We start from the raw sequence: 57,224 nt of genomic DNA, 5'->3' as shown, positions 1-57,224 counted from the left end.
GATTTAATAAAATTGAGACTTCTCTTACAATGTCTTCTACAAACATTGGATTCATATATGCTTTCTCAGTTATGTATTTTTCATCTGGACGTTTAAGTAAAGCATAAAGTGGTGCGCTTGCAGAATTTTCAACCATCTCGACAATTTCTTCAATCCATACAAGTTTATCCATTTTTGTTCTAACTTTTATATTTGCACGCTGATTGTGTGCTCCAAAATCCGCTATTTCCTTAGAACAAGGACACAAAAGATGAACTGGAACATTTACTTCGAGAATAAAATCGAATTTTTCGTCTTTAGAGGCTATAAATGCACATTCATAATCCATATAACTTTCTTCTTTAGTTATTGGCGCTTTTTTAAGAACGAAGTAAGGAAATTTTAAAATAATATGTGCAACTTTTGCTTTCAATTCTTGTTTAATATCATCAAGTATTCTTTCTAAATTTGAAAGCGACATATTGTTTCTATGGCGGTTAAGGACTTCTACAAATCGACTCATATGTGTACCTCTATACTCCGAAGGAAGATCTACGTAAATATCAATTAATGCAACTGTATTTTGGAAACCGTTTTGCTTATCCATAATACGTATTGGGTATCTTATTGAAGAAACACCTACTTTTTCAATAAATATATTTCTTTCATCTCTCTCGCTTTGCACATCTTTCATCTTACAACCACCCTGTTATTATCTCCTTCGTAAAGTATAATCTCAAATACAGAGCAACCGAATTCCCTAAAAGCATTATCTAAGGTATTAAAAATCCATTGTGCGACTAGCTCTGTTGTTGGATTTTCAAACATTTCGTTTAAGTATTTGTGATCAAGGATAGAAATAACCTTGTCTTGGACAATTTGTTTTAAAATAAAAAAGTCCAGAACCATCCCATCATCTTTAAGATCACCAGTGATAGTGACAACAAGGTGATAAGTGTGACCGTGCATATTTTCGCACTTACCATGATAATCAATAACTCTATGTGCTGCATCAAAAGAGAATTCCCTTGATAGAAGAAACATTTTACCTCCAAAATGGCGGAGAGGGTGGGATTTGAACCCACGGCAGGCTTTTGACCCGCACACGCTCTCCAGGCGTGCACCTTAAGCCACTCGGTCACCTCTCCAAATGCATATAAATGATATCAAATTTTGCTAAAAAAATCAAGGTTTAAATTTTAGGAATAACGCCCAAGAGAGCGTTATAGTGAGTAAAAATAGAAATGGTTTTAACATCAACCTATAAACTCTTTTAAATTCAGTTTTGAAATAATCGACACTAAGTGAAAGACAAAGATGCATTGGAGTAAATAATAGGGCAGTCCAGACACCAAAATATGCAATAAGTATGTTTGATGGAATAAGAGAATTACCAACCTTCAAAAGTGGCATAAGAAGCGGATATGCAATACCAATGGAAGCAGAAGAAATTCCCGCAAGAAAGCCGATTGAGAATGGAAGAATAAACAGAATCAAATATGTAGGAGTTTTAAGTGATTGAAGTTCAATAAATATACTTTGAGCAAAATTTGTTGATGTTACAATCTCTCTGAGAAAGAAAATCGCATATATAAGGAACGTGTACTCTAAAATTTTCTTATACTTGAAAGACAGCTTTAGTGTTTTGAATGGCACTTTTCTCAAAATTATTAGATATACTAAACCAAATAACATTGAAACAAAACTAGGATATTTTTTAAAAATCATGAGAAATGCAAAAATCAAAATAATGGGAGATAAATTTTTCAGAATGTCAAACGCAGTATATAAATCTGTCCGATTTTTTTGTTTTTTTCCATTTTTAATAAAAGGAACTATGAAGATAATTCCCGAAAAAAACATTCCTACGGAAATAGGCCACTGAATAGAAATAATTTTGAAAATTGTTGTTCCAAGAATAGAAACACCTAATAGAAACTCTGGATAAAGAGGTGAAATAGGTTCCCAAACATGTCTAAACCAAAAGTTTAATAATGCTTTCTCATCTGAATTAATTTCTACATCCATTGCCCCTTCATCAACCATTGGAGCAGAAACGAGTGCACCTCCTGGCATTGGTAGCAACCCAACCACAAGAGAAAAGATAGGAAGGAAGGCTTTAGGTGAAAGTATTTTTTTGAAGTCTTCTGTGATATCTGAAAGAAGTCCTGAAGTTTTCAAAAGCTCACCAAGATAAGTCACTATAATTATTACAAGTATCATATTGATAGTATCTAAGTGAGATAATGTTTGTAGCATCAACTGAAAGATTCTAATTATATTCAAATCTTTGAAAAAAGATGTTATGATTGCAATAAGAAAAATTGAAACAGCAATACTGAATCTCAATTGAACAAAAATTCCTACCAAGGCTAGGGCAATTATAAGAAAAAGCAAATCTTTCATACTTAACGATTATATCAATTTTTGACTCTTTTTGAAATAAATGTATAATTTATTTATGAATTTTGATAAAAACTTTTTTGAACAGATTAAAAAAATCGAAGACTATTTCGTCAAAAAAGATATTGAAAAAAGCCAAATAATGAATACCTTATGTAAAGAAGTATTTAATATTGACCCTTCTTTTTTCGATACAATTTCGTCTCCTCCCGAACATAATTACGCAAAATTTGAAGAAAAATTTTCAGTAAGTAACTTTGTCGAGAACTTTGTTAAGGATTATTCAATACTTGCTTCCGATGGATCAAGAATTACAATAGAAGAAAGACTGCCCTTTCCGTTTTATGTAATAAACGTTGCTTCAGTTTTTGAAAAAATTGGCAAATCTCCAGTGCATGAAGTAAAAAATAAAGCAGAAATTTTTTTCAATGAAAATGATATATACGATCTAAATGGTGAATTATTGTCGGAACAAGATATAAATCTTAAAATGCTTTTGAAAGAAGCTGAATTTCTCTCTGAAAACATAAGCAAATATAATCCTGACATTACTCTTTTTGATGGCTCACTAATTCTCTGGGGATTAAAAAGAACTCAAAAAATCAATGCACAAACTGCAATAAAAATTTTTGAAAGCCCAATTACTACCTCAGTCAACCTAAAAAAGCCAATAGCAGGCTATATAAGTGGAACAAGGTCCAAAGAAGTTATTAAGTCATTAATACTATATCTTAAAGGAAAGGGTATAAGTCTTGACTATCGATTGTTACTAAATTTGAATGATTCTGATCTAATTAACTATATCTTGAAAAAAAACCAAAGAACATCTGTGTTTTCATCAACAGAAAAACTACTCTCTTATTACATGAATAAAATCTATTTTTACTTCATAAAAACTGAGTACGAAGTAATAAGAGTTGAAATTCCGGACTTTGTTTATGAGAATAAAAATCTTTTTGATAAACTAAATAAGATTCTTTTTACTGAAATTAATAGAGGAAAAGGTTATCCTCTTATTCTTAAACTAGCGCACTTTGAGGCAGTTATAGGTGACCAAGAAAAGCAATTTATTGAAAATTCAATAAGATCAAAACTTGGAGAATTTACAAATTATTCAGAGAAATTTTTTTCAAAGATTTCAAGAAAGATTTAGTTATTATTTATAACTGATTCAATCTCTTTTTTAAGCACATCATATATTTCATTTCCATCTAATATCCTAACTATTTTTCCTTTTTTAAATAAAACACCCGAATTTTTTCCGCAGGCAACTCCAACATCTGCATCTTTTGCCTCCCCGGGTCCATTAACAACGCACCCCATAACTGCAACTTTAATACTTTTATTAACTTTTGCAAAATCAACATTTAATTTATTCACTATTTTTTCAATATCAACTTCGGCCCTGCCACATGTAGGACAAGAAATTATTTCAAGTCCATGTTTTCTTAGACCGAGAGCCTTCAAAATATTGTATCCTGCAATAACTTCTTCAACAGGATCGCCAGTAATTGAAACTCTTAAAGTATCTCCGATACCCTCATTTAAGAGTATTCCTAGCCCTATACCACTTTTTATAAGCGAATCTCTTAAAGGTCCCGCTTCTGTTATTCCTATATGAATCGGATACTCAAAGATTTCACTTAGCATTTTGTTTACTTTAATAGTAAGAAGTACATCTGAGGTCTTTGCAGAAATAACTATATTTTCAAAACCTACCGAATTGAGTATTTGTACTTCTTTTTTTACGCTTTCAACCAAAGCTTCTTCTAAATTTTTTGGTTTTTCTTTAAAAGAGCCGAGATTAGCTCCTACTCTTATTGGAATTCCTCTTTCTTTGCAGAGTAATGCTATTTTTTTGATCCATTCTTTATCGTTAATGTTTGAAGGGTTCAATCTTATTTTATCTGCACCATTCAATATTGCTTCGATTGCAATTCGGGGATCAAAATGTACATCAGCGACAAGAGGGATATGAATTGACTTTTTTATATCTTTAATTTTAGAGGCTGCCTCAAGATCTCTAACAGCAACACGTATAATTTCGCAGCCATAATCCTCAAGCATTAGAATTTGATTAACAGTCGACTCAACATCTCTTGTGTCAGTTTTTGTCATTGACTGAACACGTATTGGATTATTGCCTCCAATTACAAAATCGCCAATGCGAATTTCTTTTTTTATCTTTCTCATTTGCCAATTAACTTCATTATATCATTTATACTTACAATAAACATCAAAAACAGCATGAATATCAGTGCAATACTTTGTATCTTTGCTGTAAGTTCTTTTGAAACTTTTCTACGAGTAATGCCTTCAACTAGGATTATTACAAGCCAACTTCCATCAAGTGGAGGTATTGGTAGCAAATTGGTGAATGCAAGAGCAATACTTATATAGGCAACAAAGAAAAGAAGATTTAAAAACCCAGCGCTTGCCGCTTCTCCTGTCATTGCAATAATTCCGATAGGTCCAGTTACAGATGAAACACCTACTCTTGTAAAGAGTTCCGGAAGAAAAGTAAACATTTGAAATAGGGTTGAAAAAGTCAATTTTACACCCTCAATGAATGATTGACCTAACGGATATATTTCCCACTTGGGAGAAATTCCTATCATCCATTTACCACGTACAGAATCATACTGTGGCACTACTTTAACATGAACTATTTCGGTTCCTCTTTCAACTTCAATCATAGCTGGATTTCCTTTATTGCTTTGTATAGCACTAACTAATTCATTCCATGTTTTTATGTCTATATTATTTACTCTAAGTATAGTATCGCCACTTTTCAACCCTGCAATTTCGGCAGGACTACCAGTAACTACTGTTGAAATTGTAGTAGTCGGTAAACCAAACACACTAATTACAATACCAAAAATAAGAATTGCGACAACTAAATTCATAAGAGGTCCAGCAAGAATTGTAAAGAACTTTGCAATGAATCCCTTATTATAAAAGCCTTCAGGGTCATCATAATTATCTTCCATCCCTTTTATTTTTACATAACCTAAAATAGGAAAAAGACCAATTTTAAAATTCATGCCATTTGGGCCTTTAGACTTTCGCTCATAAATTGAAGGACCAAAACCTATTGCAAATTCTTCCACAGGAATTTTTGAAATTCTCGCCACTATAAAATGCCCAAATTCATGTGCAAGCGCAAGAAAACTTATTACTAAAACTCCATAGATTGCATAGATAATTCCGCTCATATTTTTCTCCTCACAAATTCAATTACTTTGTTTTTTATCTCATTATAAACAAACTTGGCTTCCTCCAATGAGCCAATCTTTTGGTATTCAACTTTGCTAAGAAATTCTATAAACAGTCTCTCAATATCAAGGAATTTAATTTCGCCATTTATGAATTTCTCAACCAAAACTTCGTCAATTGCAACAATAGAAGGTAAATATGTTCCTCCAAGCATTGCATAGTTTAATATCACGTCAAAAAGTGGAAAAGTTTCTCTATCGATTTCATAGAATGTAAGTTTTCCCAATGATGCTAAATCAAGCCTTTGCAAGTTAAATTCCACTCTTTGAGGATATGTTAATGCATACTGAATAGGCAATAACATATCTGGCTTACTTAAAAGCCCTTTAATTTCACCATCAACAAATTCTACCATTGCGTGGATCACGCTTTCTCGCTGGACTAGGGCCTCGATTATTGAATACGGAACATTAAATAAAAAATGAGTCTCAATTATTTCAAACGCTTTATTTACAAGGTTTGCTGAATCTACTGTAATTTTTTTTCCCATTTGCCAATTTGGATGCTTAAGAACATCATCCAAATTAACTCTTTGAAGAGTTTCTCTTTTATAGCCAAAAAAAGGACCTCCTGATGCAGTAATAATAATTTTTTCTATTGATTCCTTCTCTTCACCTTTTAGAATTTGGAAAACTGCTGAAGCTTCTGAGTCAATCGGAATTACATTGTCACCATATTCTCTGTTCTCAAAAAGTATTTCACCAAATGAAATTATACTCTCTTTATTTGCTATCCCTATTCTGATTCCATTATCAATGCAAACCTTAATAGACTGTGCAGAAGAAATGCCAGAGGCAAGAAAAAGCACAAGATCAGGTTTTACTTCTAGTAGACATTCATGAACATTCTCAAGAGCGCAAACTTTAGTATTAGCGGATTCAAAATTATGGATGAACTGTCCATCTAATGCGATGAAGGATGGCTTTGCAATTTCTACTTGCTTATTTATTCCCTCCAAATTCTTAAAAGCAGTAAGACCGACAATTTTAAATCCAAGTTTTAAAGCTAAATCAAAAGACTTTCTACCTAAGGTACCAGTAGAACCGAATATAACAATTCTTTTAGACACCACCAAACCTTCTCTCTCTTTTACTAAAGTCTTCAAGTATTTTAAAAAATTCTTCTTTTGTAAAATCAGGCCAAAGTGTTTTTGTGAAGTATAGTTCAGTATATGCTATTTGGAAAAGAAGAAAATTACTTATTCTCATTTCACCACTCGTTCTTATTAATAAATCAGGATCAGGTAGATTAAAAGTGTAAAGGTATTTCAAAAAATTTGTCTCATTAATATCTTCTCCACTTTTACAAATTTTCTTACATGCTTCAACTATCTCATGTCTTCCGCCGTAGTTAATTGCTATTGTCAAGACCAATTTCGAACCTGATTCAGTTTCTTTAATTGCATATTCCATTGTTTTCCTTAATGGCATAGGAAGTGGAGAAAAATCGCCAATGAAATTTAGTTTTATAGAGTTTTCTTTTAATTCAGGTATATAGTTCTGAATTGCATCAACAAATAGATTAAGCAAAAAAGAAACCTCTTCAGTACTCCTTTTCCAATTTTCGGTAGAAAAAGCATATAAAGTTAAATACTTAACACCTACTTCTACTGATGCCTCAACTATTTCTTTTACTACCTTTACGCCTGCTCTGTGTCCTTCTATTCTTTTTAAACCTTTTTCAACAGCCCACCTTCCGTTCCCATCCATGATTATTGCAACATGTTTGGGAACGGAAGAGATTTTATCCATTAAACCTCCAATATTTCTTTTTCTTTCTTTTCGAGTCTTTCATCAATTATATCAATATATTTTTCGGTAAGTTGTTGTACCTTTTCTTGGAGTCTAAATTTATCATCCTCTGAAATTTCTTTATTCTTTTCCATAGTTTTTACTTTTTCAATTTCATCACGTCTAATTGCTCTTATTTCCTCACGAAATTCTTCTGCAAGTTTTTTGACTTGCACTACAAATTTCTGCCTTTCTTCTTCTGTAAGCTTAGGAAAAGGAAGGGTAATTGTTGTCCCGTCACTCTGAGGAGTTACTCCCAAATTTGCCTTAAGTATAGCTCGTTCAATTTCCTTTAAAAGTGATTTATCCCATGGTTCAATAACCAAGAGTCTTGGTTTAGGTGCAACAACTGTTGCAACCTGTTTTAACGGCATCAAAGTCCCATAAGCCTCAACTTTTACAGGATCAAGAATTTCTGGAGTAACACGTGTTGCCATAATTTTTGCAAACTCGCGTTCCATTACTTCTATTGCCTTTTTCATTTTTTCTTCTGCTTCGCTCAAGATTTTCTTCTCTAATTCTGCATTCATTCTCTATCCCTCCTTTATTACAGTTCCTACTTTTCCTTCAATTACCGCTTTTACCAGTGTATCTTTACCTTTTATACTAAAAATAACTATCGGCAGTTTAAAATCCCTGCACAGAGATACAGCAGTTGCGTCCATTACTTTTAGATTCTTTAAAAGAAATTCGGTGTAAGTTATTGTTTCGTATTTTACAGCGTTCATATTTTTTATTGGATCATCTGAGTAAACCGCATCTACTTTAGTTGCTTTGAAAATTGCATCTGCTTTTAATTCAAGAGCTCGAAGTGCTGCAGTGGTATCCGTGCTAAAAAAGGGGAGTCCTGTACCTCCCCCAAAAATAATTACTCTTCTTTTGGAAAAGTGAGAAAGCGCTTTTGCAAGAATATAAGGTTCTGCAACTTCTGGTATAGTAAAGCTCGACATCACCCTTGCATCAAGTTCTCTTTGCAATAATGCATTTTGAAGAGCAAGTGCATTAATAATTGTTGCAAGCATTCCCATATAATCGCCAGTTGCTCGATCTATTCCTAATTTTTCAGCCTCAGCACCCCTTAGAATATTTCCGCCACCAATTACAATACCTATTTCTATTCCTTGATTATGTAAGTACGCAACTTGTTCGGCAAGTTCTTCCAATGTGTTTTTACTAATACCTACGCCATCTACATCTGCCAAAGCCTCGCCACTCAATTTTAGAATAATTCTTCTATACTGTGGCAAATTTATTCACCTACCTTGAAACGAGCAAACCTTCTTACAGTTATATTTTCACCAAACTTTGAAATATGTTCTTTAATTAATTGTTCAATTGTTAGATTTTCGTCTCTTAGATATGGCTGCTCAAGCAGGCAACGTTCCTTATAAAAAGTCTCAATTTTTCCCTCTATGATTCTTTCTATAACATTTGCAGGTTTTCCTTCTTCCTCTAGCTGCTTTCTATAAATTTCCTTTTCCTTTTCAATTACTTCGGCAGGTACGTCTTCACGAGAAATATAATCAGGTGAAGAGGCTGCAATTTGAAGAGCTATTTCATCTGCTAATTTTTTAAATTCGTCAGTTCTTGCAACAAAGTCCGTTTCACAATTTACTTCAACTAATACTCCAAGCTGACTTCCAGGGTGTATATATGCAGCAACGACGCCTTCGTTTGTTACACGGCCGGCTTTCTTAACTGCTTTTGCAATTCCCTTTTCTCTTAAAATATCTATTGCCTTCTCAATATCGCCATTTGCTTCTTCTAAAGCTTTTTTACAGTCTGAAATACCTGCGCCTGTTCTTGCACGTAATTCTTTAATTAAATCTAAACCCATATAAAATCACCTCTTTTCTATTATTTTTTGTAATCTTCATATTCTTCAAAATCAAACTCCTTAGTAAGGAGTTCTTCTTCAGTAACTTCCTCTTGTGTTTCTTCTCTTTCAATTTTTCCTTCTCTTCCCTCAATAACTGCATTTGCAATTATCGAAGTGATAAGCCTAAGAGAGCGAATAGCATCGTCATTTCCAGGAATAGGATAATCTATTTCCTCAGGATTGGAGTTTGTATCACATATACCGATAATTGGAATTTTGATTTTTCTTGCTTCTAATATTGCACTTCTCTCTTTATGAGTATCGGTTACAAAAATAGCCCATGGCAATGTAACCATGTCCTTTAAACCGGCGTAAAGCTTTCTCAGTTTCGCTAGCTCTCTTTCAAGTTTTACTCTTTCCTTCACAGAAATGGTGTCAAAATAGCCCTCTGTCTCGAGTTTTTCAAGTTCTTTTAATCTATTAATACTTTTTCTTACAGTTTGAAAATTGGTTAAAAGTCCTCCTACCCAACGTTCATTGACATAAGGCATTCCACACCTTTCTGCTTCTTCTTTAACAATGTCCTGAGCGGCCTTTTTTGTTCCAACAAAAATGATTTTTCCACCCTGTCTTGTAATGTCTACTACAAATTTATAGGCTTCTTCGATTTTTTTTACGGTAAGCCTAAGGTCAAAAATATGGATCCCATTTCTTTCTGTAAAAATATATTCTTTCATTCTGGGATCCCATCTCTTAGTTTGATGTCCAAAATGGACACCTGCTTCCAGTAGTTCCTTCATTGATACTACACTCATAATTTAACCTCCTAATATAGTTTTTCCTCCCATCCTTCATCTTCTCGGAGGCAGAAGAATTGCTGCACTTTCCGAAAATCCGGATGGTGTGTAATTGTATCATTATATTTTAAGGATTTAATGAAAAAAATCAAGTTTTATTTAAGCTGAAATCATTATAATCAGTTATATTTACTATAGTAAATCGACTTATAATCCCAAAATAAAATCATAAAATTGCTACAAACGAATAAATAACCTTCATTAAATGAGAATTGAATGATGTTTTTTATATTTAAGCAATATTGCACTATTGCTTAAATATAAAAAATGCAAAAAACATATTTTAAAAATGTATTATTATTATAAACAAATATTCTTTGCTAAAATTGTGTTTCTTTTTTGTCCATATATACCCAATCATTATATAATAGGATAAGCGCAATACCCTCCTAAAATCATTAGCAAAATCAAATATATTTCGAATTACAAAGTTTCCTTTTTTATCAGCATAGCCATGTTTTCCATTAAGCAAAACAGCTGTAATATCTTCGCTGAATAATTTGTAGTGTCATAGTGTGGAGAAATTTCTATATTACCGTTTGCATTAATATAACTCCAATTTCCGTTAACAATAACTGCAGCAAGCCCACTACTAATTTTGTTCTCTGAATTAAATACTCTTCCAAATTATTTTTCGCATTTAGTCTTTATAAACGTCCAACTGTTTTCTGTTTGAACATTGGCAATTCCGTCAAAAAATGGGTTTGCCCCACTTAAAGTTAGTAGGAATTAATAAGTTTCCAGTTTTATTTATAAATCCATATCAAGTATCTGGGTATTTGCCGAATTCCACAACAGCATAACCATCTTTAAAAGGTTGAGCATCGTCAAAAATTTTATCAAAAGCATTTCTTTCCGCGCTTTTCAATGAAAACCCAACTTTCACTCCAACTAACCAGAGCTAAACCTTGTTAATGAATAAACGAATTAAATTGCATAGGGATAATCAAGTTTCCCACTTTATCAAAAATCTCCATTATAGATCTTATCAACTGCTGCAAGTCCTTCTGAAAAAGGTAAGACATTGTCGTAAGATGCTTGTAGTACTACGTTCTTATTTTTGTTACAAAGCCCCAAAGTTCATTTTTTCAAATTGGAATGATTTTTGCTGTAATCGTTGATTGTTCCTTTTGCTCATTTGCACTTTGCCCCAATTCTCTTCCCCTTATTATTAGTTTTTGTTTCCTTATTTGCACTTGAGAAAGAATTGTAATCAACAAAAACAAAAACTAAAATAATAGTTAATGTTCTTAGTAACGCAGAAAAAGTGTAATTACTCTTAGATTTTTTTGAAAACAGAAGAATGAAATAATTTTCAGAAAACTCCAATAAAAAAATTTAAAATCTCACAAATCATCTCACAACTCCTCAATAAAATTATAAACTGGTTGTAAATTTGTCAAGTACTATTTTATAAAATGTTGAAATGTCGAAAGAAAAATACTAAAAATATAATAAGATGAAATTCCTCAAAGTATTTTTTAAATCGATCGGTTTTTATTTATAAAGCTTTCCCAAGTTTAGAACTGTTGCAACATGCATTTTTACACCTGTGGGAAGAATGTCCTCGTCAATATCAAATTTTGGAGAATGATTTGGAAAAATTATTCCCTTCTCTTCATTCAATGCACCAAGCCAGTAAAAAGCACCCGATCTCTCTCTTAGAAAATAAGCCATATCTTCGCCACCCATAGATACTGGAGCCTCAAAAATTTTATCATAGCCTACAACTTCTCTTGCAATATCTCTAATAAAATCCACTGCAATTTTATGGTTAATCAATGGAGGATATCCAAAATTGTATTCTAAGGTTGCATTTCCTCTGAATGCTTGAGCTATTTGAGACGAGTTTTGTTCTATTCTATCTTTGATAAATTTAGATACTTCATCTTTTAAAGTTCTGACAGTTCCTTCAAGTTCTGCTGTTTCTGGAATAACGTTAAAAACGTCACCAGAAGAAATTTTCCCAAAAGACAATACTGCAGGCTCAAGAGGATCAATTTCCCTCGAAATGATAGCTTGGAGAGCAATTACAATATGAGAAGCAATTAGGATTGGATCAACTGCTTTATGAGGGTATGCTCCATGTCCACCTGATCCCTTTATTTTGATTTTGAAACTATCAGCCTCAGCCATCATTACGCCCTCTCTAATATGTATTGTGTTTGCTTTATAGAAACCTGCAACATGCAATCCAAAAACAAAATCTACATGAGGATTTTCAAGTATTCCTTCTTCAATCATTCCAATTGCTCCACCAGGATCTCTTTCTTCAGATGGTTGAAAAACAAATTTCACGTTAAAATTCACATCTTCTTTCATTTGAGTTAAAACCTTAGATGCTACAAGAAGCATTGCAGTATGCGCATCATGTCCACATGCATGCATTTTTCCATCTTTTCTTGATTTATATGGCACTTCATTTTCTTCTTGAATTGGCAATGCATCCATATCAGCTCTCAAAAGAACTGTTCCCTTTGCATTGTTAACTTTTAACTCAGCGACAACTCCTGTCTTATTTATACCTTTTTTGACTTCAAGTCCGAGTTTAGAAAGGTAATTGTAAACAAGATCAGAAGTTCTATATTCTTCAAATGCCGTTTCAGGATACATATGGATTTCTCTTCTTAAAGATATTACTTCCTCCTTGAATTCATCAATTATCTTCAAATTTTCCATTTTCTTCTCCTTCCTGCATTAAATTGTAGTATCGCAGTTTATTAAATAAAGACTTTCGTGAAATACCCAAAATTTGCGCTGCCTTTGTCTTATTGCCTTGAGCTTTTTCAAGAGCCTTAATAATAGCCTCTTTTTCAATCTTTTCTATCAGTTTTGGTAAGTTTAAGTTTTCTTCTTCAACTTCTGTTTTGTTGTATTCTTCACTCTTTATTTTATTTTGCAATGTCTGAGGTAAATCTTCTAATAAAATTAAAGGGGCAGAAGTTACTATAACTCCCCTTGCAATTGCGTTTTCTAGCTCTCTTACATTACCTGGCCAATTGTAATCCATGAAAAGTTCAAGGACTTCTTTTGAAACTCCTCTAACATTTTTCTTATATTTTTCAGAATACTTACTAACAAAATAATTAACAAGTAATGGAATATCTTCTTTTCTTTCTCTAAGAGGAGGAAGCCAAATTGTGACAACATTCAATCTATAAAATAAATCTTCTCTAAATTCTCCAGATTCAACTAATTTCTCAAGATTCCTGTTTGTTGCAGCAAGAACTCTTGCAGTAGTTATAATCGTCTCATTACCACCGACACGGTTGAAAGTCTTTTCTTGGAGAACCCGAAGAAGCTTTGCTTGGAGATTCAAACTCATGTCTCCTATTTCATCCAAGAAAATTGTACCTTCGTTAGCTTGCTCAAATTTACCGATTCTTTTTGTATATGCATCTGTGAAAGCACCTTTTTCATGACCGAATAATTCTGATTCAAGGAGACTTTCAGGAATCGCTGCGCAATTAACTACGACAAACGGCTTGTTCTTCCTTGTGCTGTGATGGTGAATTGCTTTTGCCACAAGTTCTTTTCCGGTACCACTCTCACCTCTTATTAAGACGGTTGCATCAGATTCCGCTACCTTTCCTATTTCTTTAAAAACTTCCTGCATTTTAGGTGAGTTTCCAATAATTTCATCTGCTTCATATCGATTTTCTCCTTTTTCAAAACTTGGAGCATTTTCTGTGAGCTCTTTAAGTTCAATTGCTTTTTTAACTTTTATTTTTAATTCTTCAATATCGAAAGGTTTTGTAAGATAGTCGTATGCTCCTTTTTTCATTGCTTTAATGGCAAGATCAGAGCTTCCATAAGCAGTCAAAAAAATAACCGGCAGGTTATTCCTAATTTCTCTTATCTTGAGAAAGGCTTCCATCCCATCCAAAATTGGCATACGAACATCTAATAAGACGCAATCAAAATCATTCTTTTTAACTTGTTCAATAGCATCCTTCCCGTTATTAACTTCGACAACCTCATAACTTTCATCCTTTAAGGTCTCACTTAAAAGCATTCTTATATTTTCTTCGTCATCAGCGACAAGAATTTTGTATTTTTTGATCTTCACTTTAGATCCCTCTTTGGCAATATGATTGTAAATTTTGTTCCTAAACCTACTTTACTTTCTACAAGAATCTTCCCGTTATGCTCTTCAACAATTCGATGAACTATTGCAAGACCTAAACCTGTACCATGTTCTTTAGTTGTATAGAACGGAACAAAAATATTTTTAATGGTATCTTCGTCCATTCCTGAACCATTATCTTGAACAGTTATTCTTATGCTTCTTCCTTCATCAATACACTCTATTTCAATCAAACCATCTTCTTTGTCAATCGCTTGAACTGCATTAATAACGAGGTTTAGGAAAAGTTCTTCAAGTTTTCTTTCGTCCGCAACTATTGTTAGATCTTGGCATTTTAACTCAAATTTAATTTTCTTTTTAGAATCGTATTGTTTTGCAAGCTCTAAAATATGGTTGAAGAAAGGCTTTAAATTGAATTTTACAAGTGATAATGGAGAGGGTCTTCCATATTTTAAAAGATCATCAACGATTCGTCCAAGTCTTTCAGTCTCAGTGAGAATTGGACGAACAAATCTTTCTTCGTCTTTGCCCTGAAGTTTTTGTGAAAGAATTGTTGCAAAGCCTTTTATAGAAGTTAATGGATTCCTTACTTCATGTACAATACCAGCTGTAAACAAACCAAGTGATTTTAATGCCTCTGCTTTTTGCATTTCTTCAAGATTTCTCTTAAGATTTTCAGCCATACTGTTTATTGAAGCTGCAATATCGCCAATTTCTCCCCCATAATTAGGAAATCTAAAATCAAGGTTTCTTTCGAGATTTTTAAGGCCTTTACGAATTTGAAGTATGCGAAGACTAAAGAAAGAGGTAATAATAAGAACAATTATCATTGTAATTAGAGCAAGGTAGAATATTATACGATTAATTGAATAAATAATATTTCTTATGTTATCCTTTACATTAGATTGAGGAACTGCAGAAAAAATATACCCACCACCATATTTCTCTGGTATTGCAACCATTACAACGACCTTTTTAATTAGATTTCCTTTTGATGAATGAACACTTATTGGATTATTGAAAATGGGAATATAATAACCTACTTCGACATCAGAATACGCTGATGATATCATTGAAAAATAATTCTCAAAAGCTGGCTTCAAGAAAACATTAATATATAAGTTGCGTTCTTTTGCGGTAATATTATCGTATCCTCTTAGAAGTGATTCTGCAGTATACATCTTTTCGAAGCGTTCCTCAATCTGCCTACTTATAATAGTGAGTCTCTTGGTCTCGCTTTCAATTTCATTTTGCTCAAGATACTGCGAAATACTCGAAGAAATCGTAAAAAAGGTAAATATTATAAAGACAACAAGAACAAAGATTAACTGAAATCGGATAGATGTAAATATCCTTTTCATTACACAGACACTTCCTCAATAATGTCGTATAACTTATAGTTGATCTCTTTAAATTTTTTTACTGCATCTTCAATGGGAATATGTACGATATGGTTATCTTTTATCCCAACTACAAACCCAGGAGTTCCTTTTATTAGCAATTCAACGGCCTCTGCGCCGAACATCGTTGCTATTATTCTATCAAACCTTGTTGGTGCACCTCCTCTTTGAATATAACCAAGAACAGAATACTTCACATCAAGATCAGGAAGTCTTCCCTTTATTTCAGATTGGAGATCCTGCGCATGGATTGCACCTTCAGCAGTTATTATCATATGATGTTTCTTCTTCTTTTTAAGGCCAGCTTTTATATTCTCAATAATTTTATCAATATCAAATTTTCTTTCAGGAATAAGGACAATATCTGCACCACTTGCAAGACCTGCTTCAAGCGCAATAAAACCTCTATCCCTACCCATTACTTCTACAATAAAAGTTCTTGAATGGGATGTAGCAGTATCCCTAATTTTGTCGATTGCTTCAATTGCGGTATTTACGGCAGTATCAAAACCAATGGTATAATCTGTTCCCCATAGATCGTTATCGATTGTTGATGCAACTCCAACTACGGGAAAACCTTTTTTAAAGAGAGCAAGACTTCCCGACTGTGAACCATTACCACCAATTACGATAAGACCTTCAATTCCTTCCTCCTTCATATTCTTGATCGCAAGCTCCTGAATTTTATCTTCCTTAAATTCTTCTGTTCTTGAAGATAAAAGAAAAGTTCCTCCCTCTTCAAGGAGTCCACTCACATCGCGAGGAAGGAGATTCTTAAAACTTTTTTGGGTTAAACCTCTGTATCCTTCAAATACACCAATTACTTCAATCTTCCTTGAAAAACCAACTCGAACAACACTTCTTATTGCTGCATTCATACCGGGGGCATCGCCCCCGGAGGTAAGAACGGCTATTCTTTTCATTTTTCAAAGACTTTCATAAAATTAAGCCATTCTTCGTCTACAAGTTTTGGCTTGCCAGCTGCATCTTCAAGCGGAACAGATATCACTTTATTACCAGAAACTGCGGCCATCTTTCCGAAATCACCCTCATGTACCATCTCAACTGCTTTTACTCCAACTCTTGTTGCAAGAATACGGTCAAAGACTGTTGGAGGACCACCTCTTTGTATATGTCCGATAATTGCGCTGCGAGTAGAAATACCGAGTTTCTTGGATATTAAATCAGCAACATATTCATGAACGCCCCTCTTCTGAAGTAATTCATGACCAAATTCATCAACTTCGGTTATAGTTTCGGTAGGAACTTCAATTCCTTCAGACACAACTACAAGCGCATATCCCTTTTCTTCATACTTCTTCTTAAGATGCTCACACATCTTATCGTAGTCAGGTTTCTCTTCAGGGATTAAGATCCAGTCTGCTGCACCAGCAATACCTGTGTAAAGTGCAACCCAACCTGCTTCTCTTCCCATCACTTCAAGAACTATAATACGCTTATGGGATTTGGCAGTATCTCTCAGCCTATTAAGAGCATCCACTGCAACTTCTACCGAGGTGAAAAATCCAAAAGTATAGTCAGTTTGTGACAAATCATTATCCATTGTTTTCGGGACACCAACTACCTTTACACCAAGTTTATGGAGTTTAAGCGCAACTGATAATGTATCGTCTCCTCCAATTGCTATGAGTGCATCTATATTATTTTTCTGTAATGTTTCAATAACCTTTTCGGGCCCTTTTTCTTCCTTAAAAGGATTTGTCCTCGAAGTAAAAAGAATTGTGCCCCCATAATTTATGATTTCTTCAACATCTTTGATGGATAAAGGTCTTTTTTTGTCCTCAATAAGCCCTTTCCAGCCTTCTTCGAATCCAATAACTTCATCGCCAAAGTCAGCGGCTCTATAAACTACACCTCTTATTGCTGGGTTCAATCCAGGACAATCACCACCACCAGTCAAAACTCCAATTCTCATAGCTATCAACCTCCTTCTAAAATTTCTAGTAATTTTTTAAGCAAAAACTCTGCTACATTCTCCCTTATTATAATACGATCACCTTGAAATTTGTTTTCAAAGACAAAGTTTTTGTTGTTTACTGAAATTCCCACATAAGAAAGTCCAACAGGTTTTCCTTCAATAGGATCTGGTCCAGCAATACCTGTTGTTGAAAGCCCAATATCTGCTTTAAATAGATTTCTAACATTTGTAGACATAAGTTCAGCAACTAAAGGATCAACTGTTCCTAACATTTCCACTATTTCTCTATCAATTTTTAAAATTTCAATCTTTGCTTTAGGAGAGTAAGCAACAATACCACCTAAGTAAACTTTGGAGCTCCCTGGGATATCGGTAATTAATTTAGCTACAAGACCGCCCGTTATGGATTCGGCAGTTGAAAGAGTTAAGTTTCTTTCTTTAAGAGCGTTTACTAATTTCTGTGATATTTCTATCATACTGTGTAAATTTTACACTATTTTAAAGAATATGCAAGATCCATATAATATGATATGTAAATTAGAGAAAGGAGTTAATTTATGAAGATAAAAGACTTTTTTCTTCCAACTTTACGTGAAGATCCGCAGGATGCGGAGATAGAAAGCCATAAATTAATGATAAAAGCAGGTCTAATAAGAAAAATGGCGGCGGGCGTATACTCATACTTACCCTTTGGTTTAATTGCTTTAAAAAATGTTGAAAAGATAATAAGGGAAGAAATGAACAAAGCAGGGGCACTTGAACTTCTTTTTCCGGCAATTATGCCTAAGGAACTATGGGATGAAACAGGTAGATGGGACATTTATGGAGATGAAATGTTTAAAGTAAAGGATAGAAAGGGAAGATTTTTTTGCCTTGGACCTACCCACGAAGAGGCAGTTGTTGATCTTGCAAGAAGAGAACTACGCTCTTATAAAGACCTACCGAAAATATTTTACCAAATTCAAACTAAGTATCGTGATGAAATAAGACCTCGCTTTGGCCTAATGAGAGCAAGAGAATTTTTAATGAAAGATGCATATTCCTTTGATACCTCAGAAGAAAATCTTGAAATAAGCTATAAAAAAATGTATGATGCATATATTAATATATTTGAAAGATGTCACCTTGATGTAATACCTATAGAGGCTGATTCGGGTGCAATTGGAGGGAAAGTTTCTCATGAATTTGTTGTAATATCTGATTTGGGTGGAGAAAGTGAGTTCGTAATGTGTCCTAAATGCGGCTATGCTGCAAATACAGAGGCTGCAAAATCCTTGGATACAGACCCTAATGAAGTAGAAACTGAATTACCTCTTAAAAAAATAGAAACTTTTGACAACAGAACAATTGAGGAAGTTTCAAATTTTCTAAATCTACCAAAGAGCAAATTAGTGAAATCTCTTGTTTACAAAATTGACGGGAAATACTTTCTTGCAATTGTAAAAGGAGATGACGAATTAAACGAAGTTAAACTCAAGAATTTTTTTAGTGCAAAAACTTTGGAGCTAGCAAGTGAGGATGAAGTTTTTAATATTTTTAAAGCACATATAGGTGCAATTGGCCCTATTAATTCACCAATTGAGGTTGTAGTAGACAAACGTATTTTGAAAATGAAAAACTTTGTCTGTGGTGCTAATGAAGATGGATTTCATTTTAAAAACGTAAATATCGGAAGAGATTTTAATTCTAACTATGTAGAGGATATACGGACTGTAAAAGAGGGAGATCTCTGCCCAAAGTGTGGCACACCTTTTAAAAAATTTAATGGAATTGAATTAGGACACACCTTTAAGTTAGGTACGAAATATTCCGAAAAAATGAATGCGACTTTTCTTGATGCAGATGGCAAAGAAAGATATTTCATCATGGGTTGTTACGGAATTGGGGTTGGAAGAACTTTACAAGCAATTGTCGAAAAGTTTCACGATGATAAAGGAATAATTTGGCCTATAAACATCGCACCTTTTAAAGTGGAAATTGTACCGATAAACTTAAACGATGAAGAAATAAATAGTTCAAGCAATAAATTACACGAACGTTTTGTTAAAGAAGGGATAGACGTGCTTTTGGATGATAGAGAAGACTTAAGCGCGGGGGAAAAGTTTAATGATGCAGACTTAATAGGAATTCCTTTACAAATAATAGTAGGTCGTGCATTAAAGAAAGAAGGTAAGTTTGAAGTGAAAGTTCGAAGCTCTGGGGAACGATTTACGCTGGACTTTGAAGAGACCGTAAAATTTGTTTTGGAGAAAGTGAAAGAATAAAAAGAGGGCTTGGCAGCCCTCTAAAATTTTAGCTAGTGTAAACATTTAGTCATTTTATGTGTTCCTTAATATATTGAATAGTACTTCCAACTGTTGTTATTTTTTCGATATCTTCATCGAGAATCTTCATTCCAAATTCATCTTCAAGCGCCATTGCTATGTCTACAAGTGCAAGTGAATCAGCACCAAGATCCTCAACGTATCTTGAATCATTTGTTATTTTCTCTTTATCCACACCCAATTTTTCAACAATTACTTTATTGACCTTTTCTCTAATTTCTTTTTCCTCCATTTTTTCCTCCTATTCTTTAATAATTTTTACCGCAATTATTCCTTTAGCAACAAGATTATCGTCAACAAATGCTTCTACATAGCTTTTGGCAATGCCGAATTTTACATTAAGCATATTTGCAACAACTTTCACAGTATCTCCAGGATTTACTTTTTTTATAAATTTAAAATCATCAATACCTACAAGAAAACCAAAAGCGCTTTTAAATTTATCAACAGTCAAAAGTATAAAAGCAGAAACTTGAGCACACATTTCAACAAGAATAACACCAGGAAGGATAGGTAAATTTGGGAAATGTCCTTCAAAAAAATTCTCATTACCGCTAAATTTTTTTAAACCCACTGCATTAATCCCAGGAACTACTTCTGTAATTTCATCTACAAACAAGAAAGGGTCTCTATGAGGAAGATATTGTTTTATTTCTTCTTTACTGATTCGTATTTTCTCCTTGTTCATTTTCAAACAGTGCCTTTCTACTAAGTTTCATTTTTCTGTTTTCTTTATCAATAGACATAACCTTTGCCTGTAATTTATCACCAATTTTAACGAAATTTTCGATCTTATCTACTCTCTTTATATCCAACTGCGAAATATGAATGAGGCCTGTAATACCTTCGTCAAGTTCAAGAACAACCCCAAAAGGATGGATACGAAGAACTGTTCCCTCGACAATACTTCCAATTGGATATTTATCTTCAACTACCTCCCATGGATGAGGTTTAGTTTGTCTTAAACTTAGCGAAACTTTCTCATTGTCAAGGTTCACGGATAAAACTTTAACTCTAATTTTCTCACCTACTTTTACTACTTCGTGCGGATCCTTTCTCCTGCCCCAGGTCAATTCATTAATTCTAATAAGTCCTTCAACGCCATTTCCAATATCTACAAACACTCCAAAGTCTTGGATAGCTTTTACAACACCTTCATAGATTTCACCTTTTTTGAGATTTACAAGTGTTTGTTTCTTAAGTTGTTCTTTTTCCTCTTGTAAAACCTTTAGTCTTGAAGCGATAACTCTTTTAACTTTCGGCTCAACTTCAAGAAGATAAACATCAATTTCTTTTCCAACAAGTGAATCGAGAGTTTCCCCTTTCTTTAGTCCCACTTGAGACTGCGGCAAAAATGCCGGAACTCCATCAATATCAAGGAGAAGGCCTCCCTTTATAACCTTTTCAACTTTAGCTTTTACTTTTTCCTCATTCTCCATTTTCTGCTTTAGATCTTCATACTTCTTTACATTATCAGCAAGCTTTTTAGAGAGGATTAAATTTGGACCATTACGTAGAACCATCACATTGATCTTATCTCCAACGTTAACAATCTCTGAAGCAGAATTTACTTGTTTATTTGTAAGTCCTCTAAGCGGAATAAAAACATCTTCTTTAATACCAGCGCTAACATATGCTCCGTTTGGTTCAACTTTAACAACGGTTACTGTGATAATATCACCCTTTTTGAAAGTTTTCATCAAGTAAGTTTCATTCAGGTTATTGTTCTTTTTTTGTTCATTAAGAGAAACATTTCCGTTTTCTGCCTTTTTGTTATAATCCGTTTCAGCTTTTGTTTGTTGAGAGGCATCTTGCTCTTGAGACTCCTCAGGTTTAATGCTCTGAGGTAATTTTTCAGTAGTTGCTTTTGCTAAGATTGATTCCACATCGTTTGGATTCAAATCACCATAAAAGTTTTTATCCTTCATAGTTCACCTCTTAATATTTATTTTTCAGCGATAAGCGCTGCTAAAGCTATTGAATACAATTTTGATTGTTCACTATCTCCACGTGAGGTAAGTACAGCAGGTGCCGTTGCACCAGTTACAACAGCTGCAATTTCAGCATTACCCAATTTTGTAAGAGCCTTGAAAAATGCATTACCCGCTTCAATATTTGGCATTATCAAAATATCGGCATCTCCTGCAACTTCAGATTTGACCTTCTTAATTTCTGCAGATTCCTTTGAAAGAGCAAGGTCAGTAGCAAGCGGACCATCAACAATACAATCTTTTATTTGTCCTCGTTTATTCATAACAGACAAAAGCGCAGCATCTACTGTGGCCTGCATTTTTGGAGAAACAGTCTCTACTGCTGCAATAACAGCAACTTTAGGTTTTTCTATTCCAAGTTTTTTTGCTATTTGAACATCATAGTTAATCATCGCTTCTTTCATTGATAAATCTGGCTGAGGTATTACGGCAACGTCTGAAACAATTAAAAGCTTGTGATAGTTCGGTGATTCAATAATAGCAGCATGTGAAAGAACTTTTCCCTCGGGAAGAAGCCCTTCCTGCTTATCAAGAATTCCTCTCATGTAAGTAGCACTCTGGCAAAGCCCTTTCATTATAAAGTCTGCTTTTTTTTCTCTAACAAGTCTCACTGCTTGTCTTACTGCTTCCTTTTCATCTTTTACGTCCACCACTTCAAACATAGACATATCAATGTTGTTTGTTTCACATACTCGTTTTACTTCATCCTTATCAGCAAAGATAATCGCATTAACAATACCTTCTCTTATTGCATTGGATACAGCCTGTAAAGTATGAAGATCCTGACCATAAGCAACTGATACGGTTCTCTTTTCTCTTAATGATCTTACAGCTTGAAGTAAATCATCTAATTTTTTTATAGTCTCCATATATCCTCCTCAAAACAAATTTAACTAATTTTATTCTATTATATCACAATTAAGTATAAATTTTTGCTTTTTCCTCACCTTTTAAAACTCTTAGTGCTGCAAATGCAAGTGCTTCCATTTCAAATTCGCCAGGGTATTTAACTATTTTTGAAATAAAACCAACTCTTCTTTCAATTTCATCTATAACTTCATTATTATGTGCAATACCCCCTGTTATAATAATTGCTTCAACTTGACCTTTTAAAACTGTGGCCATTGCCCCAATTTCTTTAGCTATTTGATAACACATTGCATCAAAAACTTCTTTTGCATATTGATCTCCATTTTTTATTCGCTCTATTACTTCTTTCATATTATTAGTACCGAGGTATGAATATACTCCGCCCTCTTTAGTGAATAGTCTTAAAAGATCGTTTCTCGAATATTTATGAGAATAGGACATATTGACAACATCAATTGATGGCAAAGATCCTGCTCTTTCTGGAGAAAACGGTCCTCCTTCATTTGCATTATTTACATCGACTATCCTTCCCTTCTTTATTGCTACAACAGAAATACCACCACCAAGATGAGCAACAATAAGATTTAGATCTTTGACATCCTTTCCTGCTGATTCTGCATATTTGTACATACTTGCTCTAACATTCAAAGCGTGTAAAAGGGATTTTCTTTTTATTTCTTTTAAACCCGAGATTCGTGCAATATCTTCAAATTCATCAACGCAAACAGGATCAGCGATAAAAGCATGTTTTCCTATTGAGCTTGCAATTTCGTATGCTATAAGCCCACCAAGTGTAGATGGATGTTCTTGTTCTTTTGAATACGCTTTCAAATCATTAATTAAAGTATCATTTACAATATAAGTGCCAGCTTCTATTGGCTTAACAATGCCACCTCTTCCAATAATAGCGTCAAATTCTTTTATCGAAATATTTTTCTTTTCAAGTAAATCCAAAATTGCCTTTTTTCGATAATCTAATTGGTCAAGAACAGTATTGAATCTTGAAAGCTCGTTTTTATCGTGCCTAATAGTTTCCTCAAAGATAGGATTTTTGTCCTCAAAAACTGCAATTTTTGTAGAAGTTGAGCCAGGATTAATAACGAGAATTTTCACTTTTCCACCTCCCCATTAATTCTTTTACCTGCTTAATTGTTGTATCAGTTATATTTGATCCAGATATCATTCTTGCAATTTCGTTAATTCTTTCGTATTCGTTAAGTTTTTTGACATTTAGCATGGTCTCGTTATCCTTTACAATCTTTTCAACTACAAAATGCTCTGCAGGAAGTGAAGCAATCTGAGGAAGATGCGTAATACATATAACCTGTCTATATTTAGAAATTTCAAACAATTTTTCAGCAACTTTTTCGCCTGTTTTACCACCAATTCCTGAATCTACTTCATCAAACGCTAAAACCGGAATGTCATCAACTTTTGCTATTACATACTTTATAGCAAGCATTACTCTCGAAAGCTCACCGCCAGAAGCAATACTTGCAAGTGGTTTAAAATCATGGGGCGGGTTTGGACTTATCAGAAACTCACACGCATCAATTCCATCATAAAATAATTTATATGATTTTCCGTTTATATTTAAGCCATCTGGGTCTTCAACTTGGTAAATCTTCACAATGAACTTTGCATTTTCCATGGCAAGGTCTTTTAATTCATTCTCAATTTGTCTTTCGAACTCTTTTGCAACTTCAAATCTCATTTTTGAAAGCTCCAAAACTTCTTTTCTTATTTTAGCTTCAAGTTCATTCTTTTTCTTTTGAATCTCTTCAATTTCTTCACTAATTTCATTAAAACTTCTGACTGATTCTTTAAGTTCAGAAAGGTAATTTATTAACTCTCTAATTGACTTTTTGTATTTTAATTTAATTTTACTAATTTCATCGAGTCTATTCTCAAGATAACTTAATCTTTCCGGATCAACAACTATACTGCCATAGAAGTTTGCCAAATCTCTTGAAATTTCTTTAATGTCTATTAAATTACTTTCAAGTCTTTCTTTTAAGCTCTTAATATCATTTGAATAATCACTTACTTTTTGCAAAAGAGTTATAGACGTGTTAAGTCCTTTGATAACAGAAAAGTCACCAGAAGACAAACTTTCTTGGACACTTTCGAGAGTACTAATTAGTTCCTTTGCATTACTTAGTAATTTGTATTCAGCCTCTAATTCTTCTTCCTCTCCGTCTTTAAGATTTGCTTTTTCAAGTTCTGCTATCTCATAGTTAATAAATTCTCTTTCTTGTCGAAACTTACTATCCTTTTCGATTAATTCTTTTAATGTTTGTATTAATTTTCTGTATTCAGCAATATCAGAAATTACGATTTCTTTTAATTGTAAAATTTTATCACCGCCAAACTTATCCAGATATTTTAAATGTGTTGATCGATCGAGAAGACTCTGAATCTCATGCTGGCCATGCATATCAATGAGATTTCTTCCAATCTCTCCAAGTTGTTTTAGCGAAACAAGATGGCCGTTAACAATTACCTTACTCTTAGTTTTTGAAATAGTTCTTGAGATCACCAAAACATCTTCCCCATCGTAGAGGGAGTATCCTTCAAGAATTGATTTTAACTTTTGGTTTTCTCCTATAAAGAAACTCGCTTCAATTGTTGCACTCTCCTCTCCGGTGCGAATAATATCAGTATTTGTATTTTCCCCACAAGCTAAAGCAATTGCATTCATTATTATTGTTTTTCCTGCACCCGTTTCACCAGTTATTACAATAAGATTCCCATCAAACGAAATCTCTACATTTTTTGCAATTGCTAAATTTTTGATAATTAGTCCCAAAAGCATAGCTTAGTATCCCCACCCAAACTTCTTATTTAAAACATCAAAGAAGTTTTTTCCTTTTAGATGAACTATTTTTAGATTTCTTGGATGTCTTCTAAATTCCAACCTGTCAAACTTTTTAACATTTTTTACTTTTAAACCATCTCTTATGAAATCGAAGTTACCATCACTTTCAATTTCAATCTCAAGAACATCATTTTCGGACAACACAAGTGGACGTGCAGAAAGTTTATGAGGAGCAATATAATTTAATTCAAACACACGTGCTTGCGGAACAATTATAGGACCTCCGACAGACAAGGCATAAGCAGTTGATCCTGTAGCTGTTGAAACGATAAATCCATCACATCTAAATCTACCTGACTTTACTCCATTTACTGCAACTTCAAATTGTAAAATTTTTTCCTCTATCTTCCTAAGCACAACGAAGTCGTTTACACTACAAAAGGTTTCTTCTTCATTTCTATTTAGCTCTCCTAAAAGAGTCATTCTTTCTTCAATAAAATATTCCCCACTTAGCAACTTTTCTAATGCAATAAAAATGTCCATACCTTCGACATCAGTTAAAAAACCAAGATTTCCAAAATTAATTCCTAAAACTGACGCATTTAGTTTCAAAGCTATACGTGAAGCACCTAAAAAAGTCCCATCTCCACCAAGGCTTATTAAAATTAGAGAATCATCTTCCTCAAGACTCTCAAAATCATTGTTTTCATAAACTTCGATGTTTTTCCGTTTTAAGTATAATTCAACTTCTCTTGCCTTTTCAACAAAATAAGGTTCATCTTTGTAAAAAATGCCAACTTTTTTCACATTGCTTTTTCCCATGCCTCCTCTACAATTTTATCAATAAATTCTTCTTTAACAAAGATACCGTTTTTTTTAATATGGAAAAAGAACTCTATGTTTCCCTTTCCCCCCTTTATCGGAGAGTATGTAACGCTCTGAACAACAAACCCAAGGTTTTCGATTTTTTTTAACAGTGTCTTAAGTATCGTTATATGGATAGACTTATCTTTTATTATACCTTTTTTAAGATATCTCGGCTCTCCTTCAAACTGAGGTTTTATTAATGATACGACTTCTCCGCTTTCTTTTAAAATGGGGAATAAATTTGGAAGTATTTTTAATATAGAAATAAAAGATACATCAATTGTAACAAGATCAACTGGCTCATTTATGATTTCTTTTGAAAGATAACGTGCATTGAATCCTTCAATCAAAATTACACGAGAGTCTTTTTTTAAAGTTGGATCCAAAAGATTTTTTCCAACGTCAATTGCGTAAACTTTTTTGGCGCCGCGCTTAAGTAAACAATCAGTAAATCCTCCTGTGGAGGAGCCAATGTCTAAACAAATTTTATCGCAAGGATTAACACCAAATTGATCTAAAGCAAATTCTAACTTAAAACCCCCGCGACTAACATATTTTTTTTCTTCAAGAATTTCAATTGTAACATTCTCATCAACCAATTCACTCGGCTTAACAGCTTTTCTACCATTGATTAGAACTTTTCCTTCAAGGATAAATGTTTTTGCAAACGTTCTACTGTCAAGTAGCCCTCTTCTTAAAATTTCTTCATCAAGTCTTCTTTTCAATCATCCTAACCCCAACTTTTATAATATTTTCACTACTAATACCATATTTTTTAAGAAGATCTTCTCTTTTTCCCTGCTCTGGAATAAAATTATCAATTGCGATATTTTCTACTTTAATGCCGTAATTAGAAAGAAAAGCCTTCAAACTTTCACCAAAACCGCCTCTCTTAATGCCATCTTCAACGGTAATAACCTTTTTGCTCTTCAATGCCTCATTCAAAATTAATTCCTCATCAAATGGTTTTGCAAAAATAGCATTTATTAGGCCAACGCTATATCCATTACTTTTAAAGTGATCTAAAGCCTTAAGTGCTTCAAAAAAGACGGGACCGAGTGTAATAATTGTAAGATCTGAACCACTTTCTACAATTTCAGCCTTGCCTATACTAAGTACAAATCTTTTGCTAAAACCGTCTTGAGCGAAATCCTTTGGATATCGTATGGCAAATGGAATGTCACTTTCGAGGGCAAGACTCATTAACCCCCTTAATTCAAAAGCATCCTTTGGGGCAGCTACAACAAAATGTGGAATAAAAGATAAATATGCAATATCAAATATACCCTGATGTGTAGGTCCATCATCTGAGACAATACCCGCCCTATCAATTGCAAAAACTACAGGAAGCGAAAGAAGAGAAACATCATGTATAAGTTGATCAAGCGCTCTCTGTAAGAATGTTGAATAAATAGCAACAAAAGGTTTAAATCCTTCTTTAGCAAGAGCTGCGGCAGATGTAACTGCACATTGTTCAGCAATACCGACATCAACGAAACGCTCGGGGAATTTTTCTTTAATGTAATTCGTCTTTGTTCCATCAGGCATTGCAGCGGTTATTGCAACTATCCGCTTATCTTTTTCTGCTAATTCAACAAGAGTTCTACCAAATACCTCAGAAAATGTTCTCTGGGTATCCGATACGAATCTCCCACTCTCTGGTTCAAAAGGTTCAGCACTGTGAAATTTATCGGGACTTTCTTCTGATAGTTTGTAACCATAACCCTTTTTAGTGACAACATGCACAACGACAGGAACATTTAAATTTTTAATCCTATTAAATGTTTCAATAAGTTCATTTAGATCATGTCCGTCAACAGGGCCTATATATGTGAAGCCAAATTCTTCAAATATAATATTGGGCAATAGCAACTCTTTTAATGCGAGTTTTATCTTTCTTGCAAAATTACTACCGAGTAGTCTCTTCATTATAATGTACGACTTAGAAGTTCTTATTCTTGTAAGATATCTGGAAATTGCACCAACATTTCTTGAGATTGACATTCCATTATCATTCAAAACTATAACGACTTTTTCTCCCAGATGACCAAGGTTATTCAAACCTTCATAAGCCTCACCACCAGTGAGTGCACCATCACCAATTATCGTAACAATATCATAATCTTCTTTCTTTAGTCTTCTTGCAATTACAAATCCCAATGCTAATGCAAGTGAAGTAGATGCATGTCCTGCAATAAATGTATCGTAGGGACTTTCCAATGGATTTGCATATCCACTTATACCGTCTAAAGTTCTAAGAGTCTCAAAGGCATCCCTTCTTCCAGTAATTATCTTATGTGCGTAGGCTTGGTGAGAGACATCAAAAATTAGTCTATCTTTGTTAAAATCAAAAACATAATGCAGCGCAATTGTTAGCTCGACCACGCCTAAATTCGATGATAAGTGACCTCCATTTTTAGAGACGACTTTAATTATCAAATCTCTAATCTCTTTGGCAAGTTCTTGCAATTCATCTACTCGAAGGTTCTTTAAATCCTTCGGAGAATTAATATTATCAAGAAGCATTTACTTGATCCTTTCTAATGTATTATATGCAATATCTATGAGTAATTTGTATTTATCATTATAAAGTGAAAGATAATTAGCTGCCTTTTCAATGTAATCCCTTGCAATTTCTTTCGAGCGATCAACACCGTAAAGAGAAACAAATGTAGCCTTTTTATTTTTCCTATCCTGATGGGTATCTTTTCCTAATTCTTCTGTGGTTGAAATTTCATCAAGAATATCATCTTGAATTTGATAACTTATGCCGAAATTCTCTGCAAACTGAGTTAAATTTATCAGTTCGTCCTCCGAAACATTTGCAAGAATTCCTCCAACTCTAACTGCAAGCATAAATAATGATGCTGTTTTTCTTTTTTCGATATAAAGTATTAGATTTTCATCTACCTCATTCATATCCATTGAAACCATATCCATTACCTGGCCACCAACCAGACCTTTTGCACCACTTAACTCTGCAAAGTCATATACAATTCTTAGCACGGATTTTGCATCAAAGTCCTCGAGCAATTTTTTACTGGAAATTATTTCAAAAGCAAGTGATATTAGAGCATCACCTGCAAGCAATGCCATATCACTTCCATAGATCTTGTGGCACGTTGGCTTACCACGTCTGTAATCACTATTGTCCATAATCGGAAGGTCATCATGTATCAAAGAATAAGTATGAATCATCTCTATAGCAGAAGCAAAGGGTAAAATAGTCTTGTAATTATCAACATTCGACTCATAAGTTGCAATAAGCATTATCGGCCTAAGTCTCTTTCCACCTGCCATAAGGCTATAGTTTATTGCAGCATAAAGAGGAGAATCTTCCCTTATCTTTTCAAGTGCTACATTCAAATAATTGTTAACAATGTTTTTTCTTTCTTCAAGGTATTCTTTTATATTCTCTTCCATTAGTACACCTCAAAATCTGTAAATTCTCCTTTATATTCACTATAGTTATATGTAACTTTATCTACAACAGCAGAGCGTGGACCAATTTTTAAATATTCAAGAAGTTTTTGTAATCTATCCCTTTCTCCCTCAGCAACTACATGGACAGAGCCATCCCACATATTTTCAACATATCCAGTTAAACCAAGCTTTCGAGCATTAGAAAGCACAAAGAATCTAAAACCGACGCCTTGAACAATACCGTAAACAAAAGCTTCAAGTCTCAATTTCTCCATATTTCAAGCGTAAGAAACTTCTGAGAACACCATTTACGAAATCACCAGAGTTAAGATCGCCGAACTTTTTAGCAAGTTCCACTGCCTCAAAAACAATTGCACCGTAATCTTCGCCTGCAAGATTTTCAATTTCAAAGATTGCTAGTCTTAAAATATTTTTATCGACAGCATTAAGTCTATCAAACGACCAGTTTTTCAAAAGAGATTTAATCTTTTCATCAACATCATTAAGATTTTCAAGTGTTCCTTGAACTAATTTTAATGCGTATTCAAGAGAAACGGGCGATTCATACTTAAAAGGCAAAAAGGCATCAGGCACAGAATTTTTTCCTAAATCAACTGCAAAAAGAACACTTAAAGCAATCTCTCTTCCTTTTGATTTAGGATTCATAGAAGATATCACCAAATGTTACAATAATGTTCTCCACCTTAAATGGTGTTATGTTCTCAACTTCTAACTTTACAGTTTCTGCAATTGTATTGCCCAATTTTTTTAGATCATAACCGAACTTTGCAACAATATTAACTTCAATACTGATATTTGAATCCCCAATAACACACCTTACTGGATTTTTACCGTAAAGTGCTTTTACTCCTTCAATGCTTATTACAGAATTTTCGACAAGAGATTCTAATGCCTCAGTTGTTAAAATTATTCTACTCATTTATTCACCCTTTCAAGATATTCACCCGTTCTTGTATCGACTCTAATTACATCGCCTTCGTTTACAAAAAGAGGTACTTGAAGTTTATAACCAGTTTCAAGTAATGCAGGCTTCATTGCAGAAGTTGCCGTGTCTCCTTTTACTCCAGGTTCAGTTTGTACAACTTTAAGTTCAACAAAATTTGGTAATTCTACAGATACAGGTTTATTTTTGTAAAATATGATTTGAATTTCCAAATTTTCCTTTAAAAAGTTTGCGCTATCGCCTACATCTTCTTCTGAAAGATAAAATTGCTCAAATGTTTCCAAATCCATAAATACAAAATTGTTTCCTTCTTTATAAAGATACTGCATTGGTTTTCTTTCTAAAAATGCCTTTTTAAATTTCTCCTCAGGTCTAAAGGTTCTTTCAACTATATTGTCCGATTCAAGACTTTTCATTTTTACTCTTACAAAAGGTGAACCTTTACCAGGCTTGATGTGCTGGTAAGATATTACTACAAACAACTCTCCATCAAGTTCAAAAGTCACTCCACTTCTTAACTCATTTGCAGAAATCATTTTTACCTCCTCTCAAGATTTCCATTAATTATAATACCAAAAATTAATTTTTTATCAACTTTTCAAAACCTTTAATTTACCTAAAATATATATTGTTTTTCGCCAATGTCTATATACAATTATAGCAAGTGATAAGAAAAAATATTCTTGTAAAAGTCTGTTATTTGATCGCAAAATGATAAAAATCGCAAAAATAAAAACTAAAGCTTCGCTTTCTTCTAAGGGTTTAAAATTAAATAAAGAAACGTCAAAAAAGGAGAACAAGGCAAAAAACATCAAAAATAAACCAAAAAGAAAAATAGCAATCTTACTATCAATTGCAAAAACTCCTCCAAGAAGAGAAGTAATTCCGGTTCCGCCTCTAAAATCAAAAAGGATTGGAAAATCATGCCCTAAAATTTCCGTGGCACCTCCTAGTGCAATAAGGCAATTTATTAGTTTTAATTTATTTCCAAGATATATAGGAAAGAAACCTTTAACAAAATCAATTATGAATACGAGTAAAGCAAGAAATCTGTTTATATTTTCATAGACATTTGTAGTCCCTGCGTTTCCATCTCCAAAGTTTCGTATATCCTTTTTATACAAAAACAAGGTAAGTAAGTATGCTGAATTAAATGCACCCAATGAATATGAAAAAAGCAAATATAAAGTTATTATATGTAACTTCATTAATCAATTTTAATATTGAAGCAAAAAATTTCATAATTTTTTCACAAAGTAAACATATAATAAATTGGTGACAAAAGTGAAAAAGATATTAGTAGTAGAAGATGATGAAAACATAAGAAAATTGATAAAAATGTATTTAGAAAAGTCGGAATTCCAAGTTGTTGAGGCAAAGGATGGCAAAGAGGCGGTTATAAAATTTTCGGAAGAAAAACCACAACTAATTATTCTTGACCTCATGCTACCTTTAAAAAGTGGTGAAGAAGTAGCAAAAGAAATAAGAAAGGTCTCAAATGTACCCATCCTTATGCTAACAGCAAAGGCAGATGAAGAAAATAGAGTTGAAGGGCTTGAAATTGGAGCAGATGATTATGTCACAAAACCTTTCAGCCCAAGAGAACTTGTTCTAAGAGTTAAAAATATTATTAGAAGAAGCTATCCCAATGAGCATGAGATAAAAATAAAAGACCTTGAAATAATACCAAAAGAGATGCGTGTTCTGCAAAATGGAAAGGAAGTAGAACTCACAACAAGAGAGTTCAAGGTTTTATTTGCACTTGCAAAAAAGTCCCCACTTGTACTAAGCCGAGAGGATATAATGAACGAAATTTACGATGAATACGATGAGGTTGTTTATGATAGGACAATTGATGCATATATAAAAAATATAAGAAAAAAACTAAATGATGATCCAAAAGATCCAAAATATATCGAGTCAGTTTATGGCGCAGGATACAGGATGCTAAAATGAAATTCAAAGAGAAATTGGTTTTAAGTCACATACTTGTAAGCCTTATTTCTATTGTGACCTCAATCATTCTTATAGATTATCTTGTAAGATTCTTTTTTATTAGGATAATAATTGGAAGAGGAGTTTCCATTGTCATTCCAGCTTCCGCAACACGCTTCCTCAACACTGTTAGAATCACTATACTAATCTCAGGTGGTATATCGATACTTTTAAGTATTCTTGTTGCACTTTTCATCTCAAGATATATTATTAAGCCAGTTGTGGATATGAAAGACTTTGCTCGAAAAATTTCACAGGGAAATTTTGAAGCAAGGATCAACAAACACAATGAAGATGAAATTGGAGAACTTGCAGAATCGTTAAACTACATGGCATTTAGACTAGGAGAAATTGAAAAACTAAGAACAAAATTGATGCAAAATGTTTCTCATGACTTACGAACGCCCCTTTCGTCAATTAAGGGATACCTTGAAGTTTTAAAGGACAAAAATTTTACCATTGAAGAGAAACAAGAAGCATTCAATATAATCGAAAACGAAATTGAACGACTTGAAAAAATGGCAAAAGATTTAACGAATTTATCTTCCGCGGATAGCAAAACGCTTCCTTTAGAATTTGAAAGAGTAAATCTTATCAATATTTTAAAAAGCACTTTTGAGAGTTTTTCAATAAAGATAAAGGATAAGGGACTCAATCCAATTATAGAAATTCCAGATAAACCAATATTCATATTGGGTGATTCTTTGAAACTAAAAGAGATTTTCTCAAATCTCATTGATAATGCAATAAAATTTACCAAATCTGGATACATTAAAATTACGGCTATTGAGGAGAAAGATAAAGTTAAAGTTGTTGTAGAAGATAGTGGTTTAGGTATCAATGAAAAAGATCTTCCTCATATTTTTGAAAGATTCTATAAAGGGGAAAACAACAAAGACGGAAACGAAGGAATGGGATTAGGATTATCAATAGTAAAGGAATATGTATATGCGCACAATGGTGAAATTTACGTTGAAAGTGAAATTGGGAAGGGTACAAAGTTTATTATCCAGTTTCCTACTACCCCTTAGGAGCATCTAATGAAAGTATCTCGTTTAAAATATCTTCAGTATTTTTCTTTAGTACTTCTAAAACATTAGGGTCAATCTCTTCATTTGAATATTCTGCTACATAAAATGCGTTTGTTAAAGTAATAAATAAATCAGACTTTAAATATGGTGATAAACTTACTAGAAATTCTTTAGGAGTCATCCCTTCTTTAAATTTAAAACCAACTCTATCGAAATTGAACAAGGAAAGAAAATAAAGATAAATGACAAATTCTTTTGGATCACTTATCATATTGAGGTAATCCTTACCAAACTTTTTAAAATTTTCAGTCAATTCCTTTGTTTCCTTGAAAAATTTACGATTTTCGAAAACTGTAATTTCCCCTCTAAGAGTAAATATGTAGTAAGAAATAAAAATAAGAAATCCGATTGTTGAAAGTGAAACAAAGGCCAGTAGAGTTTGCTCTCCCGAAAGCATGATAATGAATAACCCAACAATAATTAAAACAAAAAATACGGAAAGTAAGATCATTAATTTTTTTGGTGCTTTATAATACTCCTTTTGCTCAAGATCCAAAACGTAACGCTTAGAAATTCTATAAATTAAAATTACAAAAGAAAAATACAACATAAGAAGAACTGATCCCTCAAATAAATTTAGATTTATCTCCTTTAAATCGGGTTTGTTAATATTAGCAAGTGATACAAATATGATAAAAATTGAAATTAAAACTAAAAGAAACATAAGAATTTTATCTATAAGCGATCTTCTCTTCTTTAAAGCCATATTTTGTGTGTTTGTCCTAAGTATAGAAACAAACAACAAAGCAAGAATTATAAGAATAGCAAAAGATACGGCTAAAGAAAGGACGTTTGCAAAAACGAGCAAACGAATATCAGAAGACACATTTTCATTTCCAATTTTTCGTAAAATATTAAAAAAGTTCTGTGAATTTGAGATTTGATAATCACTAAAGTTACTATTATAAACGAACAAGAATGAAAAAATCGAATTAAATAAGGTTGCAAACTTTTCTTTCAAAATTGGGCGAAAACCAACTGATATTAAGCCCATAAGTGGAATCCAGGCAAGAAAAAAATAATGCCTCCTTTCGAAAACTTCATTTTCTTTCATCTTGTCAATGACATAAAAATATAGGACAGAAAAAGGTAATACATTGAGTAAATTCGAGACTCTACACAAAAATGTACCAAGAATAAAAGAAAGAAAGAGAACTATAACTTTCGAAGATTCTAATTTTGACATTAGGTAGAAAATAATAATGGCAAAAAAAATTAAGAAATAGTACAAAATAAAGCCATAATTAATTGATCTTTCTATCTTTTGGATTAGCAGATGCCCCGCAAATATTATTTGAAATGTAAAAAGCAAGTATTCCAACTCATCCCTCCAAAACTTGTAAATAATCATTGCCAAAGATTGGATGAAAATAAATTCCTTCCCTTTTTAAAACGTCCTCAACTGATGTAATCTTTCTAATATACGCAGGCTCAATAAAATAATAGTTCGGAGGTTTTTCATTGGGTTTAACAAAAGTTTCATCTACCAAAAGAATAATATTTATCTTTGAAAAGCTTCTCTTAATTCGAAGTATCTTTTCTAAGATAGAAAAATCTAGATCTCTGTCTATATAGAAGAGCTCGCTTCCAAAATCTGTGTACTCAGTAATTTTTTCGATAAACTCGGCTGGTTCAAAAGCATCATCAACTGAAATTGATAGTAATTTTAAATTTTCAAGCACATGATATTCGCCAGTTTTTGCGTTGCTTGAAATCAAAGGCTTACAATTTATAATAACTGAGTTTGGAAGATGGAATTTGTTTGCATAATAGATGATTGATGCTGCAATTGATGTTGCATTATCTTGAAATCTAAGAGACTTTCTGTAGAAATTTAAGGCAACAAAGAGCTTTTTAGAAGAACTAAAATCGAATTCCTTCACTGTTAGCTTTCCCCTATGAGCAGTTTGTTTCCAATGAATCATCGAAATAGGATCAGTAGGAGCATAGTCACGGATTCCCGCAACATACGAGTAATCAAAATTGATTCTGTATTTTGCTTTTTGACCTTCATAAGGATCTGTAAGTAAAATTTTAAGCCTTTCAAGTGGTACTAAATTAGGAAAGACAAAAATAGTTTTATAATTGTACGTTATATCAATCCTGTTAAAAAGTGCTAAGGGATCAGATATTCGAAACTCAATTTTACCTACAGTATAGGTACCTCTCCTATTCCCTTTACATTTAATTTTGCCTTCGGTATTCAAGTTTCTTCCAAAAAATTTTCCGACTTTCCCATTTGTAAGAGGAACTATGTAATGCGGCAAAAGAATCTCATATGAAATTTTAACAGGTAAGGGCGAAGTTGCATTTAAAGTATAATTAAAATCAAAACTACTATTAAGAGTAAGTGTATAGGTTGAAACATCCGAAAAACTTGTAATTTTTACTTTGTCTAAAAAAAATGCATAAAGCAATACATAGGCAAAACTAATCAACAAAAATATATACAGTATTCCACCAAATATAAAAGAAGTAATAAGAATAGTCAGTAAAAAAATTTTAATTTCCTTCTTAAGATACTTCATTTTCGAAATTAATATTGGTTGGCACTTTTACCGACTTTAATATATCTTCTATAACGTCAGAAACTTTCGTCCCCCTAAGTTTAGCGTCAGCTCTTAAGATTAATCTATGATTCACTACATCAGGGAATGCCGACTTTATATCATCAGGTATCACAAAATTCCTTCCGTCGATTTTTGCATAGGCCTGAGCAACTTTCATAAGATGTATAGTAGCCCTCGGACTCAATCCAAGATAAATGTCTCTATGTAATCTTGAAGTATTTGCCAATTCTACCAAATAATCGAGTAAACTTGGATGAACATATACATGCTTAGTTTCATCCTGTAATTTCAAGAGATCCTCCTTTGTTGCAACAACTTTGACTTCCTCAAGAGGATCACGAATCTTCTCTGCACCAAGCATTTGCTTTTCAAATTCTTTATCTGGATATCCTATAGCAAATCTCATCAAAAATCTGTCAAGCTGTGCTTCAGGCAAAGGAAAAGTTCCCTCATATTCAATGGGATTTTCTGTAGCAAAAACAATAAAAGGTCTTTCAATATTGTGTTTAGTGCCATCAATAGTTACACTATATTCAGCCATAGCTTCAAGTAGTGCAGATTGAGCCTTAGGTGTTGCCCTGTTAATTTCATCTGCAAGCAAAATATTAGTAAATATAGGACCAAAACGCACTTTGAAAACTTTGTTTTCAAGGTCGTAAACTGTTATTCCAGTGATATCCGAGGGGAGTATATCGGGAGTAAATTGTATCCTTTTAAAATCCATATCGAAAGATGATGCAACCGCCTTTGCAAGTGTAGTTTTGCCAGTTCCTGGAACATCCTCAAGAAGTATATGTCCCGAAGCAAGCAAACCTGCAATGACTTTATCAATTACTTCTCTTTTCCCAAGGATAACATTATTCAAATTAGTTCTTAACAGATCAATTTTGTTCATATTTGCATATTCCTTTCTTTATTTCAAAATATTATAATAAATAATTGATTTGTTACCAAAATTTAATATTTGTCGATGCTTTGCCTATTGACAAATATTACTTCTTTATATTTAATAAAATATGGAGGAAGTAATAATTTTTATAGCAATTTCTGTCATTAGCGGACTCATCCTTTCATATATACTTTCAAAATCTGATTTCCCGACAATCACAGGACTTATTATTATCGGAATTGTTATCTCATTCATACCAACACTAGATAAATTTTTAACTTCATTTGGTTCAATTTTTAAAATAATAATTGAACTTGCAATAAATATACTTCTTTTTGAAACAGGTCTTGAAATAATTTACTTAAAATACAATAAAAAAATAATATTTAGTGCTATAGCTCAATCTTTTTTTACATTTTTAATAATCTTTCTTATTTCCAAAATTTTTTTCAAGCTCGCTATTATAGAGGGAATCTTGATTGCAATAATTTGGATGGTAACAGGATCAGATATTGCAATTACGCTAATAAGAAAACTAAAAGTAAATCAAGATACAAAGTTAAAACTTGGCGCAATAGTTGTCTTTGACGACCTGATTGCCGAGATATTTTTCTTTCTTTTTTTTCCCGCTTCTAAAGTTTAAAACAATTTTCCAAAATGAGCCTACAAATGCAATTTTATTAACTGTAGGAGAAATCATATTATCTATAGCTTTAGGTATACTATTGGGTTTGTTGTTTTCAAGATTTGAAAGATACGGCTTCAATAAGTTCCCTCAAATTATAACTTTATTTTCGTTTATTTTGCTTTTTGTTGGTATTTCCGAGTATTTGAAGCTTCACTCAATCATTGTATCTCTTATTGCAGGAATAGTTTTTTCCAATACCTCAAAAAATGAAATAATAAAAATTGTAAGATTTTCTCTCAAAGAGATTGACCAAATTTTTTATACACTCTTTATTATCTATTCGATAAGTTATGTTGGACTTATAAGAATTGAAAAGTTTTTGCTTCCAAGCATTTTAATACTATTTATAAGACTCATAGGTAAGTCCGTTGGAGCCATTATAATTCAAAAATTAAAGATTATTGAAACAAATTCAATAAAGAACATTATTATTACGCTTATTCCTCAGTCTATGTTAAGTGCATATTTTGCTTATCTTTCAGGAGAATACTTAACAATATTCGGAACTTCAATATTTACTGCTACGATTACAAGTATCATTATGTTTGAAATTTTAGGTTATTACTTAATAAAGAAATTTGCACTAAATGAATAGCAAAAATACTCCTGCTACAACTGCAAGTACGCCTCCGAAATAAAAAGGAACGTTTGGTGCAACAAACTGATAGAGGATGCCAGCAATAAGAGAGGCAGGAAATGCCATAATGCCAATAGCAAAATTATATATGCCAAAAGCTGTTCCTCTCATTTTATCATCAGTTACAAGATCTGAAACAAACGCCTTTTGTATACCTTCTGACATTGCGTAATAAACACCGTACAAAGCATACACAAACCACAAGAAATTTGGCTCCTTAGTTATGGCAAACAATAAATAACTTAAGCCATAAATTAATATTCCAATGATAAGAGTTGTTTTTCTTCCAATCTTATCAGAAAGAGATCCCAATGGTGTCGATAAAGCTGCATAAACAATACTGTGTAACGTCCACATAAGAAGTATTGTTGTTGGGAGTACCCCAATACTTCCCGAATACATAGTAATAAAAGCATCAGAACTATTTCCGAGAGTGAATATTAAAATTGAAATTAGAAACATATAATAACGTCTTCCCAGCTTTAAATTTGAAAGGAAACTAATATGTACTTTTTTTCCATTTTCAAGTTTTTTCTCTTGAATAAAAAACAAAATTATAACTGCAATTACAGCAGGAATTAGCGCTATTTTAAAAATTTCTCTATAATTTGTTTTTCCGAACTTCTCAAGTACCCAGAAACCTAAAAGCGGGCCAAGTGCTGCACCTAACGTATCAAGTGCCCTGTGTAATCCAAAGTAAAAACCTCTATTTGTTTCATCAGTATATGATGCAATTAGGGCATCACGAGGGGAGGTTCTGATTCCTTTGCCAATGCGCTCAAAAGCTCTTACAGCAAGGACACCAACAGGTGAATTAACTACAAGCAAAAACGCTTTTGAAATCGTTGATTCAGCATATCCAAAAATCGTAAGCCATTTGCGATTTCTTACTTTGTCAGAAATATAACCTGAAAAGACTTTAAGAAGTGAAGCAATTGTCTCAGCAAGACCTTCAACAACTCCAATGAACGCTCCTCCTGCGCCTATCGACTCAAGGAAAAGGGGAAGAACTCGAGTTATCATTTCAGTAGAAATATCCGTAAAGAAACTTGCAAGACCTAGAATTATTACATTGGGATTAAGTTTTTTCTTCATTTTCATTCCTCCTTCATCTTATTAACCCATTTATATCCAACAAAATTTCTCATCAAATTTTTGGACTCTACTTCGCTAATTTTCGCCAAAAGTTGAACTATTCTTGGATCTTGTAAATAATCCTTTCGGATGATAAGTTCATATTCCTCCTCACCTAATTCGATAAAATCAAGATCAAACAATTTGGCAACATATTCTATTCCCATTCCACAATCCACAATCCCATCTTTAACTGCATTTGCTACACCTAAATGTGTTGTCTCTTCTAAATCATAGCCATTTATCTTTTCTTTATCAATACTTCTTTCTGATAATAGATAATCAAAATAAACTCTTGTTCCAGAACCTTTTTGTCTATTAATAAATTTAACATCTCCTCTTTCAAGATCTTCTAAAGTTTTAATGCCTTTGGGATTCCCCTTCTGAACAATAAGTCCTTGATTCCGATTTACTAAATGAAGTCTTAAATATGAATCAGGTTGTAAATATTTCTTAAGGTATGGAGTATTGTAAGTCTGTGTCTCGCTATCGAATAAATGTATTGATGTAATTATTGTTTCGCCTCTTGCAAGGGATAAAAGTCCTCCCAAACTTCCTACATTAATTATTCCAAATTTGAACTGAGGGTTTTCTTTTTTAACCATATTTAGTATATATTCAAGCAAAGGATCGTTACTGCCAATAAAAAGAAGCTGAGAAATAATTTCAAACTCACTTTTTAAAAGTTCTACTTCTACTTGAGAACCCGAGCTTATTCCTTCACTATTTTCGTCAATTCTTAATATTCCATCACCTCTTGCAACTGTTGTAAGATTTGCTGCACCTCTCTTAAGAGGAACACACACTATATCATTATCAATCTTTGCTAACTTTACTCTAACGAATTCCTCAATCCCTAAAGAAGATGGAATATCTCTTTTTACAGTTGCTAAAATTTTTCTTGGAAAATCTAACGAAACAGAAGTAAGATGTTCAACTGCAACTTTGAGAAATATCTTTGAATCAATGTAAGAAGAAACAGGAAACCCTGGACATCCAATTAAGGGAATGTCTCCATTAAAACCAATTATCAGAGGTTTACCCGGTTGTATTGTAAGTCCGTGGAAGAGAACTTTTGAAAAACTTTCAAAAACATCCCCTATAAGGTCCTTTCTTCCCTTTGCTGATCCTCCAACTACTACTATTAAATGAAATTTTTTTGAAGATTCTTCAATGATTTTTCTTAGTATATCAAAATCGTTTGGAAAAATTTCATCTGAAATGTAAGGATCAGCGCCAAATTCCTTTAAGAATGAAGCAATCATATAAGAATTTGAATCGATAACGTCACCTATTTTTAAGTCCTGCCCCAATCTTTTGACCTCTTCTCCAGTTGGAATAATGAAAACCTTCGGTTTCTCTAAAACGAAAATTCTATCATTGTAAGAAGAAATTAATACTCCGATATGGGCAGGGGTAATTTTTTCGTATATGGGAACAACAATCTCACCCTTAGCAAAATCTTCACCAATTACACGGACATTTTCATACATATGAAGCGGCGAAAAAATCTTAATAAATTTCTCCGTTACCTCAACATCTTCTACCATAACAACACTGTCAAATGGATAATTAATAGGATCACCTGTGTTTACAGGTATCGCGTCCTTTCCAATTTCAAACAATTTTGGATTGTTTATTGTTGCGAATGCCGTAAGACTTGACTTAACCGCAAAGCCATCAACAGCAGAGGCATTAAAGAAAGGATTTGAAATTTTCGCTACAATAGGTCTTGAAGTAATTCTACCTAAACTCTCATAAACAGAGATTTCCTCTTCTTTTAACTTTTTGAAAACTCTTTTCTCTTTTAGCGCGTCGCTAAAGATTCTTATTGCGTTTTCAAGACTTTCCTTTTTAAAAAAAATTTCTTTCATTGTTATGCACCTTGCAAATTTAACCATTGGAATTATAATACATTTTGATGATAAAACAAACATTTAAAATTTTAACTTCATGCTTTGCTGTTGCCTTTGTTTTGACTTCTATAACCTTTTTAATTACATACATAATATATGGGCCTAATTTAATTTCACTTTTAAACACTTATTTTTTTGAAGGAAGCCTTTTAATTGTAATAAGCGCAATTCTCTCACTTGGAAATTTAGGGGAAAAGGTTCCTCTTTCTAAAATATATTTCCAAATTCTTAAACCTTTGTTTAAGGAAACAAAGCTCGACCAGAATTTAGGGTTAAACTCTTGGTTACTGCTATTTCTAACTGGACTTTATATTTACGGGTTCATGTTCCTTATACACATTATTTTTAAGCCAACGTTCTGATTAGTTACTCTGCTACAAAATAAGAAACTAAGATCTTCCCATACCTTTTCTCTTTATATTTCGAAATTAATAAACGGCCCTTATATTCTTCATTTAATATCTCTTCTTTTGAATGTTCAGCAATAATTACTGAATTGCTTTCAATAATAGAAGAATCTTTGAGTATTTCAAGTATCTGACTTACAAAGTGCATTTTATAAGGAGGATCAAGGAAAATAAAATCAATTTTTCTTTCTAATTCAGGCTTGGACAGAAATTTAAAAACATCTTTAAAAATAACTTTAGAATTATCTATAATCCCGAATCTTAAAATATTTCTCTTTATTACTTGAATTGCCCTCGGATTGTTTTCGACAAAATAAACAAACTCAGCGCCTTCGCTTAAAGCTTCTATACCCACAGCTCCAGAACCCGCAAATAAATCGAGAAAAACCTTTCCGTAAATATCAAAACGAATTACATCAAAAATGGCTTCTCTTACTCTATCGCTTGTAGGTCTTAGTTCTAAATCTTTTGGTGGTGAAACGATTTCCATTCCTTTGAACTTACCAGTCACAACTCTCATCATGCAACCTCTATGAGCGGAATTTTATTCTTATATTTAATTGATAGCAGTTTATAAAACTCCTTTAGTTTTTCGGGATCATATTTTGTATTTCCACTAAGAAGATTTAATGCTTCTTCTCTTGCAATTTCAAGAATTTTCATATCCATTTCCCCCACAAGAGTAGTTATTTTAAAGTCAGGAAGACCAGACTGTTTTGTCCCAAAAATTTCTCCAGGCCCCCTGAGCCTCAAATCAAATTCGGCAACTTCAAAACCATTGTTGGTTTTCTCAAGAATGTTGAGTCTTTCAATCGCATCTTTAGAAGGGTTCCGCGTGATAAGAAAACAATAAGACTGAAGATTGCTTCTTCCAACCCTGCCTCTTAACTGGTGAAGTGTTGCAAGACCAAATCTGTCTGCATCTTCGATAACAATAACAGTTGCATCTTTCACATCAACCCCCACTTCAACAACTGTAGTGGATACAAGAATTTGGTATTTCCCGTTTCTAAAATCTTCCATGACTTGGGCCTTTTCCTTTCCTGACATTCCACCGTGCAACTTTGCGATTTTATACCCTTTGAGATGATTTTGTGCTAATCTTTCATACACTTTTTCAACAGATTGCGCATCCAAACTTTCTGAATCTTCAATAAGAGGACAAACAACATAAGCCTTGTGACCTTTGTCTAATTCTTCTCTTACATGTCTATATGCAAGCTCTTCTTCATTATAAAACACTCTTGTAATAACGGGAATCCTTCCCTTTGGTAGCTCTTTTATAACACTTACATTAAGGTCTCCGTATAAAGTTAATGCAAGAGTTCGGGGAATTGGCGTTGCGCTCATTACAAGCGTATGAGGAATTATTGCTTTTTCTTTTAATGAACCTCTCTGGAGCACCCCAAAACGGTGTTGTTCATCAACAACTATAAGCCCAAGTTCCGCAAATTTGACAGATTCCTCAATTAGTGCATGGGTTCCAAAAACCATATCGGTTTTATGTTTTTCCAAACCTTCAAGAATTTCTTTTCGCTTTCTACTTGAAGTGCTTGAAGTTAAAAGAGCAAGCTCTATTGGAGTATTTTTAAATATTGTAATCGCAGTTTTAAAAGTCTGTTCTGCAAGTATTTCAGTTGGGCTCATCATCACTGATTGATAACCATTTTTATAAGCAATAAATAATGAAAAAAGAGCAACTATTGTCTTTCCAGAACCTACATCACCATGCAAAAGTCTGTTCATTGGATGTCCAGATGTAAGATCATCAATGATATCTTGAATAACTTTCTTCTGGTCTATTGTAAGCTCAAAAGGGATTAGAGCATTAAATTCGTCAATATATTCCTTTTTAATAACAAATCTATATCCCTCGCTTTCTTCTATAAGATGTTTCCTTCTACCTAAAATGTATTGCAGTTCAAATAATTCATTAAAAATAAGACGTTCTTTTGCCTTCTTCAAACTCTCAAAGCTTTGTGGAAAATGGATGTTAGAAATTGCGTAATCTAAAGAAACCATATTCCTTCTCTGTAAAATTTCTTCATCTACATAGTCAAATAATTTACTTCCAGTATTTTCGATAAGATTTATCAATTTATTCCTTAAAATCTTCTGACTTAAACCTTCTGTTAAACTATAAACTGGGGCAATTCTCAATGTATTGATAAGTTCCTTTCCCTCTTGAGGAATTTCGTAGTCAGGTGACGGCATTTCCCATTTACCGTATGAAAATTGCACTTTTCCAAACAAGAAAATTTCCATACCTTCTTTAAGAATGTTTTTTAAATACGGTTGGTTAAACCATGTAGCTACTATATAGCCAGTACCATCTGTTCCTAAAACTGAAACAATATTTAATTTTCCTTTTCTTTCCTGAACCGAAACAATTTTAACTTTAAGCAAAGCTGCTTCGCCATTTTTCAAAGAATAAATTTTCTTTACATTTCTAAGATCAAGATATGCTCGGGGAAAATAATACAACAAATCATAAACAGTTTCAATATTAAGTTTTTTGAGTTTCTTTGCAATTTCAGGCCCAACACCTTTAACAAATTGAACAGGTGTAAATAAATCAGATAATTTTATTCTATTTTCAACACTAGTTTCTGAATACGTATTTCTTTTAACTTCACTTTCTTCTTTGCCTTGTTCGTTGTCATTCAGTTTTACTTCATCTAAGATTTCAAACGCTTTACTAATAACTTCTTTTCGTTTCTCTAAAGGTAATGAATTATAGTTTAAAAATATTTTAAGTAATTCATTTTTCTTGAAATCTACAGTTCTATCAATAAAGTCTAAAACAAACTTATCGAAACCTCCAATTACTGAATCATTTTTATAGCCTCTCTTCCTTTCAAGTAATAATAGCTTTCTAAGTTTCTCCACACTCATTTGTAAATTAAATCAAGAAAGCTTGAACCATTAATTCTTTCAACATTAAATATCTGTGACAAAGTCGCTGAAATATCGGCAATACTTTGTCTTAAACCAAGATTAACATTTGGTTTAACATGATCACCATAAACAATCAATGGTGTAAATTCACGTGTATGGTCTGTATGAGCTTTAAAAGTTGGATCACAACCATGATCTGCCGTAATAATTAACATATCGTAGGGTTTCATTTTTTCAAGAATTGCTGGAATCATATTATCTACATCTTTGAGTCCATTGCCATATGCTTTAAAATCTCTCCTGTGTCCCCAGTTTGCATCAAATTCGACAAGATTGGTAAAAATAATCCCCTCATAATCCTTCGAAACTTCTAAAATTGTCTTTTCCAAGCCATCAATATTGTTCTCAGTATGAATACTTTCTGTAAGACCTACTCCAGCAAATAAGTCATGAATTTTTCCAATCCCTACTACATTCAATCCTTTCTCTTTTATCAAATCCAAAACAGTCTTATAAGGAGGTTTTACTGCATAATCTCTTCTTTCTGAAGTTCTAATAAAACCTGTTTCAGGAGTTCCTATAAAAGGTCTTGCAATAACCCTTGCAACTTCATGTTCACCTACACAAACTTCATATCTTGCAACTTCACACATTTTGTATAGTTCATCAAGAGGTATTACATCCTTATGGGCCGCAATTTGAAAAACTGAATCAGCTGAAGTATACACTATTGGATTACCTGTTTTCTTATGTTCCTCATAATATTCTTTAATTATTTCTGTACCAGAAGCGGGTTTATTTCCAAGAACTTTCTTGCCTGTAAGTTTTTCAAACTTATCTATTACTTCCTTCGGAAAACCATTTGGATATGTTGGAAAGGCCTTTTTTAGAATGACTCCTGCCATCTCCCAGTGACCACTAATAGAATCTTTCCCTTTAGAGTTTTCACGAAGTCTTCCATATGAAGCTATATAGTTTCCATTTTCATTAAAAACAACACCCCTTAATCCCAGTCTTTCGAGATTTGGTAACCTTAAATCAGGATTATACTGAAGAGTATGCAATATGGTGTTTGCACCCCAATCACCATACTCTATAGCATCTTCTGCTTCACCTGCTCCTACGCTATCAAGAACCAAAATAATTACTCTTTTAATTTCCATTTAAACCTCCATTATTGTTTTTTAGGCTTTAATATTTTACTACAAAAATATATCTTTTAAAATTTTTCCGTTTGGCTTGATTAAAAAAACAAATTCTGATAAAATTTTGGGTAATGTATAGGTTTATTGACACTGGAAAAAACAATGGTGCCATGAATATGGCAATTGACGAGGCACTACTAATTGCGCAGGCAAATTTTGGCACTCCTCCTGTCCTTCGTGTTTACCAGTTTGAACCCTCAACTCTTTCTATTGGCTACTTTCAGAGTGCAAACAAGGAAGTTGATTTTGAGAATCTCAAAATAATGGGGTTTGATTTTGTAAGAAGACCTACAGGCGGCAGAGCTGTGCTTCACGATAAAGAGCTAACTTATAGTATAACGATTGCCTATCCTAACAAAATTCTTGAAATGAACCTCTTAGATTCCTTTCACTTTCTTTCAAAAGGAATAATTCGCGCAATTGAGATAATGGGAGGAAATGCATACTTCTCTCAAAGTGAAGATAAAGAAGTTTCAAGTCCTTCTTGTTTTGCTTCACCTACATTTTCAGATATTTTAATGAATGGAAAAAAGGTAGTTGGATCTGCCCAGATGAGAAATAAATTTGGGTTACTTCAGCACGGTTCTATACTTTACAAAGTTGATATTGAGTCAATTTTTAAATGCTTCAAGCTTGAAGAAAAACAAAGAGAAAGACTTATAGAAATTGGAAAACTTAAAATTTCATCTTTATCAGACGAATTGAGAAGAGAAGTTGGCTTCAAAGATATAAAAGAGACCTTAAAAAAAGGTATGGAGGAAGTTTTAGGAGAAAAAATGGTTGAAAGCAACTTAACCAAGGAGGAATTAGAAATTGCATATGATTTATACAAAAATAAATATAATACATTAGAATGGAATTTTATGAAATGAGAGGTGAGTATAAATGGGTAGGCAGAGCAAAATTAAAAAATTAAGACGTGAAGGAAAACTTCCTAGGGTAGAAAAAGAAAAACCAACTCCTTTATGGGTAAAAATTTTAATTGTTATTCTTATTTCAGTTTTAGTTTTAGGTAGCGCCTCTGCTGTCTGGGGATATGCAGAAAGAAACATGGCAGCAAAAGTTGGAAAAGAAACTATCACTATCGATCAGGTAAATAATGAGTTAAACTACTACAGAGATTTATATAAACAATTAAACATGACTTTAACACAACAACAAGAAGCGCAACTTAAAGATAATATCCTTCAAAGTTTAATTGAAGAATCGCTTCTTGTTCAATATGCAAAAGACCATAATCTGAAGATAGACGAAACACAATACAAGAAAAATTTGGAAGATCAAATAAATCAGACAATAGAACAAGGAAAGAAAAATAATGGAGAAAAAACATTTTTAGATTTTGTAACTGGACAGTACGGATCTCTTGATGCATATAAACAGTACCTTGAGAAAATCTACGGACCTTATGTGGAAAGACCCCTTCTTGCACAAGCGGCCTTAGATCAAAAATACAAAGATATAAAAGTTACAGATGAAGAAATAAAGCAATATTTCAACTCAATAAAAGAAGTTTCTGCTGAGCACATTCTTGTTCTTCTGCCTGATAATCCAAATAAGTCTCAAATAAATAATGCAAAAAAATTGGCTGATGAAATATTAAATGAAATAAACGATTTAAAAGCTAAGGATAAAAATTTTAATTTCGCAACTTTTGCTCAAAAGAAAGTTAAGGAAATAAATGACAAAAACAATGGCAAGGAAGTTCTAAAATACGAAAACCTTGGTTATTTTCCAAAAGGACAAATGGTTAAAGAATTTGAAGATGCATGTTTCAACCCCAATGCCAAAGTAGGCGATATAATAGGACCTATTAAAACCCAATATGGATATCACATAATTCACATCTTGGGTAAAAAAACGGTTGCTGAAACCTATGACCAACCAGAAAAAGTAAATGTAAGGATTGTTCAATTCAACTTTGATCCAAAAGATGCAAAATCAAAAGAAAATGCATATACTTCCGCAAAAAGTATCTCAATTCAAACAAGAAATGGAATGAGTTTCATAGAAGCAGTAAAAAGGTTTTCACAAGATGAGACCACTAAATCTAAAAATGGAGAAACTGGATTCTTTACAAAAGATGAGAAACCCGAGATTTTTAGTGCAGTTGTGAATCTCAAAAAAGGCGATATTACAGATCCAATACTTGTGCAAAATTCTTATGTTGTAGCTCAACTTATCGACAAACAGCCCGCAAAAAAAGCGACGCTTGAAGATAAAGATATCTACAATAAAGTTAAGGATGAACTTATTAACAACAAGAAAGCAGAATTGAAGAAGCAGTTCATAGATGAGCTAAAAAGAAAATACCATGTAAGAACTACCAATCCTGGAAGAATCCTTGCAAATTTCTTGAATAAATATTTAGTCACTCCGTTTAATAACTTTAACAATTGGATAAGTAATTTGTCAAAGCCTTCAACTACAAGCCCCACAAATCAACAGAACAGCACAACAACACAGCCCCTTGAACCTGTAAATCCATCCTCGGGAAGTTAAGATATGGAAAGGAAGAAAATATTAGTAAAAAGAAAAAAAATTAGTAAGAGTTACAAAAAACCAATTATCATCGGTTCAGTAGTTGTATTATCTGTTATTCTTCTTTTAGTATCACTCTATGTAAGTCTCATCCTTCCTTGGAAGAATGTTTATCTTAAAGTTGGCAACGATAAGATAACATACGATGAAATAAATTATCAAATTTATCTTGCTTCGAAAACTTTAAATTCTCCGCTCCCCAATCTCCAAACTGGAGATCCGAAATCACTTGCAGCCTCAAGGAATGTCCTTCAACTTGCCTACATAAATGCAATCTCAGATGGAATTCTTTATAATAAAGCACTAAGAGATAATTTAAATGTAAGCCAATCCGAAATTGATTCTTATATTGCAAACCTTAGAGATTCTGTATCTCAAGGTTTTAACAACAAGGAACTTGCATTAGAAGATTTTTTAAGCACAATTGGCGTAAGAAAGTCATCGTTAAGAGATATAGTTTATAAGAAGTTGTTAGCCGATAAAGAAATAGATCTCTTAACAAAAGATATAACAGTTTCAGAGCAAGAAGTGAAAAATTTCTATGAAGAATTTTCACAAGTATATGTTAAAAACCCTAACGAAAAGGAAAAATATTTTAAGGAACATTATGAGAAGATCATAGAAGACTGTTTAAGGAGTAAAAAAGATCAATATGTTTCAACAACATTAAGGACTAACATCATTAATGAAGGAATAAAAGATATACAAGTCGATAATCCATACAAGAAATTAATGAGATTCTGGTATGGTACATTCCTTGGCACACAAATTCCAGAAATTTATAAGGCCACAAATGTTCAGGACTTATTAACATGAAAAAGTATTTAATAAATTCACTTGGAATTCTCATACTTATTGTGCTTCTGTTTAACATTACAGAGGTAAAAGTTTTTGACGAAGCACTAAAAACTCCTATTAGTGGAGTAAAGGTAAATAATTTTCTTACAAACGAGCAAGGTATTGCAAAATTTTTAGATTTAAATTTTAACCAGTTTCTCATTTTTGAAAGAATTGGTTATCAAGCAACTAAGTTAAAAATAGGGATAAAACCAATATATAGAGTCATACAAGTTAACCTTACAGAGGGAGATTTATCTTACATAAAGGAACAAATTAACATTTGGGCAAGCAAGGTTTCTAAATACAAATATGAGCTCACTAATTCTGAAACAGGATACTCATACACCTTTGTCCAAGTCATTAATGGTGAAGATAAATATACTAAAACTATTACGAACCAAAACGGACAAATAACGGAAAGGGAAATTTTTGTTATTTCTGGTAGAGTTTACACGAGGGAAAACGGCAGACAAATACAAGAGATTACTGAGAACAAGGAGGATTTTCTTGCTGATAATTTAGTTATAATTCCTCTTGTGGATGTTATAAATGAATTCTTAGCATCAGTAAATGAAAAAGTTAAATATGAAACACCTACAAAATTCATTTTTTCGAGTAGCGATTCGAAAAATACTCTCACGTTGAATCTCTCAAATAATGGTATACCTTCTGAATTTACACTTGAAAATATAAATGGAAACAAAAGAGAAACAGTTAATCTAAAAATAGATCTTGATAATGTAGAGGTGAATCTAGATGAAAATTGAAAATGATCTTGATTCACTAATAGAAAATTTCTTTGATGAATATTACTATTTCTTTTCATCTTTTGCAACACTTAGGGGAATTCATAGATATGACTACAAACTTTCTACTTACGATAGAAATGAATTAAATAATTTTAAAAATTTTATAAGCGAGACACTTTCTTCATTAAAGAATTATGAGGAAAAAAATAAAAATCTAAAAACACATGACTCAAAAACATTTAAAACGTTTTTAGAAAACACTTTTCAATTTGTTGATGACGGATTATACGACAATCCACAGTTCTTTGTTTTTGATGCCTTCATTGGCATAGTGTCTGTTGCTCTAGTCCAAACGAAACCAATAAGTATAAGAAGCAGAAACTTTTCCGAAAGACTAAGTACATTAAAGTATGTAAATGATTACATAAGAACTTATGTAGTTAATATAACGGAGCTTGAAAGGAAGGCAATATTACGAGAGATTGATTATCTTGAGCACTTTATTAATCAATTCTCAACATATTTGCTTACAAAAAGCGATACTGACAAAAAAGAAAACTTGAAACTGGAAAAAACAAACGCAATAGAATCACTAAATGAATTAAGAAAATTAATTAAATCAATTAAGGCAGGAAGCGATGTCAAATTGAAAGGAATTCTCGATTTCCAAAATCTCGACAATAATTTTGTGGATTTAAAAAGATTCTTAGAAGATAACCTTATTTCAATATCTGAGAATTTGATAAAGAAAGCAAGAGAAATAAAAATTGCAAACCCTTATAAGGAAACCATTAAAGAAGTAATTTCACAAAGAGAGCAGTATAATGAAGTCGCAATAAAAGATATTTTAAATTCAATTGAAAGCCTCATAAGGACATTTTTGCCTTATGAAAAAATCGAATTTGAAAAAAAGGTTTTTATTGATTCAAGTGAATTTCCCGATATTCTTTCAAGTCTCATTGGTTATACGATACCGTCGGGAGAATTTGATACAAAAAGGAATGTTCTTTTTATTGTGAGAAATGAAGAAAATTATTACTCTTTACTCTACCAAATAATATCAAACTTATTTCTTGGCAAACCTTTCATAAACTTCTATAGAGTTAGTATTAAGAGCAAAAAAAAGTATTTTTTAAATCAACTTCTTTACAATGGGCTTCCAGTATACCTAAGAAGAATAATATTCGATGATATAAAAGGAAACTTAGGAAGACAATTTGAATTAGTTTATTATTACGAGGAGTACATTACAATTTTGAAAGCTTATATTCAAAATGAAATTTACTTTAGAAATTGGAATATGCTTTCAGTTGAAAATTTTGTTAACGAAGATAAAATATTATTAGATAAGGAAAAATTTATAGAAGACTTTGTGTATGATATGGGAAGAAGTTTTCTTGCAGTACAAGGATTAAATGCAATCTTTGACCTTAAAAGAGAAAAAAGAGTTAAATCTAACGAATTTATTGCAAAACTTCTACAGAATATGCACTACCCGTTTTCTACAATAAGACAACTTATAAAATGAAGCCAAAATTCATAGTAGCAATAGCAGGAAATATAGGTTCTGGCAAATCAACTCTTTCAAAATACTTAAGCGAAAAATGGAAGTTTGATATACTTGAAGAACCGGAAGCAAAAAATCCTTTTATTAAAAAATTTTATAAAGATCCAGAAAGATGGGCGTTTCATTCACAATTATTCTTTCTTACTGAAAGGGCAAACCTTCAATTAAGAATAGAAAAGAATTCTTCAAACATCATTCTTGATAGAACCATTTATGAAGATGCTGAAATATTTGCTAAAATCCTTTTAAACGAAAGTGAATACAAAATATACAAAAAAATTTACGAGCACTATCTTGAAATAATAACTCCACCAAATTTTATAATATATTTAAGGACTTCGGTAGATACACTTATGGAGAGAATAAAAATAAGAGGAAGAGGCTACGAAAAAACCATTAGAAGAAATTATATTAAAAAGCTTAACGATAGATACGAAGAGTGGATCAAAAATTTTAAAATTTCACCAGTTTTAACTATTGATACAGATAAATACGAAATTTACAGTCTATTTGGAGATATTGAAGAGATAAGAAAAAATATAGAAGAATTTTTCTGGAGGATGAATGAGAGACGAACAAACTGAATTTGAAAAACAAGCGTTCCTGGAAATTCTGCCTAAAAACATAAAGGAAAAACTTCAAAATATTGGAGAATTTGATAATCTTATCGAAGTAGTATTAGATTTGGGTAGAAAACCCGAAGCAAGGTTTACAAATAGAACTGTTTATTTAAGAGACGAACCTGTAACAAGAGAAGAGATCAATGAGACACTTCAAAAAATTGGGGTTTTTGACAGAGACCATAGAGCTGGAATAGAAAAAACACTACATAGAATTTCAGGTGTGTTCAATAGAAGAGGCGAAGTAATTGGACTTACCTGTAGAGTTGGCAGAGCAGTTTACGGAACCGTTGAGGTATTGAAAGATATTATAACAAGCGAGAGAAATTTGCTTCTTCTTGGAAAACCTGGCGTTGGAAAAACAACCCTTTTAAGAGAAGCGGCAAGGGTTCTTAGTACTGAACTTGGTAAACGAGTTATTGTAATAGATACGTCCAATGAAATTGGAGGAGATGGTGATGTTCCACATCCAGGAATAGGAAATGCAAGAAGGATGCAAGTCCCATTTGGTACTGCACAGGAAGAAGTTATGATTGAGGCAGTTGAAAATCATTTTCCTGAAGTTATCATTATTGATGAAATAGGAAGGGCGGAAGAAGCAAAGGCATGCAGAACGATTGCAGAAAGAGGTGTTAGGCTTATTGCAACGGCACACGGGACAAGTATAGAAAATTTACTTGTAAATCCAACACTTCAGGATCTCATAGGTGGTATAACATCTGTCACTCTTAGTGATGAAGAAGCTGCAAGAAGAGGAACTCAAAAAACTGTGCTTGAAAGGAAATCACCTCCTACATTCGATACGTTAATAGAGATAAGAGAAAGAGGAGTTTTTGCAATCTATCATGATGTTGCAGAGACAGTTGATGCTTTGTTACGTGGTTTTCCTGTATTTCCAGAAATAAGAAAGTCGGGCGAAAGCACAATGTTTGAACAGTTAAAAATAAATCAAGAAAAGACAAGCATAGAGAATCAAAAAGATAGTGAGTTAAAGATATTTGCTCTTGGAATAAATGCAAGTTATATTGAACGTGCACTTCACTCTATAAGGCTAAAGGGAAGAATAGTTAAAAACATAGAACAGGCAAACCTTATTGTTTGCGATAAAAAGTCTCTCGAAAAAAAGAAAGAGATACTAGAATATGCATCGAATTTACAAATACCAATAAAAGTTATCGAAAGGAACTCTCTTGGAGGAGTAAAAGATTTCATAAAAGAATTAAAAAACAAAGGAAAACCGAAAACATCTGTTGATTTTGAAGAAGTTGAAAATATAATTGAAGAGGTAATAGAAAAAGGTGTTCCTAAAGAAATAGAAGGCAACCCAGACGAACTTCAAGAAAAAGCTGATCTTATCGAAAAATATGGGCTTGTTACAGAACTTGTTGGCCTGAAGCCACATATGAGGCTTATCATTTATCCAAGGAGAAAATAATGTTCATCACTTTTGAAGGAATAGATGGCTCAGGAAAATCGACACAAGCAAAACTTTTGAAAAATAATTTAGAGAAACTCGGTTTTGAAGTAATCCTTACAAAAGAACCAGGAGGAACCGAGTTTGGTAATTACATAAGAAATATTATATTAAGTATAGAAATGGACCCTGTTTCAGAATTCTTGCTTTTTGCATCTGATAGAAAAACTCATGTTAGAGAAATTGTTAAGCCTAATTTATCGAAAGGCTTTATCGTAATTTCAGACAGATTTCATGACAGTTCCGTTGCATATCAAGGCTATGGAAGAGGCGTTTCAATCGATTTCATTCATTACGTCCACAACTTTATACTTGAAGGAATTATCCCGAATCTTACAATTATTATTGATATTAATGAGAGATTGAGTTTCGAAAGAATTAAAGACGCAGATAGAATAGAAAAGTTAGGAATTCATTTTCTTAGAAATGTAAGAAACGGATATCTACAAATTGCCAGACTTGAAGAGAGATTTTTTATAGTTGATGGAAGTAAACCCGTTAAAGAATTGGAAGAGATTATTCTTAATAAGGTATTGGAGAAACTAAAATGAAAAAAATATTAATTCTTATACTTTTGCTTTTTGTTTTTATAATTGGCTTTGTCCTGTTTAAAATGCTATCAAAAGAAAGCGGAAGTATTTCGGTAAATTCTTATCCTCAAAAGGCTTCAGTCTATATTAACGGAGAGTTAAAAGGAGAGACACCTCTTGTAATAAATTCACTTCCCTTTGGTACTTATGAAGTTCTGATAAAACTTGAAGGATACAAAGAATATAAGGAAGAAGTAGTGCTTTCGAGTACAAATCCTAATGCTCTTGTAAACACAATTTTAGAACATGCCGTTTTCACAGTAAGCGTTGACTCTGACCCAACAAATTCTACTGTTTATGTTGATGGTGTTTTAAAAGGTAAAACTCCTATGTTAATCTCTGATTTAATTGCAAATCAAAATCATATAATCGAAGTAAAACACGAAAATTACAAGAATTGGAAACAAATAATCACTGGAAACTCGAATGAATCAATAAACTTATTTGCAAAACTCGAACCTATTACAACTGAAATTATTGTAAATTCTATTCCTGATAAAGCAACAGTATTCCTTAACAATGCTGAAGTTGGTAAAACACCACTTGATCTAAAAGATTTACCTGAAGGAAAATATATTTTAAGAGTAAGCCTTCCTCAATATGAACCCTATATAGAAGAAGTGGAAATTAAGAAGGGAATCACTTTAAAGCGTGATATTGCCCTTACAAAGGCAAAGTACTATATTGCAATTTCAAGTAATCCGTCTGGTGCAAAAGTATTTGTCGATGGAGTTGATATGGGTATCACTCCTCTTGAACAAACTTCTATCACGGAAGGAAAACATAAAATTCGTATAGAATTAGATGGTTATCTTCCATATGAGACAGAAGTTTCAGTGATAGAAAATCAACCAACTGTCATTTCAATTAATCTTTTAAAATTACCTTAAAACTCCTATAATATATTAGGTCGTGCTAAAGCGGGGAGATAGCGGTGCCCTGTAACCCTGAACCCGCTAAACAGGGGCTGACAATCTGCAGGAAGGCATTTTGTTGTAAGCCAAGGCTGATTGAAAGGGCGATGAAGGCAGGACCTCAAGCAACATTGACTCTTAAACCCCGTGAGTTCCGGAAGGACGCAGCGGTAAGAGAGTTTAATGTTTGGCTTGAGAAAATCTTGCTGGAGTCTCGTAAATCAGTACAGCTTGTAACAAAATGTCAACCGCAGACGCACGGCCTTAGTCTTAATTAAGGAGGCCATCATTATGGCAAGAGTAACAGTCTTTTTACATGGTGATTTGCAAGAAAAGTTTGGCGTAGAAAGACTGCATTTAAAAGTTGACAATGTTAAAGAATTAATAAATGAACTCAAGGATAAATTTCCAAAACTTGAGGAAGATGTTAAATTTGGAAGACTGATAATACTCATAAACGGAAGAAATATCGAAACTCTTCTAAATGAAAACACAAAATTCGAAGATTTTGACTTGGTTAGTTTAACCTTAAAAGATGGCGGCATGATTGATTTCTTTCCACCTGACGGTGGCGGGTAAAAACGGGAGTAAAACTTGATTGACCTTAAAAATCTTAGGCAAGAGTTAATTGAGAGTGGGTTAACTACTCAGGAAGCAGAAGAAAAACTTAAGCAATTTGGAAAAAATGAATTGCCCGAAGGCAGAAAAGAAACTTTACTTCAAAAATTTATAAATCAATTTAAAAACTTCCTTATCATAATTTTAATTTTTGCAAGCATTATTTCTGCTTTCTTTGGAGAATTTGTTGATTCAATTGTTATTCTTGCAATTGTCATTCTAAATGCAATACTTGGTGTCATTCAGGAACAAAGAGCCGAAAATGCGCTTGAGAAAGTCAAGAAACTAACAAGTCCTACAAGTACTGTTCTAAGAGATGGAAAAATTACAAAAATACCTTCAAATGAAATCGTTCCTTCTGATATTTTACTTTTAGAAGCTGGCGATAAAGTGCAAGCAGATGGAATCGTAGTAAAAGAGGTTAGCCTTTTTGTTGATGAATCAATGCTAACAGGTGAGTCAGTTCCTGTAAAAAAGAATTCCTGTTTAGGTGAAATAACGGAAGATTGCAAGGTTTATATGGGTACAACAGTTGTTAAAGGAAAGGCAAGAGTTTTAGTTACAGAAACAGGAATAAATACGCAACTTGGGAAAATCGCAACCAAAATAAGCGAAACCAAGAAAGAGAAGACACCTCTTGAAGTACAACTCGATAATATTGGAAAATTGCTAGGAATTCTTTTCCTTATTGTAAGCGCAATCATCTTTATGTTAGGTTGGCTAAGAGGTGGAAAAATTTTAGATATGCTTCTCACAAGCGTGTCCCTTGCTGTTGCAGCAATTCCCGAAGGACTTCCAGCAGTGGTAACAATAGTTCTTGCTATTGGTGTATTTGAGATGGCAAAAAGAAATGCAGTAATAAGAAATCTTCCCGCTGTTGAGACGTTGGGAGCAGTTACGTATATTTGCACCGATAAAACAGGAACGCTAACTCAAAACAAAATGAAAATTGTAGCAGTTTTTGAAGACGGAAAAATCAACTCTGAGTTAAATATTAGTGAAAGACTTAAAAGGGCAATGATTTTGTGTAATGATGCCGAAAAGGATAGGGGAGATCCAACAGAAATTGCCCTC

At 32.8% G+C, this 57,224-nt stretch carries 60 protein-coding genes, 1 tRNA gene and 1 other RNA gene (2 of these 62 running past the window's edge); 18 read left to right on the top strand and 44 right to left on the bottom strand.

Annotated elements, in window-relative coordinates:
- The 4 genes from folE2 to ACMV0E_RS01465 form a co-directional block, all read right to left on the bottom strand.
- Positions 1-673, bottom strand: partial view of a GTP cyclohydrolase FolE2 gene (folE2, locus tag ACMV0E_RS01480; RefSeq protein WP_416084598.1) — the 5' portion only. The gene continues 110 nt to the left of window position 1, outside the view; 673 of the gene's 783 nt are visible here — the first part of the coding sequence; it begins with the start codon at positions 671-673; its stop codon lies beyond the left edge, outside the window.
- A complete protein-coding gene (gene queD, locus ACMV0E_RS01475) occupies positions 670-1,023 on the bottom strand; it encodes a 6-carboxytetrahydropterin synthase QueD (protein WP_416084597.1) in 354 nt (117 codons plus the stop codon). Before queD ends, folE2 begins: the two co-directional genes overlap by 4 nt.
- Positions 1,024-1,036: 13 nt before the next feature.
- Positions 1,037-1,127 (bottom strand) — tRNA-Ser (locus ACMV0E_RS01470).
- A 37-nt stretch (positions 1,128-1,164) separates the two neighbouring features.
- Positions 1,165-2,385 carry a DUF401 family protein gene (locus tag ACMV0E_RS01465; RefSeq protein ID WP_416084596.1) on the bottom strand — a complete coding sequence of 407 codons (1,221 nt, stop codon included), beginning with the start codon at positions 2,383-2,385 and terminating at the stop codon, positions 1,165-1,167.
- A gap of 55 nt (positions 2,386-2,440) precedes the next feature.
- On the opposite strand from ACMV0E_RS01465, the gene ACMV0E_RS01460 reads away from it, so the two are divergent.
- Positions 2,441-3,535, top strand: a complete 1,095-nt coding sequence (locus ACMV0E_RS01460) for a DNA double-strand break repair nuclease NurA (protein WP_416084595.1) — start codon at positions 2,441-2,443, stop codon at positions 3,533-3,535.
- Here the strand turns inward: ACMV0E_RS01460 and ispG are convergent.
- The 16 genes from ispG to ACMV0E_RS01375 all read right to left on the bottom strand — a co-directional run bounded on the left by ispG (position 3,532) and on the right by ACMV0E_RS01375 (position 18,026).
- Complete coding sequence (ispG, locus tag ACMV0E_RS01455; protein ID WP_416084594.1) at positions 3,532-4,575, bottom strand: flavodoxin-dependent (E)-4-hydroxy-3-methylbut-2-enyl-diphosphate synthase; 1,044 nt, start codon at positions 4,573-4,575, stop codon at positions 3,532-3,534. The genes ACMV0E_RS01460 and ispG overlap by 4 nt on opposite strands.
- Positions 4,572-5,597 carry an RIP metalloprotease RseP gene (gene rseP / locus ACMV0E_RS01450; RefSeq protein ID WP_416084593.1) on the bottom strand — a complete coding sequence of 342 codons (1,026 nt, stop codon included), beginning with the start codon at positions 5,595-5,597 and terminating at the stop codon, positions 4,572-4,574. The genes ispG and rseP overlap by 4 nt, the downstream gene beginning before the upstream one ends.
- A complete protein-coding gene (locus ACMV0E_RS01445; RefSeq protein ID WP_416084592.1) occupies positions 5,594-6,727 on the bottom strand; it encodes a 1-deoxy-D-xylulose-5-phosphate reductoisomerase in 1,134 nt (377 codons plus the stop codon). The genes rseP and ACMV0E_RS01445 overlap by 4 nt, the downstream gene beginning before the upstream one ends.
- Positions 6,720-7,409, bottom strand: coding sequence for an undecaprenyl pyrophosphate synthase (uppS, locus tag ACMV0E_RS01440; protein WP_416084591.1), 690 nt, complete (start codon positions 7,407-7,409; stop codon positions 6,720-6,722). Before uppS ends, ACMV0E_RS01445 begins: the two co-directional genes overlap by 8 nt.
- Entirely contained in the window at positions 7,409-7,978 is a 570-nt protein-coding gene (gene frr / locus ACMV0E_RS01435) for a ribosome recycling factor (protein WP_416084590.1), read from the bottom strand. Before frr ends, uppS begins: the two co-directional genes overlap by 1 nt.
- Positions 7,979-7,981: 3 nt before the next feature.
- Positions 7,982-8,695, bottom strand: coding sequence for a UMP kinase (gene pyrH / locus ACMV0E_RS01430; RefSeq protein ID WP_416084589.1), 714 nt, complete (start codon positions 8,693-8,695; stop codon positions 7,982-7,984).
- 2 nt (positions 8,696-8,697) lie between these two features.
- Positions 8,698-9,285 (bottom strand): translation elongation factor Ts, encoded by a 588-nt coding sequence (tsf, locus tag ACMV0E_RS01425; protein WP_416084588.1) that lies wholly within the window; start codon positions 9,283-9,285, stop codon positions 8,698-8,700.
- 20 nt (positions 9,286-9,305) lie between these two features.
- Positions 9,306-10,082, bottom strand: a complete 777-nt coding sequence (gene rpsB, locus ACMV0E_RS01420) for a 30S ribosomal protein S2 (RefSeq protein WP_416084587.1) — start codon at positions 10,080-10,082, stop codon at positions 9,306-9,308.
- An 805-nt stretch (positions 10,083-10,887) separates the two neighbouring features.
- The gene (locus tag ACMV0E_RS01410) at positions 10,888-11,010 is read right to left on the bottom strand and encodes a hypothetical protein (protein ID WP_416084585.1); all 123 of its coding nucleotides are present in this window, start codon (positions 11,008-11,010) and stop codon (positions 10,888-10,890) included.
- A gap of 77 nt (positions 11,011-11,087) precedes the next feature.
- Positions 11,088-11,201, bottom strand: coding sequence for a WG repeat-containing protein (locus tag ACMV0E_RS01405; RefSeq protein WP_416084584.1), 114 nt, complete (start codon positions 11,199-11,201; stop codon positions 11,088-11,090).
- Positions 11,202-11,621: 420 nt separating this feature from the next.
- Positions 11,622-12,803, bottom strand: a complete 1,182-nt coding sequence (locus ACMV0E_RS01400; protein ID WP_416084583.1) for a M20 metallopeptidase family protein — start codon at positions 12,801-12,803, stop codon at positions 11,622-11,624.
- The gene (locus ACMV0E_RS01395) at positions 12,781-14,193 is read right to left on the bottom strand and encodes a sigma-54-dependent transcriptional regulator (protein WP_416084582.1); all 1,413 of its coding nucleotides are present in this window, start codon (positions 14,191-14,193) and stop codon (positions 12,781-12,783) included. The genes ACMV0E_RS01400 and ACMV0E_RS01395 overlap by 23 nt, the downstream gene beginning before the upstream one ends.
- On the bottom strand, positions 14,190-15,572 hold the full coding sequence (locus ACMV0E_RS01390; protein ID WP_416084581.1) for an ATP-binding protein: 1,383 nt from the start codon (positions 15,570-15,572) through the stop codon (positions 14,190-14,192). The genes ACMV0E_RS01395 and ACMV0E_RS01390 overlap by 4 nt, the downstream gene beginning before the upstream one ends.
- Positions 15,572-16,534, bottom strand: a complete 963-nt coding sequence (pfkA, locus tag ACMV0E_RS01385; protein WP_416084580.1) for a 6-phosphofructokinase — start codon at positions 16,532-16,534, stop codon at positions 15,572-15,574. The genes ACMV0E_RS01390 and pfkA overlap by 1 nt, the downstream gene beginning before the upstream one ends.
- Entirely contained in the window at positions 16,531-17,547 is a 1,017-nt protein-coding gene (locus ACMV0E_RS01380) for a 6-phosphofructokinase (RefSeq protein WP_416084579.1), read from the bottom strand. The genes pfkA and ACMV0E_RS01380 overlap by 4 nt, the downstream gene beginning before the upstream one ends.
- Before the next feature lie 5 nt (positions 17,548-17,552).
- Positions 17,553-18,026: a CinA family protein gene (locus ACMV0E_RS01375; RefSeq protein WP_416084578.1), complete on the bottom strand. Its 474-nt coding sequence runs from the start codon at positions 18,024-18,026 to the stop codon at positions 17,553-17,555.
- 81 nt (positions 18,027-18,107) lie between these two features.
- On the opposite strand from ACMV0E_RS01375, the gene ACMV0E_RS01370 reads away from it, so the two are divergent.
- Positions 18,108-19,814, top strand: a complete 1,707-nt coding sequence (locus tag ACMV0E_RS01370; protein WP_416084577.1) for a proline--tRNA ligase — start codon at positions 18,108-18,110, stop codon at positions 19,812-19,814.
- A 49-nt stretch (positions 19,815-19,863) separates the two neighbouring features.
- Here ACMV0E_RS01370 and acpP read toward each other — a convergent pair whose 3' ends face one another.
- From acpP to ACMV0E_RS01295, 15 genes are read right to left on the bottom strand one after another with little or no spacing between them, the layout of a single operon-like run.
- Positions 19,864-20,106: an acyl carrier protein gene (gene acpP / locus ACMV0E_RS01365; RefSeq protein ID WP_416084576.1), complete on the bottom strand. Its 243-nt coding sequence runs from the start codon at positions 20,104-20,106 to the stop codon at positions 19,864-19,866.
- A 9-nt stretch (positions 20,107-20,115) separates the two neighbouring features.
- Positions 20,116-20,562, bottom strand: a complete 447-nt coding sequence (gene fabZ / locus ACMV0E_RS01360; RefSeq protein WP_416084575.1) for a 3-hydroxyacyl-ACP dehydratase FabZ — start codon at positions 20,560-20,562, stop codon at positions 20,116-20,118.
- On the bottom strand, positions 20,534-21,802 hold the full coding sequence (locus ACMV0E_RS01355) for a 30S ribosomal protein S1 (protein ID WP_416084574.1): 1,269 nt from the start codon (positions 21,800-21,802) through the stop codon (positions 20,534-20,536). Before ACMV0E_RS01355 ends, fabZ begins: the two co-directional genes overlap by 29 nt.
- Before the next feature lie 17 nt (positions 21,803-21,819).
- Positions 21,820-22,734 carry a bifunctional enoyl-CoA hydratase/phosphate acetyltransferase gene (locus ACMV0E_RS01350; protein ID WP_416084573.1) on the bottom strand — a complete coding sequence of 305 codons (915 nt, stop codon included), beginning with the start codon at positions 22,732-22,734 and terminating at the stop codon, positions 21,820-21,822.
- 49 nt (positions 22,735-22,783) lie between these two features.
- Positions 22,784-23,848, bottom strand: coding sequence for a butyrate kinase (gene buk / locus ACMV0E_RS01345; protein WP_416084572.1), 1,065 nt, complete (start codon positions 23,846-23,848; stop codon positions 22,784-22,786).
- A complete protein-coding gene (recN, locus tag ACMV0E_RS01340; RefSeq protein WP_416084571.1) occupies positions 23,829-25,550 on the bottom strand; it encodes a DNA repair protein RecN in 1,722 nt (573 codons plus the stop codon). Before recN ends, buk begins: the two co-directional genes overlap by 20 nt.
- Positions 25,551-25,553: 3 nt before the next feature.
- Positions 25,554-26,375: an NAD(+)/NADH kinase gene (locus ACMV0E_RS01335; RefSeq protein ID WP_416084570.1), complete on the bottom strand. Its 822-nt coding sequence runs from the start codon at positions 26,373-26,375 to the stop codon at positions 25,554-25,556.
- On the bottom strand, positions 26,357-27,145 hold the full coding sequence (locus tag ACMV0E_RS01330) for a TlyA family RNA methyltransferase (RefSeq protein ID WP_416084569.1): 789 nt from the start codon (positions 27,143-27,145) through the stop codon (positions 26,357-26,359). Before ACMV0E_RS01330 ends, ACMV0E_RS01335 begins: the two co-directional genes overlap by 19 nt.
- Entirely contained in the window at positions 27,129-28,946 is a 1,818-nt protein-coding gene (dxs, locus tag ACMV0E_RS01325) for a 1-deoxy-D-xylulose-5-phosphate synthase (protein ID WP_416084568.1), read from the bottom strand. The genes ACMV0E_RS01330 and dxs overlap by 17 nt, the downstream gene beginning before the upstream one ends.
- On the bottom strand, positions 28,947-29,843 hold the full coding sequence (locus ACMV0E_RS01320) for a polyprenyl synthetase family protein (protein WP_416084567.1): 897 nt from the start codon (positions 29,841-29,843) through the stop codon (positions 28,947-28,949).
- Positions 29,843-30,118: an acylphosphatase gene (locus ACMV0E_RS01315; RefSeq protein WP_416084566.1), complete on the bottom strand. Its 276-nt coding sequence runs from the start codon at positions 30,116-30,118 to the stop codon at positions 29,843-29,845. Before ACMV0E_RS01315 ends, ACMV0E_RS01320 begins: the two co-directional genes overlap by 1 nt.
- Positions 30,099-30,509, bottom strand: coding sequence for a transcription antitermination factor NusB (nusB, locus tag ACMV0E_RS01310; RefSeq protein ID WP_416084565.1), 411 nt, complete (start codon positions 30,507-30,509; stop codon positions 30,099-30,101). Before nusB ends, ACMV0E_RS01315 begins: the two co-directional genes overlap by 20 nt.
- On the bottom strand, positions 30,499-30,783 hold the full coding sequence (locus ACMV0E_RS01305) for an Asp23/Gls24 family envelope stress response protein (protein WP_416084564.1): 285 nt from the start codon (positions 30,781-30,783) through the stop codon (positions 30,499-30,501). Before ACMV0E_RS01305 ends, nusB begins: the two co-directional genes overlap by 11 nt.
- Positions 30,780-31,343 carry an elongation factor P gene (gene efp / locus ACMV0E_RS01300; protein WP_416084563.1) on the bottom strand — a complete coding sequence of 188 codons (564 nt, stop codon included), beginning with the start codon at positions 31,341-31,343 and terminating at the stop codon, positions 30,780-30,782. Before efp ends, ACMV0E_RS01305 begins: the two co-directional genes overlap by 4 nt.
- Before the next feature lie 54 nt (positions 31,344-31,397).
- Positions 31,398-32,015, bottom strand: coding sequence for a glycerol-3-phosphate acyltransferase (locus ACMV0E_RS01295; RefSeq protein WP_416084562.1), 618 nt, complete (start codon positions 32,013-32,015; stop codon positions 31,398-31,400).
- Positions 32,016-32,082: 67 nt separating this feature from the next.
- Between ACMV0E_RS01295 and ACMV0E_RS01290 the strand changes: the two genes are divergently transcribed.
- Both ACMV0E_RS01290 and ACMV0E_RS01285 read left to right on the top strand, forming a co-directional pair.
- Complete coding sequence (locus tag ACMV0E_RS01290; RefSeq protein WP_416084561.1) at positions 32,083-32,763, top strand: response regulator transcription factor; 681 nt, start codon at positions 32,083-32,085, stop codon at positions 32,761-32,763.
- Complete coding sequence (locus tag ACMV0E_RS01285; protein ID WP_416084560.1) at positions 32,760-33,833, top strand: sensor histidine kinase; 1,074 nt, start codon at positions 32,760-32,762, stop codon at positions 33,831-33,833. Before ACMV0E_RS01290 ends, ACMV0E_RS01285 begins: the two co-directional genes overlap by 4 nt.
- Here ACMV0E_RS01285 and ACMV0E_RS01280 read toward each other — a convergent pair.
- From ACMV0E_RS01280 to ACMV0E_RS01270, 3 genes are all read right to left on the bottom strand, one after another.
- Positions 33,823-35,079: a hypothetical protein gene (locus tag ACMV0E_RS01280; protein ID WP_416084559.1), complete on the bottom strand. Its 1,257-nt coding sequence runs from the start codon at positions 35,077-35,079 to the stop codon at positions 33,823-33,825. The genes ACMV0E_RS01285 and ACMV0E_RS01280 overlap by 11 nt on opposite strands.
- A gap of 136 nt (positions 35,080-35,215) precedes the next feature.
- Positions 35,216-36,421 carry a DUF58 domain-containing protein gene (locus tag ACMV0E_RS01275; protein WP_416084558.1) on the bottom strand — a complete coding sequence of 402 codons (1,206 nt, stop codon included), beginning with the start codon at positions 36,419-36,421 and terminating at the stop codon, positions 35,216-35,218.
- Positions 36,408-37,358, bottom strand: coding sequence for an AAA family ATPase (locus ACMV0E_RS01270; protein WP_416084557.1), 951 nt, complete (start codon positions 37,356-37,358; stop codon positions 36,408-36,410). The genes ACMV0E_RS01275 and ACMV0E_RS01270 overlap by 14 nt, the downstream gene beginning before the upstream one ends.
- 121 nt (positions 37,359-37,479) lie before the next feature.
- Between ACMV0E_RS01270 and ACMV0E_RS01265 the strand changes: the two genes are divergently transcribed.
- The gene (locus ACMV0E_RS01265) at positions 37,480-37,995 is read left to right on the top strand and encodes a hypothetical protein (RefSeq protein ID WP_416084556.1); all 516 of its coding nucleotides are present in this window, start codon (positions 37,480-37,482) and stop codon (positions 37,993-37,995) included.
- Complete coding sequence (locus tag ACMV0E_RS01260; protein ID WP_416084555.1) at positions 37,949-38,635, top strand: cation:proton antiporter domain-containing protein; 687 nt, start codon at positions 37,949-37,951, stop codon at positions 38,633-38,635. Before ACMV0E_RS01265 ends, ACMV0E_RS01260 begins: the two co-directional genes overlap by 47 nt.
- Here ACMV0E_RS01260 and ACMV0E_RS01255 read toward each other — a convergent pair.
- From ACMV0E_RS01255 to ACMV0E_RS01230, 6 genes are all read right to left on the bottom strand, one after another.
- Positions 38,624-39,772, bottom strand: a complete 1,149-nt coding sequence (locus ACMV0E_RS01255) for an MFS transporter (RefSeq protein ID WP_416084554.1) — start codon at positions 39,770-39,772, stop codon at positions 38,624-38,626. The two genes, ACMV0E_RS01260 and ACMV0E_RS01255, sit on opposite strands and share 12 nt — an antisense overlap.
- A gap of 2 nt (positions 39,773-39,774) precedes the next feature.
- Positions 39,775-41,685 (bottom strand): molybdopterin biosynthesis protein, encoded by a 1,911-nt coding sequence (locus ACMV0E_RS01250; protein ID WP_416084553.1) that lies wholly within the window; start codon positions 41,683-41,685, stop codon positions 39,775-39,777.
- Between the two features lie 19 nt (positions 41,686-41,704).
- The gene (locus ACMV0E_RS01245) at positions 41,705-41,854 is read right to left on the bottom strand and encodes a hypothetical protein (protein WP_416084552.1); all 150 of its coding nucleotides are present in this window, start codon (positions 41,852-41,854) and stop codon (positions 41,705-41,707) included.
- A gap of 239 nt (positions 41,855-42,093) precedes the next feature.
- A complete protein-coding gene (rsmD, locus tag ACMV0E_RS01240; protein ID WP_416084551.1) occupies positions 42,094-42,654 on the bottom strand; it encodes a 16S rRNA (guanine(966)-N(2))-methyltransferase RsmD in 561 nt (186 codons plus the stop codon).
- Positions 42,654-45,029: an ATP-dependent DNA helicase RecG gene (gene recG, locus ACMV0E_RS01235; protein WP_416084550.1), complete on the bottom strand. Its 2,376-nt coding sequence runs from the start codon at positions 45,027-45,029 to the stop codon at positions 42,654-42,656. Before recG ends, rsmD begins: the two co-directional genes overlap by 1 nt.
- Positions 45,026-46,195 (bottom strand): phosphopentomutase, encoded by a 1,170-nt coding sequence (locus tag ACMV0E_RS01230; protein WP_416084549.1) that lies wholly within the window; start codon positions 46,193-46,195, stop codon positions 45,026-45,028. The genes recG and ACMV0E_RS01230 overlap by 4 nt, the downstream gene beginning before the upstream one ends.
- A gap of 113 nt (positions 46,196-46,308) precedes the next feature.
- On the opposite strand from ACMV0E_RS01230, the gene ACMV0E_RS01225 reads away from it, so the two are divergent.
- From ACMV0E_RS01225 to ACMV0E_RS01170, 12 genes are all read left to right on the top strand, one after another.
- The gene (locus ACMV0E_RS01225; protein WP_416084548.1) at positions 46,309-47,109 is read left to right on the top strand and encodes a lipoate--protein ligase family protein; all 801 of its coding nucleotides are present in this window, start codon (positions 46,309-46,311) and stop codon (positions 47,107-47,109) included.
- 13 nt (positions 47,110-47,122) lie between these two features.
- Positions 47,123-48,739, top strand: coding sequence for a peptidylprolyl isomerase (locus tag ACMV0E_RS01220; protein WP_416084547.1), 1,617 nt, complete (start codon positions 47,123-47,125; stop codon positions 48,737-48,739).
- A 3-nt stretch (positions 48,740-48,742) separates the two neighbouring features.
- On the top strand, positions 48,743-49,594 hold the full coding sequence (locus ACMV0E_RS01215; RefSeq protein ID WP_416084546.1) for a hypothetical protein: 852 nt from the start codon (positions 48,743-48,745) through the stop codon (positions 49,592-49,594).
- Positions 49,591-50,385, top strand: coding sequence for a hypothetical protein (locus ACMV0E_RS01210; protein WP_416084545.1), 795 nt, complete (start codon positions 49,591-49,593; stop codon positions 50,383-50,385). Before ACMV0E_RS01215 ends, ACMV0E_RS01210 begins: the two co-directional genes overlap by 4 nt.
- Positions 50,375-51,895: a hypothetical protein gene (locus ACMV0E_RS01205; RefSeq protein WP_416084544.1), complete on the top strand. Its 1,521-nt coding sequence runs from the start codon at positions 50,375-50,377 to the stop codon at positions 51,893-51,895. The genes ACMV0E_RS01210 and ACMV0E_RS01205 overlap by 11 nt, the downstream gene beginning before the upstream one ends.
- The gene (locus ACMV0E_RS01200; protein ID WP_416084543.1) at positions 51,892-52,518 is read left to right on the top strand and encodes a deoxynucleoside kinase; all 627 of its coding nucleotides are present in this window, start codon (positions 51,892-51,894) and stop codon (positions 52,516-52,518) included. The genes ACMV0E_RS01205 and ACMV0E_RS01200 overlap by 4 nt, the downstream gene beginning before the upstream one ends.
- Complete coding sequence (locus ACMV0E_RS01195) at positions 52,499-53,989, top strand: AAA family ATPase (protein ID WP_416084542.1); 1,491 nt, start codon at positions 52,499-52,501, stop codon at positions 53,987-53,989. Before ACMV0E_RS01200 ends, ACMV0E_RS01195 begins: the two co-directional genes overlap by 20 nt.
- On the top strand, positions 53,989-54,579 hold the full coding sequence (gene tmk / locus ACMV0E_RS01190) for a dTMP kinase (RefSeq protein WP_416084541.1): 591 nt from the start codon (positions 53,989-53,991) through the stop codon (positions 54,577-54,579). Before ACMV0E_RS01195 ends, tmk begins: the two co-directional genes overlap by 1 nt.
- Positions 54,576-55,508: a PEGA domain-containing protein gene (locus ACMV0E_RS01185; RefSeq protein ID WP_416084540.1), complete on the top strand. Its 933-nt coding sequence runs from the start codon at positions 54,576-54,578 to the stop codon at positions 55,506-55,508. The genes tmk and ACMV0E_RS01185 overlap by 4 nt, the downstream gene beginning before the upstream one ends.
- Positions 55,509-55,528: 20 nt before the next feature.
- Positions 55,529-55,794, top strand: an RNA gene (ffs, locus tag ACMV0E_RS01180) — signal recognition particle sRNA large type.
- Positions 55,795-55,823: 29 nt separating this feature from the next.
- Positions 55,824-56,111 (top strand): MoaD/ThiS family protein, encoded by a 288-nt coding sequence (locus ACMV0E_RS01175; RefSeq protein ID WP_416084539.1) that lies wholly within the window; start codon positions 55,824-55,826, stop codon positions 56,109-56,111.
- 15 nt (positions 56,112-56,126) lie between these two features.
- Positions 56,127-57,224: the 5' end (the start) of a cation-translocating P-type ATPase gene (locus ACMV0E_RS01170; protein WP_416084538.1), read on the top strand. Its footprint extends 1,431 nt past the window's final position; 1,098 of the gene's 2,529 nt are visible here — the first part of the coding sequence; it begins with the start codon at positions 56,127-56,129; its stop codon lies off the right edge, out of view.

The organism is Caldisericum insulae (genome assembly GCF_047785965.1).
In the GTDB taxonomy this organism is placed as follows: domain Bacteria; phylum Caldisericota; class Caldisericia; order Caldisericales; family Caldisericaceae; genus Caldisericum; species Caldisericum exile_A.
Note: the sequence above shows the minus strand (reverse complement) of the source record. Positions and strands in the feature narration are given on the sequence as shown.

What these genes read in the sequence shown, in the direction of transcription:
- queD (WP_416084597.1), bottom strand. Translation starts at nt 1,023, where the DNA reads ATGTTTCTTCTATCAAGGGAATTCTCTTTTGATGCAGCACATAGAGTT.
- ACMV0E_RS01465 (WP_416084596.1), bottom strand. Translation starts at nt 2,385, where the DNA reads ATGAAAGATTTGCTTTTTCTTATAATTGCCCTAGCCTTGGTAGGAATT.
- ACMV0E_RS01460 (WP_416084595.1), top strand. Translation starts at nt 2,441, where the DNA reads ATGAATTTTGATAAAAACTTTTTTGAACAGATTAAAAAAATCGAAGAC.
- ispG (WP_416084594.1), bottom strand. Translation starts at nt 4,575, where the DNA reads ATGAGAAAGATAAAAAAAGAAATTCGCATTGGCGATTTTGTAATTGGA.
- rseP (WP_416084593.1), bottom strand. Translation starts at nt 5,597, where the DNA reads ATGAGCGGAATTATCTATGCAATCTATGGAGTTTTAGTAATAAGTTTT.
- uppS (WP_416084591.1), bottom strand. Translation starts at nt 7,409, where the DNA reads ATGGATAAAATCTCTTCCGTTCCCAAACATGTTGCAATAATCATGGAT.
- frr (WP_416084590.1), bottom strand. Translation starts at nt 7,978, where the DNA reads ATGAATGCAGAATTAGAGAAGAAAATCTTGAGCGAAGCAGAAGAAAAA.
- tsf (WP_416084588.1), bottom strand. Translation starts at nt 9,285, where the DNA reads ATGGGTTTAGATTTAATTAAAGAATTACGTGCAAGAACAGGCGCAGGT.
- rpsB (WP_416084587.1), bottom strand. Translation starts at nt 10,082, where the DNA reads ATGAGTGTAGTATCAATGAAGGAACTACTGGAAGCAGGTGTCCATTTT.
- ACMV0E_RS01400 (WP_416084583.1), bottom strand. Translation starts at nt 12,803, where the DNA reads ATGGAAAATTTGAAGATAATTGATGAATTCAAGGAGGAAGTAATATCT.
- ACMV0E_RS01390 (WP_416084581.1), bottom strand. Translation starts at nt 15,572, where the DNA reads ATGAAAAGGATATTTACATCTATCCGATTTCAGTTAATCTTTGTTCTT.
- pfkA (WP_416084580.1), bottom strand. Translation starts at nt 16,534, where the DNA reads ATGAAAAGAATAGCCGTTCTTACCTCCGGGGGCGATGCCCCCGGTATG.
- ACMV0E_RS01380 (WP_416084579.1), bottom strand. Translation starts at nt 17,547, where the DNA reads ATGAGAATTGGAGTTTTGACTGGTGGTGGTGATTGTCCTGGATTGAAC.
- ACMV0E_RS01375 (WP_416084578.1), bottom strand. Translation starts at nt 18,026, where the DNA reads ATGATAGAAATATCACAGAAATTAGTAAACGCTCTTAAAGAAAGAAAC.
- ACMV0E_RS01370 (WP_416084577.1), top strand. Translation starts at nt 18,108, where the DNA reads ATGAAGATAAAAGACTTTTTTCTTCCAACTTTACGTGAAGATCCGCAG.
- acpP (WP_416084576.1), bottom strand. Translation starts at nt 20,106, where the DNA reads ATGGAGGAAAAAGAAATTAGAGAAAAGGTCAATAAAGTAATTGTTGAA.
- fabZ (WP_416084575.1), bottom strand. Translation starts at nt 20,562, where the DNA reads ATGAACAAGGAGAAAATACGAATCAGTAAAGAAGAAATAAAACAATAT.
- ACMV0E_RS01355 (WP_416084574.1), bottom strand. Translation starts at nt 21,802, where the DNA reads ATGAAGGATAAAAACTTTTATGGTGATTTGAATCCAAACGATGTGGAA.
- ACMV0E_RS01350 (WP_416084573.1), bottom strand. Translation starts at nt 22,734, where the DNA reads ATGGAGACTATAAAAAAATTAGATGATTTACTTCAAGCTGTAAGATCA.
- recN (WP_416084571.1), bottom strand. Translation starts at nt 25,550, where the DNA reads ATGCTTTTGGGACTAATTATCAAAAATTTAGCAATTGCAAAAAATGTA.
- ACMV0E_RS01335 (WP_416084570.1), bottom strand. Translation starts at nt 26,375, where the DNA reads ATGGGAAAAAGCAATGTGAAAAAAGTTGGCATTTTTTACAAAGATGAA.
- dxs (WP_416084568.1), bottom strand. Translation starts at nt 28,946, where the DNA reads ATGCTTCTTGATAATATTAATTCTCCGAAGGATTTAAAGAACCTTCGA.
- ACMV0E_RS01320 (WP_416084567.1), bottom strand. Translation starts at nt 29,843, where the DNA reads ATGGAAGAGAATATAAAAGAATACCTTGAAGAAAGAAAAAACATTGTT.
- ACMV0E_RS01315 (WP_416084566.1), bottom strand. Translation starts at nt 30,118, where the DNA reads ATGGAGAAATTGAGACTTGAAGCTTTTGTTTACGGTATTGTTCAAGGC.
- nusB (WP_416084565.1), bottom strand. Translation starts at nt 30,509, where the DNA reads ATGAATCCTAAATCAAAAGGAAGAGAGATTGCTTTAAGTGTTCTTTTT.
- ACMV0E_RS01305 (WP_416084564.1), bottom strand. Translation starts at nt 30,783, where the DNA reads ATGAGTAGAATAATTTTAACAACTGAGGCATTAGAATCTCTTGTCGAA.
- efp (WP_416084563.1), bottom strand. Translation starts at nt 31,343, where the DNA reads ATGATTTCTGCAAATGAGTTAAGAAGTGGAGTGACTTTTGAACTTGAT.
- ACMV0E_RS01295 (WP_416084562.1), bottom strand. Translation starts at nt 32,015, where the DNA reads ATGAAGTTACATATAATAACTTTATATTTGCTTTTTTCATATTCATTG.
- ACMV0E_RS01285 (WP_416084560.1), top strand. Translation starts at nt 32,760, where the DNA reads ATGAAATTCAAAGAGAAATTGGTTTTAAGTCACATACTTGTAAGCCTT.
- ACMV0E_RS01280 (WP_416084559.1), bottom strand. Translation starts at nt 35,079, where the DNA reads ATGTCAAAATTAGAATCTTCGAAAGTTATAGTTCTCTTTCTTTCTTTT.
- ACMV0E_RS01275 (WP_416084558.1), bottom strand. Translation starts at nt 36,421, where the DNA reads ATGAAGTATCTTAAGAAGGAAATTAAAATTTTTTTACTGACTATTCTT.
- ACMV0E_RS01270 (WP_416084557.1), bottom strand. Translation starts at nt 37,358, where the DNA reads ATGAACAAAATTGATCTGTTAAGAACTAATTTGAATAATGTTATCCTT.
- ACMV0E_RS01265 (WP_416084556.1), top strand. Translation starts at nt 37,480, where the DNA reads ATGGAGGAAGTAATAATTTTTATAGCAATTTCTGTCATTAGCGGACTC.
- ACMV0E_RS01255 (WP_416084554.1), bottom strand. Translation starts at nt 39,772, where the DNA reads ATGAAGAAAAAACTTAATCCCAATGTAATAATTCTAGGTCTTGCAAGT.
- ACMV0E_RS01250 (WP_416084553.1), bottom strand. Translation starts at nt 41,685, where the DNA reads ATGAAAGAAATTTTTTTTAAAAAGGAAAGTCTTGAAAACGCAATAAGA.
- rsmD (WP_416084551.1), bottom strand. Translation starts at nt 42,654, where the DNA reads ATGAGAGTTGTGACTGGTAAGTTCAAAGGAATGGAAATCGTTTCACCA.
- recG (WP_416084550.1), bottom strand. Translation starts at nt 45,029, where the DNA reads ATGAGTGTGGAGAAACTTAGAAAGCTATTATTACTTGAAAGGAAGAGA.
- ACMV0E_RS01230 (WP_416084549.1), bottom strand. Translation starts at nt 46,195, where the DNA reads ATGGAAATTAAAAGAGTAATTATTTTGGTTCTTGATAGCGTAGGAGCA.
- ACMV0E_RS01225 (WP_416084548.1), top strand. Translation starts at nt 46,309, where the DNA reads ATGTATAGGTTTATTGACACTGGAAAAAACAATGGTGCCATGAATATG.
- ACMV0E_RS01220 (WP_416084547.1), top strand. Translation starts at nt 47,123, where the DNA reads ATGGGTAGGCAGAGCAAAATTAAAAAATTAAGACGTGAAGGAAAACTT.
- ACMV0E_RS01215 (WP_416084546.1), top strand. Translation starts at nt 48,743, where the DNA reads ATGGAAAGGAAGAAAATATTAGTAAAAAGAAAAAAAATTAGTAAGAGT.
- ACMV0E_RS01210 (WP_416084545.1), top strand. Translation starts at nt 49,591, where the DNA reads ATGAAAAAGTATTTAATAAATTCACTTGGAATTCTCATACTTATTGTG.
- ACMV0E_RS01205 (WP_416084544.1), top strand. Translation starts at nt 50,375, where the DNA reads ATGAAAATTGAAAATGATCTTGATTCACTAATAGAAAATTTCTTTGAT.
- ACMV0E_RS01200 (WP_416084543.1), top strand. Translation starts at nt 51,892, where the DNA reads ATGAAGCCAAAATTCATAGTAGCAATAGCAGGAAATATAGGTTCTGGC.
- ACMV0E_RS01195 (WP_416084542.1), top strand. Translation starts at nt 52,499, where the DNA reads ATGAGAGACGAACAAACTGAATTTGAAAAACAAGCGTTCCTGGAAATT.
- tmk (WP_416084541.1), top strand. Translation starts at nt 53,989, where the DNA reads ATGTTCATCACTTTTGAAGGAATAGATGGCTCAGGAAAATCGACACAA.
- ACMV0E_RS01185 (WP_416084540.1), top strand. Translation starts at nt 54,576, where the DNA reads ATGAAAAAAATATTAATTCTTATACTTTTGCTTTTTGTTTTTATAATT.
- ACMV0E_RS01175 (WP_416084539.1), top strand. Translation starts at nt 55,824, where the DNA reads ATGGCAAGAGTAACAGTCTTTTTACATGGTGATTTGCAAGAAAAGTTT.